At 45.0% G+C, this 56886-nt stretch carries 54 protein-coding genes (1 of these 54 only partly in view); 21 read left to right on the plus strand and 33 right to left on the minus strand.

Annotation, left to right across the window (positions count from 1 at the left end; all coding sequences use genetic code 11):
* Positions 1-520: 520 nt before the first annotated feature.
* The 4 genes from K5Q73_RS07370 to K5Q73_RS07385 form a co-directional block, all read right to left on the minus strand.
* On the minus strand, positions 521-682 hold the full coding sequence (locus K5Q73_RS07370) for a hypothetical protein (protein WP_220766137.1): 162 nt from the start codon (positions 680-682) through the stop codon (positions 521-523).
* Between the two features lie 210 nt (positions 683-892).
* Entirely contained in the window at positions 893-1771 is an 879-nt protein-coding gene (locus K5Q73_RS07375) for a YjjW family glycine radical enzyme activase (RefSeq protein WP_220760747.1), read from the minus strand.
* A gap of 35 nt (positions 1772-1806) precedes the next feature.
* On the minus strand, positions 1807-3360 hold the full coding sequence (locus K5Q73_RS07380; protein WP_220760749.1) for a YjjI family glycine radical enzyme: 1554 nt from the start codon (positions 3358-3360) through the stop codon (positions 1807-1809).
* 197 nt (positions 3361-3557) lie between these two features.
* Entirely contained in the window at positions 3558-5078 is a 1521-nt protein-coding gene (locus K5Q73_RS07385) for an aldehyde dehydrogenase family protein (RefSeq protein ID WP_220760750.1), read from the minus strand.
* Between the two features lie 252 nt (positions 5079-5330).
* Between K5Q73_RS07385 and K5Q73_RS07390 the strand changes: the two genes are divergently transcribed.
* Positions 5331-6311 carry an MDR family oxidoreductase gene (locus K5Q73_RS07390; protein WP_220760752.1) on the plus strand — a complete coding sequence of 327 codons (981 nt, stop codon included), beginning with the start codon at positions 5331-5333 and terminating at the stop codon, positions 6309-6311.
* A gap of 292 nt (positions 6312-6603) precedes the next feature.
* On the opposite strand, the gene K5Q73_RS07395 is transcribed toward K5Q73_RS07390, so the two are convergent.
* Positions 6604-7539, minus strand: coding sequence for a LysR family transcriptional regulator (locus K5Q73_RS07395; RefSeq protein ID WP_220760754.1), 936 nt, complete (start codon positions 7537-7539; stop codon positions 6604-6606).
* 459 nt (positions 7540-7998) lie between these two features.
* Here K5Q73_RS07395 and K5Q73_RS07400 point away from each other — a divergent pair, with 459 nt between their 5' ends.
* From K5Q73_RS07400 to K5Q73_RS07410, 3 genes are all read left to right on the plus strand, one after another.
* Positions 7999-9519 (plus strand): flavocytochrome c, encoded by a 1521-nt coding sequence (locus K5Q73_RS07400; RefSeq protein ID WP_220760756.1) that lies wholly within the window; start codon positions 7999-8001, stop codon positions 9517-9519.
* A gap of 29 nt (positions 9520-9548) precedes the next feature.
* The gene (locus K5Q73_RS07405) at positions 9549-9902 is read left to right on the plus strand and encodes a cytochrome c3 family protein (RefSeq protein ID WP_220760758.1); all 354 of its coding nucleotides are present in this window, start codon (positions 9549-9551) and stop codon (positions 9900-9902) included.
* A gap of 246 nt (positions 9903-10148) precedes the next feature.
* Positions 10149-11393, plus strand: coding sequence for a hypothetical protein (locus K5Q73_RS07410; protein WP_220760760.1), 1245 nt, complete (start codon positions 10149-10151; stop codon positions 11391-11393).
* Between the two features lie 75 nt (positions 11394-11468).
* Here the strand turns inward: K5Q73_RS07410 and K5Q73_RS07415 are convergent, their stop codons facing one another.
* Positions 11469-12356, minus strand: coding sequence for a LysR family transcriptional regulator (locus K5Q73_RS07415; RefSeq protein WP_220760762.1), 888 nt, complete (start codon positions 12354-12356; stop codon positions 11469-11471).
* Positions 12357-12477: 121 nt separating this feature from the next.
* On the opposite strand from K5Q73_RS07415, the gene K5Q73_RS07420 reads away from it, so the two are divergent.
* The gene (locus K5Q73_RS07420; RefSeq protein ID WP_220760764.1) at positions 12478-13125 is read left to right on the plus strand and encodes a TetR/AcrR family transcriptional regulator; all 648 of its coding nucleotides are present in this window, start codon (positions 12478-12480) and stop codon (positions 13123-13125) included.
* An 18-nt stretch (positions 13126-13143) separates the two neighbouring features.
* On the opposite strand, the gene K5Q73_RS07425 is transcribed toward K5Q73_RS07420, so the two are convergent.
* Complete coding sequence (locus K5Q73_RS07425) at positions 13144-14514, minus strand: ATP-binding protein (RefSeq protein ID WP_220760766.1); 1371 nt, start codon at positions 14512-14514, stop codon at positions 13144-13146.
* Positions 14515-15198: a response regulator gene (locus K5Q73_RS07430; RefSeq protein ID WP_220760767.1), complete on the minus strand. Its 684-nt coding sequence runs from the start codon at positions 15196-15198 to the stop codon at positions 14515-14517. It lies immediately after the preceding gene.
* Positions 15199-15432: 234 nt separating this feature from the next.
* On the opposite strand from K5Q73_RS07430, the gene K5Q73_RS07435 reads away from it, so the two are divergent.
* Both K5Q73_RS07435 and K5Q73_RS07440 read left to right on the plus strand, forming a co-directional pair.
* Positions 15433-15912 carry a Spy/CpxP family protein refolding chaperone gene (locus K5Q73_RS07435; RefSeq protein WP_259650739.1) on the plus strand — a complete coding sequence of 160 codons (480 nt, stop codon included), beginning with the start codon at positions 15433-15435 and terminating at the stop codon, positions 15910-15912.
* A gap of 149 nt (positions 15913-16061) precedes the next feature.
* Positions 16062-16931, plus strand: a complete 870-nt coding sequence (locus tag K5Q73_RS07440; protein WP_220760771.1) for a cation diffusion facilitator family transporter — start codon at positions 16062-16064, stop codon at positions 16929-16931.
* A gap of 71 nt (positions 16932-17002) precedes the next feature.
* Here the strand turns inward: K5Q73_RS07440 and glnG are convergent, their stop codons facing one another.
* The 3 genes from glnG to K5Q73_RS07455 all read right to left on the minus strand — a co-directional run bounded on the left by glnG (position 17003) and on the right by K5Q73_RS07455 (position 20168).
* Positions 17003-18412 carry a nitrogen regulation protein NR(I) gene (gene glnG / locus K5Q73_RS07445; RefSeq protein ID WP_220760773.1) on the minus strand — a complete coding sequence of 470 codons (1410 nt, stop codon included), beginning with the start codon at positions 18410-18412 and terminating at the stop codon, positions 17003-17005.
* Positions 18413-18429: 17 nt separating this feature from the next.
* A complete protein-coding gene (gene glnL, locus K5Q73_RS07450; RefSeq protein ID WP_220760775.1) occupies positions 18430-19470 on the minus strand; it encodes a nitrogen regulation protein NR(II) in 1041 nt (346 codons plus the stop codon).
* A gap of 152 nt (positions 19471-19622) precedes the next feature.
* Positions 19623-20168 (minus strand): DUF4124 domain-containing protein, encoded by a 546-nt coding sequence (locus K5Q73_RS07455; RefSeq protein WP_220760777.1) that lies wholly within the window; start codon positions 20166-20168, stop codon positions 19623-19625.
* A 191-nt stretch (positions 20169-20359) separates the two neighbouring features.
* On the opposite strand from K5Q73_RS07455, the gene K5Q73_RS21755 reads away from it, so the two are divergent.
* Together K5Q73_RS21755 and K5Q73_RS07465 are read left to right on the plus strand one after the other, a co-directional pair.
* Complete coding sequence (locus K5Q73_RS21755; protein WP_220760779.1) at positions 20360-20941, plus strand: type IV pilin protein; 582 nt, start codon at positions 20360-20362, stop codon at positions 20939-20941.
* An 81-nt stretch (positions 20942-21022) separates the two neighbouring features.
* Positions 21023-21682: an MliC family protein gene (locus tag K5Q73_RS07465; RefSeq protein ID WP_220760781.1), complete on the plus strand. Its 660-nt coding sequence runs from the start codon at positions 21023-21025 to the stop codon at positions 21680-21682.
* 92 nt (positions 21683-21774) lie between these two features.
* Here K5Q73_RS07465 and K5Q73_RS07470 read toward each other — a convergent pair whose 3' ends face one another.
* The 5 genes from K5Q73_RS07470 to K5Q73_RS07490 form a co-directional block, all read right to left on the minus strand.
* Complete coding sequence (locus K5Q73_RS07470) at positions 21775-22398, minus strand: glutathione S-transferase family protein (RefSeq protein ID WP_220760784.1); 624 nt, start codon at positions 22396-22398, stop codon at positions 21775-21777.
* 79 nt (positions 22399-22477) lie between these two features.
* Positions 22478-23155, minus strand: coding sequence for a type 1 glutamine amidotransferase domain-containing protein (locus K5Q73_RS07475; RefSeq protein WP_220760786.1), 678 nt, complete (start codon positions 23153-23155; stop codon positions 22478-22480).
* A 95-nt stretch (positions 23156-23250) separates the two neighbouring features.
* Positions 23251-24408, minus strand: a complete 1158-nt coding sequence (locus tag K5Q73_RS07480) for an iron-containing alcohol dehydrogenase (protein ID WP_220760788.1) — start codon at positions 24406-24408, stop codon at positions 23251-23253.
* Positions 24409-24552: 144 nt separating this feature from the next.
* Positions 24553-25179 carry a TetR/AcrR family transcriptional regulator gene (locus tag K5Q73_RS07485; protein ID WP_220760790.1) on the minus strand — a complete coding sequence of 209 codons (627 nt, stop codon included), beginning with the start codon at positions 25177-25179 and terminating at the stop codon, positions 24553-24555.
* A 125-nt stretch (positions 25180-25304) separates the two neighbouring features.
* Positions 25305-25757, minus strand: coding sequence for an Lrp/AsnC family transcriptional regulator (locus K5Q73_RS07490; RefSeq protein WP_220760791.1), 453 nt, complete (start codon positions 25755-25757; stop codon positions 25305-25307).
* A 167-nt stretch (positions 25758-25924) separates the two neighbouring features.
* On the opposite strand from K5Q73_RS07490, the gene K5Q73_RS07495 reads away from it, so the two are divergent.
* Both K5Q73_RS07495 and K5Q73_RS07500 read left to right on the plus strand, forming a co-directional pair.
* Positions 25925-27100, plus strand: a complete 1176-nt coding sequence (locus K5Q73_RS07495) for a monodechloroaminopyrrolnitrin synthase PrnB family protein (RefSeq protein WP_220760793.1) — start codon at positions 25925-25927, stop codon at positions 27098-27100.
* Position 27101: 1 nt separating this feature from the next.
* A complete protein-coding gene (locus K5Q73_RS07500; RefSeq protein WP_220760795.1) occupies positions 27102-28229 on the plus strand; it encodes an aminotransferase class V-fold PLP-dependent enzyme in 1128 nt (375 codons plus the stop codon).
* A 44-nt stretch (positions 28230-28273) separates the two neighbouring features.
* Here K5Q73_RS07500 and K5Q73_RS07505 read toward each other — a convergent pair whose 3' ends face one another.
* A complete protein-coding gene (locus K5Q73_RS07505) occupies positions 28274-28579 on the minus strand; it encodes a hypothetical protein (RefSeq protein ID WP_220760797.1) in 306 nt (101 codons plus the stop codon).
* Between the two features lie 247 nt (positions 28580-28826).
* On the opposite strand from K5Q73_RS07505, the gene K5Q73_RS07510 reads away from it, so the two are divergent.
* A complete protein-coding gene (locus K5Q73_RS07510) occupies positions 28827-29837 on the plus strand; it encodes an oxidoreductase (RefSeq protein ID WP_220760799.1) in 1011 nt (336 codons plus the stop codon).
* 41 nt (positions 29838-29878) lie between these two features.
* On the opposite strand, the gene K5Q73_RS07515 is transcribed toward K5Q73_RS07510, so the two are convergent.
* The 3 genes from K5Q73_RS07515 to glnA all read right to left on the minus strand — a co-directional run bounded on the left by K5Q73_RS07515 (position 29879) and on the right by glnA (position 32385).
* Entirely contained in the window at positions 29879-30193 is a 315-nt protein-coding gene (locus K5Q73_RS07515; RefSeq protein WP_202722792.1) for a helix-turn-helix domain-containing protein, read from the minus strand.
* A 45-nt stretch (positions 30194-30238) separates the two neighbouring features.
* Positions 30239-30670 carry a hypothetical protein gene (locus K5Q73_RS07520; RefSeq protein ID WP_259650740.1) on the minus strand — a complete coding sequence of 144 codons (432 nt, stop codon included), beginning with the start codon at positions 30668-30670 and terminating at the stop codon, positions 30239-30241.
* A 305-nt stretch (positions 30671-30975) separates the two neighbouring features.
* Positions 30976-32385 (minus strand): glutamate--ammonia ligase, encoded by a 1410-nt coding sequence (gene glnA, locus K5Q73_RS07525; protein WP_220760801.1) that lies wholly within the window; start codon positions 32383-32385, stop codon positions 30976-30978.
* 674 nt (positions 32386-33059) lie between these two features.
* Between glnA and typA the strand changes: the two genes are divergently transcribed.
* From typA to pdxY, 3 genes are all read left to right on the plus strand, one after another.
* The gene (gene typA, locus K5Q73_RS07530; protein ID WP_259650743.1) at positions 33060-34889 is read left to right on the plus strand and encodes a translational GTPase TypA; all 1830 of its coding nucleotides are present in this window, start codon (positions 33060-33062) and stop codon (positions 34887-34889) included.
* A gap of 652 nt (positions 34890-35541) precedes the next feature.
* A complete protein-coding gene (locus K5Q73_RS07535) occupies positions 35542-36996 on the plus strand; it encodes a disulfide bond formation protein B (RefSeq protein ID WP_220760805.1) in 1455 nt (484 codons plus the stop codon).
* A 289-nt stretch (positions 36997-37285) separates the two neighbouring features.
* Positions 37286-38149 carry a pyridoxal kinase PdxY gene (pdxY, locus tag K5Q73_RS07540; protein WP_220760807.1) on the plus strand — a complete coding sequence of 288 codons (864 nt, stop codon included), beginning with the start codon at positions 37286-37288 and terminating at the stop codon, positions 38147-38149.
* A 99-nt stretch (positions 38150-38248) separates the two neighbouring features.
* Here pdxY and K5Q73_RS07545 read toward each other — a convergent pair whose 3' ends face one another.
* The 5 genes from K5Q73_RS07545 to K5Q73_RS07565 all read right to left on the minus strand — a co-directional run bounded on the left by K5Q73_RS07545 (position 38249) and on the right by K5Q73_RS07565 (position 42396).
* Entirely contained in the window at positions 38249-38536 is a 288-nt protein-coding gene (locus tag K5Q73_RS07545) for a hypothetical protein (RefSeq protein ID WP_220760809.1), read from the minus strand.
* 34 nt (positions 38537-38570) lie between these two features.
* Entirely contained in the window at positions 38571-39764 is a 1194-nt protein-coding gene (locus tag K5Q73_RS07550) for a DUF418 domain-containing protein (RefSeq protein WP_220760811.1), read from the minus strand.
* 336 nt (positions 39765-40100) lie between these two features.
* Positions 40101-41315 (minus strand): 4Fe-4S binding protein, encoded by a 1215-nt coding sequence (locus tag K5Q73_RS07555; protein WP_220760812.1) that lies wholly within the window; start codon positions 41313-41315, stop codon positions 40101-40103.
* A 183-nt stretch (positions 41316-41498) separates the two neighbouring features.
* Positions 41499-42146, minus strand: coding sequence for a DUF2959 domain-containing protein (locus K5Q73_RS07560; protein WP_220760814.1), 648 nt, complete (start codon positions 42144-42146; stop codon positions 41499-41501).
* 28 nt (positions 42147-42174) lie between these two features.
* The gene (locus K5Q73_RS07565) at positions 42175-42396 is read right to left on the minus strand and encodes a hypothetical protein (RefSeq protein WP_220760816.1); all 222 of its coding nucleotides are present in this window, start codon (positions 42394-42396) and stop codon (positions 42175-42177) included.
* A 121-nt stretch (positions 42397-42517) separates the two neighbouring features.
* On the opposite strand from K5Q73_RS07565, the gene K5Q73_RS07570 reads away from it, so the two are divergent.
* The 5 genes from K5Q73_RS07570 to K5Q73_RS07590 all read left to right on the plus strand — a co-directional run bounded on the left by K5Q73_RS07570 (position 42518) and on the right by K5Q73_RS07590 (position 46314).
* On the plus strand, positions 42518-43552 hold the full coding sequence (locus K5Q73_RS07570; RefSeq protein ID WP_220760818.1) for a virulence factor BrkB family protein: 1035 nt from the start codon (positions 42518-42520) through the stop codon (positions 43550-43552).
* Entirely contained in the window at positions 43552-44484 is a 933-nt protein-coding gene (locus K5Q73_RS07575; protein ID WP_220760820.1) for an alpha/beta fold hydrolase, read from the plus strand. The genes K5Q73_RS07570 and K5Q73_RS07575 overlap by 1 nt, the downstream gene beginning before the upstream one ends.
* 19 nt (positions 44485-44503) lie before the next feature.
* Positions 44504-45085 carry a hypothetical protein gene (locus K5Q73_RS07580; RefSeq protein WP_220760821.1) on the plus strand — a complete coding sequence of 194 codons (582 nt, stop codon included), beginning with the start codon at positions 44504-44506 and terminating at the stop codon, positions 45083-45085.
* A gap of 284 nt (positions 45086-45369) precedes the next feature.
* On the plus strand, positions 45370-45807 hold the full coding sequence (dtd, locus tag K5Q73_RS07585) for a D-aminoacyl-tRNA deacylase (protein WP_220760823.1): 438 nt from the start codon (positions 45370-45372) through the stop codon (positions 45805-45807).
* Positions 45808-45858: 51 nt separating this feature from the next.
* Complete coding sequence (locus K5Q73_RS07590) at positions 45859-46314, plus strand: thioesterase domain-containing protein (protein ID WP_220760825.1); 456 nt, start codon at positions 45859-45861, stop codon at positions 46312-46314.
* A gap of 64 nt (positions 46315-46378) precedes the next feature.
* Here the strand turns inward: K5Q73_RS07590 and K5Q73_RS07595 are convergent, their stop codons facing one another.
* From K5Q73_RS07595 to K5Q73_RS07610, 4 genes are read right to left on the minus strand one after another with little or no spacing between them, the layout of a single operon-like run.
* Positions 46379-47011 (minus strand): DMSO/selenate family reductase complex B subunit, encoded by a 633-nt coding sequence (locus K5Q73_RS07595; protein ID WP_220760827.1) that lies wholly within the window; start codon positions 47009-47011, stop codon positions 46379-46381.
* A gap of 12 nt (positions 47012-47023) precedes the next feature.
* Positions 47024-49465: a DMSO/selenate family reductase complex A subunit gene (locus K5Q73_RS07600; RefSeq protein WP_220760828.1), complete on the minus strand. Its 2442-nt coding sequence runs from the start codon at positions 49463-49465 to the stop codon at positions 47024-47026.
* Between the two features lie 29 nt (positions 49466-49494).
* The gene (locus K5Q73_RS07605; RefSeq protein WP_220760831.1) at positions 49495-51489 is read right to left on the minus strand and encodes an MtrB/PioB family decaheme-associated outer membrane protein; all 1995 of its coding nucleotides are present in this window, start codon (positions 51487-51489) and stop codon (positions 49495-49497) included.
* Positions 51490-51503: 14 nt separating this feature from the next.
* A complete protein-coding gene (locus K5Q73_RS07610; RefSeq protein WP_259650744.1) occupies positions 51504-52406 on the minus strand; it encodes a DmsE family decaheme c-type cytochrome in 903 nt (300 codons plus the stop codon).
* Between the two features lie 174 nt (positions 52407-52580).
* On the opposite strand from K5Q73_RS07610, the gene K5Q73_RS07615 reads away from it, so the two are divergent.
* Positions 52581-53465 carry a hypothetical protein gene (locus K5Q73_RS07615; RefSeq protein ID WP_220760835.1) on the plus strand — a complete coding sequence of 295 codons (885 nt, stop codon included), beginning with the start codon at positions 52581-52583 and terminating at the stop codon, positions 53463-53465.
* 59 nt (positions 53466-53524) lie between these two features.
* Here K5Q73_RS07615 and K5Q73_RS07620 read toward each other — a convergent pair whose 3' ends face one another.
* The 4 genes from K5Q73_RS07620 to K5Q73_RS07635 form a co-directional block, all read right to left on the minus strand.
* A complete protein-coding gene (locus K5Q73_RS07620; RefSeq protein ID WP_220760837.1) occupies positions 53525-53851 on the minus strand; it encodes a rhodanese-like domain-containing protein in 327 nt (108 codons plus the stop codon).
* Positions 53852-54587: 736 nt separating this feature from the next.
* Positions 54588-55835 (minus strand): beta-ketoacyl-ACP synthase, encoded by a 1248-nt coding sequence (locus tag K5Q73_RS07625; protein WP_220760839.1) that lies wholly within the window; start codon positions 55833-55835, stop codon positions 54588-54590.
* Positions 55832-56557: a 3-ketoacyl-ACP reductase FabG2 gene (locus K5Q73_RS07630; protein WP_220760841.1), complete on the minus strand. Its 726-nt coding sequence runs from the start codon at positions 56555-56557 to the stop codon at positions 55832-55834. Before K5Q73_RS07630 ends, K5Q73_RS07625 begins: the two co-directional genes overlap by 4 nt.
* A gap of 78 nt (positions 56558-56635) precedes the next feature.
* Positions 56636-56886 carry the 3' portion of a thioester dehydrase gene (locus K5Q73_RS07635; protein ID WP_220760842.1) on the minus strand. The gene runs 226 nt beyond the window's last position, so only the last 251 of its 477 coding nucleotides appear in the window; its start codon lies beyond the right edge, outside the window — the gene reads right to left on this strand; it ends in the stop codon at positions 56636-56638.

The following is a 56886-nucleotide window of genomic DNA, read 5'->3' on the forward strand; positions in this document are numbered from 1 at the left end:
GCGATATCAAGACCAATTGTAGTAATGTTCATAGTGGACCCGTCCTCTTTCTGATGAGTTTAAGCAACTACATCGTGGCCCATTGCGAGGCCGATTAAAAGTGGATGGGTCCATTCCATTATCCATGGCTCTACTAAGGCTACCTCGTCATCCATGACTCGCTCACGCGACTAATGTTTACAAGAGTTCTTCAATGCCTTCGGCAACTCCGATGGGGAATGGGTGTTTTCTGTAAGTCTTCAATTAATTGTGAGATTAGTACTTTACTATGGGGAACACTTTTGGTCGATTTTGTGCTTTTCTAACCCCGTGTAGATACGGCTGAAGCCTTCGGTTTCAGGGATGAAACCGCAGAGCGGCCAGGGATGGCGTAAAGCGTGCTTCAGCAGTGTCTGCACATGCGCCGGCCGCAGGCAATTGGAACCACAAATGCTGGAAGTTACATCAAATGCTGCCTAAGCATTAGCAAATCAAAGGTTCACCGCTTTAGATTTTTCCTAATCAAAATATACGGCATATACTAAAAGTTTCGCTTTTCTAATTTAGTGTCGATGCGGCCGTGACCGTCCATGACATGGATGTCATGGCCGAGCTTCCATGGATGGACTTGCGGCGTGTCACGGCAGCGTCTGCACATACGCCGGCTGCAAGCCATTGGAACCACTGATGTCGGAAGCGACATCAAATGCTACCTAAGCATTAACAACCTAAAGGTTCACCGCTGTAGGTTCTTCCTAGCGTTAACGCGTTGGCTAGAACCGCGTATCAAAACACTGGCTGCAAGCCATTGGAACCACCAATGCTAGAAGTTAGTTTGAAGATTCAAGTGATGATAAACCCAAAGGTTCATCGCTTTAGCTCTAAAGCTACATAAGTAGGCTTAGCTCAAAGCCTACAAATAAACACTTGGTAAAACTAAGTTGCCAACCCCACGTTCGGTTAGCCGTGCTGCTAACTCAAGCATCTGCTCTTCACTGCAGGTTGGCCAATTAAGGGCTTCGCCTGTTACTCCGTGGTGTTGAAAGGCGTTAAGCTTCACTCTTACATTGTCAGGTAACTGGCTTAGATAACCTGCTATGGCGTTAACCTCACTGTCTATATCACTGACTTTGGGAATATACAGTAGGCGTATTTCGTATAACTTACCCTCAGCAAGGAGTAACTTTAAACTGCTAAATACCCGATGATTATCACGGCCGGTAATATAATAGTGGGTGTGCTCTTGCCAAGATTTTAGGTCGATCATAGCGCCATCTAAGTAAGGCATTACTTGCTGCCAGCCACCCTCAGATAAATAACCGTTGCTGTCGATCATACAGCTTAAATGAGCTAAATCTGCGCTGGCTTTTATCGCTTGAAACAGCTCGACGATAAACGGCAGTTGCAAAGTGGCTTCGCCGCCGCTGACGGTGATGCCATTGATAAAGTGCACTTGGTTGCGGATGAGCGTAAGCATTTGCTCTACGCTGTATTGACGAGTCTTAGGGCTAGATTGCTTAGGGCAGGTGGTTAAACAAATATCGCATTGGGTGCACTTGTCACTGTCCCAAACGATCTTAGATTTACCTTGAACTGTTGTTGTCAGAGCTAACGCATCTGCTGGGCAGGTGGCCACGCAATCGCCGCAACTGTCGCACATGTCTATGGTGTACGGGTTGTGGCAATTCTTGCAGTTAAAATTACATCCCTGCATGAAGATAACCAGACGACTGCCTGGGCCATCGACACAAGAAAATGGAATGATTTGGTTAACTGTCGCGACTCTACTCATCTTTTTACTCTAGATCCATAATCTAATAGGTGACTTTACTTGGTATATGCTGGTGTGTGTTCATGGGCGACCACACGTGGCTGGCGCTCTAAAATCTTAGTGTTTTGCGCGGCTTCTGCACCTAGCCAGGTGGTGTTAGTGCGTGAGCCCATTTCTTTAAAGCGGGCAATGTCCGACAATTTGACCATATAACCTGTCACACGCACTAAATCGTTTGAGGCTACGTTAGCGGTGAACTCGCGGAAACCTAAGCTCAGTGCGCCTTTGCACAGCTGCATCATCGCCTGTGGATTAGCTTTAATGGTTTCATCTATGGTGAGAATGTCGCTAATGCCCGAGGTGTAATACTGGTGATGTTCCGCTAGGGCTTGAATATGAGCGATTGGGTTTGGCTCTGTGCCGTACGGAATACGCACGCCCGGTGTGACGTCTTTATCTATGCTAATGCCGCCTTGTGAATGCAGCAGGGCTAGGCCGTTATAACCATATTTCACCTGGGTCGACTTTACTATGCCATCGAGGGCTTTTGAGATCTTGTGGCCGAGTTCGTTAGCGGCGGCATTATGGCCGTAATGGTTGCTCGGCTTATCTATGTTGTCTTCATCAAAATCTGGCGTACCTTGCAAAATATTGACCGCTTCTGCCATGCCGTAAATGCCAAGCATAGGCGCAAAACGTGATTCCTCAATCAGCCCCTCTTTGACTAAGAAGCTGTTGAAGAAGTTAGAGTCTTCATGCAAAAACTTGGCGCGTGCATCGATTAACTCGTAGGTTAACTGGCAATAGTGCGGTAGTACTCGGCTAAAGAAGTCACCCTCACTATTGGCTTGTAATGCGACTTGTTTTAGGTTCAGCCTGACTAAAGTGTTCGCGCCGCCAGCGAGTGGCAGTGAGTTATAGCAACTGACGATACCAAAACCTTTATCATCGAAGCTGTTGGCATGTAGCGGGTAATTGGCAATATGCGGCTTGCTGCACTCACAGATATTGCTGGCGGCGACTTGTAGAAGCTCATCAGGAGTGATTTCTGGGTCGTACATAAAAGTCAGGTTAGGTGCTATCTGCTTAAGCTCGGCATCGACACGTAAAATGGTGCGGCAAACAATATTGTCTGTCGGGCCGATGTTTACGTGCATAAAGGCATCTGGCAAGGTGCGGTCTAGCATGATCCAAAATAGCTTTAATTTACGATAAATAGTCTCGTCATCAAGACCTTGGCAAAATGGTAATAGCACGTCATCGAGTTGACCTAGATAAACGGGAATATTGGTGACTGATGGTACATGGTGATAGATGATAGTTAATGCATTTAAGGCTTCATCTAAGTCTTGCGCCGGGCTTAGCTCTAAATACTCAGAACCATTTTGTAAAAACTTGGCGTAATCGGGCAGAACATATCTTGGCTTGAACGGCGCGTTGCCTTCAAACATATCACAGATAACACCTTGCTCTTTGGCCTCGGCTACGGCATCTGACACCTCAACATAAGGCAGACTCGCTTCTGCTTCTAAGGCTAAGAAGTTAGACTTTTGCTTTGGCGAAAGGTTAGGGTCACGAGCTATTTGAGCGATTCTGTTTGCGACGGTCATGGTGCAGTATCCACTAATATTTTATGGATATATTTTAAGATGCTAACGCTAAATTCTTATAGTGAAAAACGGCTAAAGAGTGATTGCCAATTTGGAAATCCGAAGCCAAGGTTCTCAACTTATTTGAAAGTGAGTCGGTGAGCGGGGCAGGCTGGCAACTGCCAGCCTGCATAAGGTGAGAACAAAGCTAAAGCGAGCTAGAAGAAACCTAACGGATTAGCATCGTAACTGATCAACAGGTTCTTAGTGTTCTGGTAGTGATCTAACATCATCTTGTGGGTTTCACGGCCAATACCTGATTTTTTATAACCGCCAAAGGCGGCGTGAGCAGGGTAGGCGTGGTAACAGTTAATCCATACGCGTCCCGCTTGAATGCCGCGTCCCATACGCTGGGCGGTATTCATATCGCGAGTCCATACACCTGCACCTAGACCGTATTCGGTATCGTTGGCAATCGCTAAGGCTTCAGCCTCATCTTTAAAGGTCGTTACCGAAATGACTGGGCCAAAAATCTCCTCTTGGAAGATGCGCATATCATTGGTGCCCTTTAAGATTGTCGGCGTAATATAAAAGCCATGACCGTGTTCACCTTCAAGTTTGCATATGTCACCACCAATCAATACCTCAGCACCTTCGTCTTTACCTATGTCCAGGTAGCTTAAGATCTTATCGAACTGCTCCTGTGAGGCTTGCGCCCCCACTTGGGTGTCGGTATCGAGTGGGTTACTTTGCTTAATAGTTTTACAGCGCTCAATCACCTTAGCAATAAACTTGTCGTAAATAGACTCGTGAATTAATGCGCGTGATGGGCAGGTACAGACTTCACCTTGATTGAAAAACGCCAACAACATGCCCTCTATGGCTTTATCGAGGTATTCATCTTCATGATCCATTACATCGGCAAAAATAACGTTAGGAGACTTACCGCCCAGCTCGACGGTTGATGGAATTAACGATTCCGCGGCGCACTTTAATATATGGTGACCCACCTCAGTTGAACCGGTAAAGGCCAGCTTAGCGATACGCTTGCTGGTGGCCAGAGCTTGGCCCGCCTCGGCGCCGAAACCGTTGACCACGTTGAGTATGCCTTTAGGCAGTAAGTCCTCGATAAGTTCCAGCAGCACTAGAATCGACACTGGCGTCTGTTCGGCTGGTTTAAGCACCACGCAGTTACCTGCAGCAAGTGCTGGAGCAATTTTCCAGGCAGCCATTAGTAAGGGAAAGTTCCAGGGAATAATCTGCCCAACTACACCTAACGGCTCAGGGAAATGATAACTGACCGTATTACTGTCAATGTCGGCTGCACTGCCTTCTTGGGCACGAATACAACCGGCAAAATAACGGAAATGGTCGACCACTAATGGTAGGTCGGCGGCTAAGGTTTCGCGCACCGCTTTGCCGTTATCCCAAGTCTCGGCGACTGCCAGTGACTCTATATTCTGCTCTATGCGATCGGCAATGCGCAGTAAGGTGTTAGCACGTTCAGTGACAGAGGTTTTGCCCCAGCTCTCTTTGGCTTCGTGAGCAGCATCAAGCGCCAGTTCTATATCGACAGAACCTGAGCGCGGCACCTGGCAGAATACTTGGCCATCTACGGGGGAGGTGTTGTCAAAGTAAAGGTTATTAACGGGCTTTACCCATTCACCGCCTATGAAATTTTGGTACTGAGGTTTGAAATTAATAATCGCGTCGGCGGTTCCTGGTTTGTTATAAATCATGCTAACTCTTCCTTGTATATTTTTTTGACAACTCAGTTTAGTAGATAATTTATGACTGAGTAGATAGGAGGAAAGTCGAGTAGCTTGCAGGCGTTTTTATCCCTAATATTGGAGAGGCTTCGCATCGGAGTTTTATTATGCCTAATCATTATGTTTATGACTTTGGCGCATTGCTTCTATGCAAAATATGCACTTCATTCATATTGATTTATCGCCTATCCTTACCAACATCAGATTTAATAGGAACTTGTCATGTTTAACGCACTGATTTTGACCCAAGAAGAAAAGAAGACGTTGGCGAATGTTGGCCAAATTACCGAAGCAGACCTGCCTGAAGGTGAGGTATTGGTGGATGTTTCATGTTCATCACTCAACTACAAAGATGGCCTAGCGGTTACTGGTGTAGGCAAAATTATCCGTAACTTCCCTATGGTTCCAGGTATCGACTTTGCGGGTACAGTGCTTGAGTCAAGCGATGAGCGTTATCAAGCGGGCGACAAGGTCATTCTTACCGGCTGGGGTGTGGGTGAAAACCACTGGGGCGGCCTAGCTGAAAAAGCCCGGGTTAAAGCCGACTGGCTGGTACCTATGCCAAGCAATTGCGACGCTGCTAAAGCGATGCAAATTGGTACAGCGGGTCTTACCGCCATGTTATGTGTACAAGCATTGCAAAATGCAGGTATTAAGCCACAAGACGGTGATATTTTAGTGACTGGTGCTAGTGGTGGTGTTGGCAGTGTAGCGGTGACCTTGCTAGCGCAGTTAGGGTATCGTGTAGTGGCAAGCTCTGGTCGCATAGAACAAAATGGCGCTCTGCTAACTAAGTTAGGCGCCAGCGAAGTGATTGATCGCAGCGAGCTTGAAGCCGACTCTCGTCCGCTTGAAAAGCAACGTTGGGCGGGTGTAGTTGATACTGTCGGTAACAAGGTATTAGCAACGGCACTCGCACAGATGAACTACGGCGGCGCGGCAGCAATTTGTGGTTTAGCGGGCGGTTTTGCACTACCTACAACGGTAATGCCATTTATTTTACGTGGCGTGAATCTTCTCGGTGTTGACTCAGTTTCTTGTCCATTTGAAAAGCGTCAAGCTGCATGGGAAGCAGTGCTTAACTTACTACCTGCTAGCTACTTTGAAGATGCTTGCGAGACGATTTCACTTGAGCAAGTGCCTGAGTTTGCCCAGCGCATTATTAAAGGCCAAGTGACTGGACGCGTGTTGGTTCAGTTATAAGTAGGTTCTAGGAAAAGATAGGTCCTAGGAAAGGCTAAGAAAGGTCCTAGGGAAAGCCAAGATGGAAAGCCGGAAAAGCCGGAAAAGCTAAGAAAGAGCTAATAAGCGGCAAAGGTACTGTTTTTTATCTTTGCTTTTCCTAGCAGGGCGCAGCCCGTCCTCGTAGCGGAGCGTCCTAGGGCCTAGTACCTTGTTTATTTAGCCCGTCCTCGTAGCGGAGCGTCCTAGGGCCTAGTACCTTGTTTATTTAGCCCGTCCTCGCAGCGTAGCGTCCTAGGATCTAGGTCCTTCTTTATTGCATATTCTGCGGCGTTTGCGAGAGTAAGCTTTGCGTGGCATTGGCTATCTCTTGGCGTAACCACTTCTGTGCTTTATCTTGCTCACAGCGAGAATGCCAAAACAGATTGTAATCTAAGCTTTGTAGCTTAAAAGGCAGTGGTTTTACTTTTAGTTGGTGACGTTCGGCAGCTATTGCGGCCATGCCTTCTGGCACGGTAATAATCAGTGGGTTGACCGATTGCAGTGCCAGCGCGGTATCTAAATGTGGCGTCCTTAATACTTCAGTCCGCGGTGGATATTGGCTAATGGCTTCATCAAGCAGAGTTTTCACACCATCGCTAATTGCAATAGTGGCGTGAGGATAATGCAGGTAATCCTCAAGGCTAATATCGCTATTGGCTAATGGGTGATTTGGCGACACTAAACAGCTTACCCCCACCTTGCCGAGAAACGTGTGTTGCAGATTGCCCGTTTGACCAATGGCGCGACAAATTGCCATATCGGCACCTTTTACGCTGAGCTGCGCCTGTAATTCTTTTTGCTGCACAGGCACAATTTCAAGGCGGATCTGCGGCGCTTTTTGATAAATCTGCGGCAAGATAAACGGGATCAGCGCTTGCATCGCATAATCAGTCGCGGCTATCGAAAATTGCTGCTGGCACTCCTCTGGCACAAAAGCTTTAGGGGTTAGCAGGTCAATCAATTGCCCAGTAGGTTGGCGTAGTTGGTGGTAGCATTCTAAGGCAAAAGAGGTCGGCACTAGCTGCTGACCAACTCGCGAAAATAGCGGGTCATCTAGCATGTCGCGTAGCCGAGATAGTATGCGGCTGGTTGCAGACTGGCTTAAGTGCAATCGCTTAGCAGCCTGAGTGACACTGCGCTCTTCCACTAAAATTTGCAGTGCAATTAACAAGCTTAGATCTTGGCGATAGATCTCTTCTAATTCCATAATGCGTTACTTTTCTCACGTCATGACGAACGTTAATACGACTGATTTATCAGGGTTAGCTTAATGATGACACACCAAGTCAATTTCTTAAAAATTTTATCCGCCTGAACAAGTCGTTCGTTGAAATTTATTTGACGAAAGCGCACTTCGATTTAACAAGTTGTTAGCGTTAGAAGTTTCAGATGCTTATGCCCACTATCCAAGGTGTTTTTTTGTTTGTGTTAGTGGGCGAAACTTCACGCTAATTCATGCCTGTAAAGGTTTTTTGGTTATAGGTCTAGGTTTGGAATAAATTCCAAAATACCTCTAAAGTAATAAAAAAAGCAAACTTTAGACCTAGGTTAAATTTCAGATATGTTGTTTTATTGTTTCTGGTAAATACCTATTGGACTCCCGTTTTGGAACTCATTCCAGCCTTATCATTCTTGCGTCTAATAAAAACTAATAGGGTGATGACAGATGAGCAATAAAGATCTGCTAGGACGCCGTAATTTCATTAAAGGATTCGGAGCTGCAGCAGGCGTAGCAATCGCTGCACCAGCATTGGCCGTATCTGAGAAAGCGGATGGCGTAAAATGGGACAAAGAAGTTGAAGTCCTAATCATTGGTTCAGGTTTTGCGGGTTTAGCGGCTGCGATTGAAGCAACGCGTAAAGGCGCAAAAGATGTACATATCTTTGAAAAGATGTCTTATTTTGGCGGTAACTCTGCCATTAATGGTGGCTTGTTCGCAGCCCCTGGCACACCAATGCAAAAGCAAGAAGGTGTGAAAGATTCTGTAGAGACAATGGTTGCTGACCAGCTAGCATCAGGCCGCGGTATTGCCGATGAAGCGCTACTTCGCCACGTTGCTGAGCACGCTGTAGAAGCCTTGCAGATGACTCTAGATGCGGGTTCTGAATATCACCCATACCTACAGCAGTTAGGCGGCCATTCTGTGGCACGTACTTACCAAACTACAGTGAGCTGTGGCGCTGGTATTACTCAGCCACTATTACATGAGTGCCGTAAGATTGGTGTCCATACTCATAACCGCGCTAAGTTCGAAGGTTTCTTAGTGGGTGACAAAGGTGAAGTACTTGGCGTGAAAATGCGCGACAACTATCACTTTGGTGAAGACCAGCCTGGTAAAGTCACTAATATTCGTGCCACTCGCGGCGTGATTATGGCTACAGGTGGTTTTGCACAAAACGTTGATTTACGTATGGCGCAAGACCCAACATTAACTGCTGAAGTAGGTTGTACTAACGCACCTGGCGCTACTGGTGAAGGTATGTACGAAATGTTCCGCCTAGGCGCAGTACCTGTTCACTTAGCGCATATCCAGTCTGGCCCATGGGCATCACCTGATGAAGGTGGATTTGGTTATGTTTCTAACTACTCTATCTACAACTTCCCACATTCAGTTGCGATTGACCGTCTAACCGGTAAGCGCTTTATGAACGAAATTGCTGACCGTAAGACCCGTGCCGATGCCGAGTTGAACTGTCGTGATGCTAAAGGTAATGCACTGCCGCCGATTCTAATCACTAGCTATGAAGATTCGAAGAAGCATCCAAATACTAAGAAAGTACTTAAGTACAACGTAGGTTGGAAGTTTGATTCAATTGAAGAGCTAGCTAAGCACTTTGAAGTGCCATTAGCGCCGCTTAAACAGCAAATTACTGAGTACAACGACTACGTTAAGACTCAAAATGATCCACAGTTTGGCAAGAATATGACAGAAGCTAAGGGCAAATATATTAAAGCGCCTTTCACTGTCGTTCGCTTATGGCCAAAAGTGCACTACTGCCAAGGCGGTGTGCAGATCAACACTAACGCTGAAGTAAAAGACAGCTTTACTGGTCAAGCTATTCCTGGTCTATACGCAGCTGGTGAAGTGTGTGGTGGTATTCATGGTGTGAGCCGTTTGGGTAGTTGCTCTATTCCTGAATGCATGGTGATGGGTATGACTGCTGCACGCAGCATGATGAAAGCCTAAATCTGCCAGATAATTAAGAGGAATAAGTGATGAGTAAATTAAAAGCGGTATTAGCGCTAACATTTGGTTGCCTACTAACACTGTCTGCACAGGCTGTTGAAATACGTGACCACCATAAAGAAGTGATCGGTAAAGATTGTAAAGCATGTCATGACAATGGCATTAAGCAGTTCCCTTCAGATCAGGCGTGTTTGCAGTGTCATGATGTTGATGACTTAGCTGAGCAAACGGCGCGCAGTGAAGAAGATAAGTGGCAAAACCCACACAATAACTTGCACTATGGTAAAGAGCTTCCTTGCCAAGAGTGTCATAGTGAGCATGGTACTAAGCAGCCACTATGTAGCAACTGTCATACCTTTAAGTACGACAAGCATAAAGAGTAAATTAATCGTTTATTAAAAGGTAATTAGTAACTTCATCTCTTACCTATTACTTTGAAAATTCCTGCAATTTAAAAAGACCACATTAGTGGTCTTTTTTATTTATTTCTTCATGATTATTTCTTTTTCCAATTGTGACTTAAGTAGTCTTATAAGCTTAGAAGTCTCGAATAGGTATGTTTTTGGAACTGATTCCATCTATATGATTTTAATTAATAAGTTTTATAAATTATATAAAGGGTGATGATAATGAAGTACAAAATTCTACTGAGTAGTTTGCTTTTATCTAACGGGTTAGTTGCTGGAGAAGTGCCAGATTTTTTAGATGCCAATGATGTTAATCATGCGCAATTTCAATGTTTAGGTGAGTCGCCAACTTATAGCGCTAAAGATCAAAAGTATATTGATATTCTATGGGATGAAACACTGACTTATTTACGTGCTTACGCTGAAGCACTCACTAATGACCAAAACAGTGGTTGCCTAAACTCTGACACCGCAATGGTAGATTCCACGGAAGGTGGGCAGCACATGTGCGTGATGGACAGGCGCGACATGAAGTTGATGGTTAAAAACATCTATCAAGTTTTAAATAATGCTGACCAAGCTAAAAAGTGTTTTGGTGCACGCGAAGAGGTTAATTGGATCTATAGCCCAGGTGGAGAGCTTGCTAAAAACTCACCGGTAGCCCAGCATTTTAAGCGCACGACTTTTGAAGAATTCTTCGATAATAAAGTCACTGATAAACAAGTTAAAGCTCATGGTAAAAGTTTTACTAAAAACTTTTACAAGATGGTGACGGGTGATGAGGTGAAGATGCCTGCGGTATTCCCGTACGACATTAGTGCTAACTCACTGCCCAACCTTTGGGCCGCTGCTGGCTGGTTCCCTATGTACGCTGAAGAGAGTAAGCGCAACGATAAGAACTTTGACAATATTCGCGGTGGTTACGCCTACGCTGAAATCTTTGGTCACTGGGGCTTATTGCGTATTGATGAAATCAATGGTGAAAAGGTTGGGGCTGAAGTGGGCATGACAGTGCAATCTGTCGATACGCTATATCCGTTCCATAATCATGCCGTGTCAGAAATGTACTACAACATGCGTGTGCCGGCTTGTACCAATCAGTTCAAAACTATTGCAGTGCGTGAAGATTCACCGTTAGTTAAAACGGTAAAAGAAGACGACACCATGCGCCGTGTGCAGTTTGATGAAGGTCAGCATAATTCGCAAACCATGTGGTTATCTGGCAGCGCTGAACAAGACTCGTTGATCTATTTCCACCAAAACACTATCCATGCATTTGACGTAGATGGAAGCTGTGAAGCTAAACCAGAAGAGCGTGCAATTGTGTCAGTTTGGGCGCGTAGCAATGCTAACGACAAACGCAATGATTACGGCACCACTTTGCTATGTGAATCAGCTGCAAATCCAGGCACACCCGCTAAGCGTGGCGAGGTTATTCAGTGTGATTTAACTAAGGTTAAATGGTAAAGCGCAGTCATTAAAAACCGAAAAGCCAACGCGATGCGTTGGCTTTTATGCTGTGCTCTGAATGTGGTTTGAGCTTTAGCTCAGCATGCCATCTAGAGGTACTTCGCCTAGCTCATGAACATTGGCTTTGATCAAATTGATCAGCTGATAAGTTGCCTCTGTTTGTGTGTTTGGGTTGAGATATAAGGACTCATTGAATGTTGGCAACGGCGGAATGTTGTGCTCGATAGGATCGATTATCTGCATCTTATCGCTAATACGAAATTCTGCAATTGGCGCAATCACTAAGTCATTTTCAACTGCCATGCACATAGCTGTTGGTGACGGAGTTGACAGTAGTACACTCATTGGGCGCATCGAGATTTGATGGTTGGCAAATACCTGAGCGCGAATAGGGCAGTTTTCAGGGTACAGCGCCATAGGCACGGTTTCACGTTTATGGGCGCTACCGCCTTTAGCGGCTACCCAGTGAAAACGGCGTTCAAATAACAGCTCGCCATGTCCAGCTGCGGGCGGTTGCCAATGAGTGGCCACAATCACATCGAACTCACCGTTATGTAGCCGTTTATACAGGTTACCACTCACGTCGGTGTCTATGACTAATTCGATACAGGTAAATTCACGAATAAATTCTAATAAGAAGCTGCCTAGATAACGATTGATATAATCAGTGGGTACCCCAAGTCGTATGACTTCACGGTTTTGACAATCTTTCAGCTCGTCAATTGCCTGTGAACTGAGCTGTAACATCTTATAGGCGTAGTTCAGCAGCGTCTTACCAGATTCTGTTAAGGTCACACCTTTGTTATCTCTTAATAGCAAAGGCTGGCCGACACTTTCTTCTAGCTTCTTGATTTGTAAGCTTATAGTTGACTGCGTACGGCAAAGCTTGTCTGCTGCTTTGGAAAGGTTTCCACATTCAACTACCGCGATAAAGCTTTCTAATAGTTCAATTTTTAGCATGGGCTATTGAGTTTATTCATGATGCTATCAGTATTACTCAATACCTCAACAACCTCTATGCTGCTATTTTATCAATGTGAACTGAATTTAAATTGATTGTTAGATTTGTGAAGAGGTCGACATGAGTAATTGGCAGAGTAGAGAAAGTTACTTAACTGAGGTTGCTGAGCGCTGTTTGCGTGGCCATAAAAGCTTTGATTTACGCCGTTCTCATTTAGTCGATGCGAGCCAGATCTCTAAAGGCACCATCTATAACCATTTTCCTACGGAAGCAGATTTAGTGGTGGCGGTGGCTACGGCACATTACAGGAAACGTCTCGAAAGAGCATCGATTGATGACACTCTATATGATGATTATTTAACGCGATTCCTGATGCACCATTGCTGGGGTCTGCGTGACGATCTGCTATATGATCGTTTTATTATTTCCCGCGTAATGCCAAACCCTGAACTGTTAGAGCTAGTAACGGATGATAACCGCGCGGCATTCGAGCAGGTTTATGGTGATTACATTCGGTGGAATAACCAGCTGATTCAATCAGTCGGCGTGGTAGAAGGCTTTAACCGCGCAGAGCTTGTTGCTAACTACCTACGCGGCGCACTGATTAATTGTGATGATGCCGGTAAGCAATATGATGATGCGAGTCTGTACTATCAATTCAGCTATGCGTTATCGCAGTTAATGGGCCACTCTGATAAGCGTATCCCTAATCAGTTAGCCTACGTAAGCTGGCTTGCCAGCCAAGAAGAAACGGCAAACGCAGCTTAAATAGTGCTGAAATTATGGTTACTGCAGCGGTAAATTAATGCTAACTTTTAATCCGTTAGGCTGCTGATTGACTGCGGTTATCTTACCTTGATGCGCCTGTATTGCGGCCTTGGCAATGGCTAAGCCTAATCCCCAGCCGCCAGACTCTCTTTCTCGTGCCGATTGTGGTCGGTAAAATGGTTTGAATATCGCTTCTAAGTCGGATTCGTCGCTAATGCCAGGGCCATCATCGATAATCTCAATTTGCACGCCAGTTTTACTGACCATGGCCTGAATCGAGACTTGAGTGTTGGCATAGCGAATCGCATTTCTAAGCAGGTTCTCTACCGCTCTAGTTAAAGGCCTAGGGTAAAGCGGTAACACGATAGATTCATCTATGTCTATATGCAGCAGTTTTTGTTGCTGCTGAGCTTCGAAATCGGCATCATCCAACACTTGGCTTAAGGTTTCGGCCAGTTCAAGGCTACGTTTATTCTCGTTGGCATTAAGCTTTACACGAGACAGCTCTAACAGTTCGGCAATCATCTGTTCTAGCTGATCGGCCTCATACTCAATTCGTTCCATCTCTGGTGTTTCTTGCCCCTTTTTGCGGCTCAGTGCCAAAGAGAGCTTGAGTCTTGTAAGCGGGGTGCGCAGCTCATGAGAGATATCGCTGATCAGTCTCTGTTGACTGTTAACCATATCTTCAACCGAGTCCGCCATGCCATTAAAGGCTTGAGCCAGCTGGCCGATTTCGTCGTTACGCTGAGCTGTCGCGATATCGACCCGGCTACTTAGATCACCATCGGCGAGAGCGTCGGCGCTGCGTTTTAGTGAGCGCAATGGCTTGCCAAGATGCCAGGCAAATAATCCACATAGCAGACCAGATAAGATAATGGCAATGCTTAATGTGAGGATCTTATTGTCGATAAAGAAGAAGAACCACGGCCTTGGATGATGTTCAGGTAAGCGGCCATATAGACTGAAAGGTTTACCTGCTATCTCAAAATTATAGGGGCCAAAAATCAGCTCATCTCTAAACTGATGCTTAATCGGATGGCCGGCTTCATCGGCCATCAGCATAAAGCGCCTTAAAGCTCGAGATTGTTTATGGGTATTGAGTACCTTGCCGTACTCATCGACCAAATAGATGCGGGCCGGCCGGCCTTTAAATTCTTTAAAGCGGCTTAAATGTTTGAGCTTTTCAGTGCCCAGAACCTGCGGATTTGCACTAATACGCTCGGCACTTTTTTCAAGCATGCGCTCGAGAGGTGCTGGCAATTCAGATTGATCATGGTTTTGCTGCAATAAAGGCAGCAGCCCAATGAGCGCGATGATCAAGGAGCTACACAGCCAAAAACCCAGCAGTAGCTTAACAAAAATATTATTAGGGTTTTTTGTTAGCTGCATTTAGGGTAACCAGATATAACCTTTGCCACGAATGGTTTTCACTCTAGGGCGGCCGTCGTCTCGTTCAGGCATCTTCTTACGCAGGTTAGAAAGGTGCATATCTAAGCTGCGGTCGAATGGCATCAACTTCTTACCTAGTACCTTTTCACTTAAGGTCTCTTTACTCGCGAGCTCGCCAGCATTTTTGACGAGTTCAAACAGCAGGCTGAATTCTGTGCCTGTAAGTATGATGAGCTGATCTTGGCAATGCACTTCTTGACGAGTGGGATCTAAATTGATGTCACCATACTGATGTGTCGCCTGAGGGGCTTCACTTGGCTGTATATGAGTGCGACGGATAATAGCTCGAATACGTGCCACTAATTCTCGGTCGTTAAATGGCTTAGGTAAATAGTCGTCTGCGCCAATCTCTAAGCCGACGACACGATCGATTTCATCACCTCTGGCGGTGAGCATCAATACTGGCGTCTGCTTTTTACTACGAAGTGCGCGTAATACCTCGAAGCCATTGAGTTTTGGTAGCATAACGTCGAGTAAGATAAGGTCGAATTGTTGCTCAATAGCGAGATCTAGACCCGACTGGCCATCATGGGCAAGTGTTAGCTCAAAACCTTCCAGTTCTAGCAGTTGTGCAAGCAACTCAGATAGACCTAAGTCATCATCTACCAACAATATACGGCTCATATTTACCCTTTTACTCTACCTTTACTGTGGTGAGTATACCTTGTTTGATGTCAATTGCGGTTTAGGAGTGTAATTCAACGTAAAGATCTCACTAGTTAGGCATAAACCGGATTTATTTAAATTGCTTTACAGAGCTTTACGCTAAATAAACCCAACATTACATTGGACGGACTAAACTGATAAGCGTCAAATCAAGCTTAGCAGTGCTGAGCAAATTTAAATGAGGCTACTTTGATGAAAAAGAATACGTTAAAAGCAGGTTTGCTTGCCATAGTGGCCAGCAGTGCATTGTTAACCGCTGGCGTAAGTGCCGGTGAAAATAACCACGGTTCACATGATGGTAAACAAGGTTATCACCAGATGAAAGGTGAACGTGCTGGCCATAATGACTTGCGCAAGATGTTCCGCGGTTTAGACCTAACTGATGAGCAGAAGACTGAGATGAAAGCGCTATTTAGTGCTCATCGTGACGAGATGAAACAGGATCGTCCTTCTAAAGAAGCGCGCGCAGCACAAAAGCAGCAGATGCTAGACTTTATTACCACGACTAACTTCAGCGAAGCTGAGGTTAAGCAGGCATTAGCCGCTAAGCAAGATGCTCGTCAGCAGAAGGCTGTCAGTATTATTAAGCTACAAAACCAGGCATATCAGTTGCTGACTCCTGAGCAGCAAGAGAAATTCAAGCAACGTTTTACTAAGCATCACAAAAGATAATTAGTGTGGCTTGCTCAATATCCGTCGCCGCAACCGTTTTTGTCTATTGCGGTGATTGATATTAACTTGAGGGAAATCACCCGATTTTCCCTCAAGTTGTTATAAACTTAAGGTCTGTGTTTCCCTTACTTTATCAGTAAACAGATTTTATGAATGACACTTCCCAATACGATTTCTGGGTTAAGCTGGCCAGCCGTGCAGCGGTTGCGACAGCCTTAACCCTTATTATCATCAAACTTGCGGCATGGATGTATTCTGGCTCTGCCAGTATGTTGGCCTCTTTGACCGACTCTTTTGCCGATGCATTAGCTTCAATCGTCAACTTTATTGCTATTCGTTATGCCATAGTGCCTGCCGATCAGGAGCATAGATATGGTCACGGTAAAGCCGAGCCTTTAGCCTCCTTGGCGCAATCGGCATTTATTCTCGGCTCGGCATTTTTGCTATTTTTCCACGGTGGTGAGCGCCTGATAAATCCGGTCGAGGTGAAACACGCCACTTTGGGTGTGGTTGTCTCGATTATCGCGATAGTGCTGACCTTTGCGCTAGTGATGCTACAAAAAAGAGCCTTAGCGGCGACATCGAGTACTGTGGTTGAGGCCGACTCGCTGCATTACAAGTCAGATCTATTTTTGAATGCCGCGGTATTACTGGCGCTAATTTTGTCTCAATATGGCTGGTGGTGGGCCGATGGTCTATTTGCTGTGCTTATCGCGCTATTTATTGGTCAGCAAGCCATTGGTCTAGCCTACCGCTCGGTGCAGTCGCTACTCGATAGAGAGCTTGATGATGAGACCCGAGAGAAAATAGCTGAAATTGCTAAGCGAGATCCTCAGGTGAGAGGGATCCACGATTTGCGTACTCGTGAGTCGGGTAAGACCATGTTTATTCAGTTTCATCTAGAACTAGACGGCAACTTGAGCTTACATCAAGCTCATAAGATTGCCGTTGAGACCTCTGAGAGGGTACGGGGGGAGTTTGTCGACTCCGAGGTGATTATTCACCAAGATCCTGTGTAGTGGTGAGCTGAAAAATTAAAAAGGATATCCACTGGATATCCTTTTTGTTTTAGCCGTTATTGCTGAAACTGCTAATCTATTTCGAGTTCTTTTAGTTTGCGGGTCAAGGTATTGCGCCCCCAACCTAGTCGTTTAGCCGCTTCTTGCTTATGGCCATTAGTGTGTTTAAGAGCGGTTTCTAGCAAGATACGCTCGAAGGCGGGTTGCACTTCGGTCAGCAGGTCGCTATCACCATCACTGAGGCGTTGATCGATAAACTGCTTTAATGCGCCTTGCCAGTCATCGCAGTCACTGCTTTTAGCATGACTCAGTTTAGGCTCTTGCAGTAGCTCCGGTGGCAGGTCGAGTGGCAAAATCTCTTGGCCTGAGGCCATTACCGTTAACCAGCGACAGGTGTTTTCAAGCTGACGAACGTTACCTGGCCAAGGTAGCTGCGACAGTTTAGTGGCGGTTTCCTTGGTCAATACTTTAGGCTCAACGCCAATTTCTTTGGCGGCTATCACCAAGAAGTGACGTGCCAGTTGTGGAATGTCTTCTCGACGCTGAGATAGCGGCGGCAGATGCACACGAATGACGTTTAAGCGATGGAATAAGTCTTCACGAAAATCTCCTTGCTGGACTAGCAGTTCAAGATCTTGGTGGGTTGCGGCTATGATGCGCACATCAACCTGAACAGGAGAGTGACCGCCTACGCGATAGAACTGGCCATCGGCCAATACTCGTAATAATCGGGTCTGAACATCTAAAGGCATATCACCAATTTCATCTAGAAAGAGTGTGCCGCCATTGGACTGCTCGAAGCGGCCTTGGCGCACGCTACCGGCTCCAGTAAAAGCCCCCTTTTCATGACCGAAGAGTTCAGATTCAATCAAGTCCTTAGGGATCGCAGCCATATTGATGGCGATAAAGGGTTTGCCTTTGCGTGGGCTGTGTTTGTGCAGCGCGCTGGCAACTAACTCTTTACCCGTACCAGATTGGCCGTTAATTAACACGCTAATAGAAGAGCGAGAAAGACGTCCAATGGCCCTAAAGACTTCCTGCATAGCGGGAGCCTCGCCGATGATTTCTGGCGTGGCGACTATCGGCTCTTCAATGGTGATAGTCGATGACTGCTCTTTAGCGTGAGTCAGTGCTCGGTCGACCAAAGAGATCGCTTCATCGATATCGAAAGGCTTAGGCAAATATTCAAAGGCGCCCGCTTGATAGGCACTGACAGCGCTATCGAGATCGGAGTGGGCGGTCATGATGATTACCGGAATATGCGGGTAATGATTTTGCAAGCGCTCTAGCAGCGTCAACCCATCGGTGCCAGGCATACGAATATCAGACACTATCACCTGAGGTTGTGCCATCTCTAAGGCTTGCCATAGCGACTCGGCTGCGGCAAAACTGGCGCAGCTAAATTTGGCGCTCTGCAGTGCTTTTTCTAGTACCCAACGTATCGAGCTATCGTCGTCGAGGATCCAAACTTGTTCTGTCATCGAGTGTATGCCTCTTGTTAGCTATTGATGGGTAAAATAATGGTAAATTCAGTGTGACCAAGGGTCGAGTCACAATCGATGCGACCACCGTGTAAACGGGCAAAGTTATGGGCGATGGATAAGCCTAATCCAGAACCTTGTTCTCGACCTGTGACCATAGGGTAAAACAGGGTGTCCATAAGCTCAGGTTGAATACCTGGGCCATCGTCAATAACCGAGAGCATCAGTACCAATTTATGGCGCTTGGTTCCTATGGTGACCTGATGCTGAGTGCGGGTTTTAAGGCGAATATGGCCACCGCTTGGCTCTAAGGCTTGTACTGCATTTTGTACGATATTAAGAATGGTCTGCTGTAGCTGATCCGGATCCATCTCAATATCTGGGATCGACGGGTCGTAATCTTGGGTCAACTCAATATTGCTCGGCAGGGTCACATTCATTAACTTGACCACCTTTTGGATCACTTCGTGAATATTATACAAGCTATGCTGGGTCGGCTTCTGGGGGCCGAGTAAGCGGTCGACTAGGTTACGCAGTCTATCGGCTTGCTCAATAATAAGATCGGTAAACTCGTTGAGCTCAGGCTCTTTTAACTCACGTGCGAGCAACTGGGCAGCTCCGCGTAATCCACCTAATGGGTTTTTAATCTCGTGGGCCAGATTGCGCACTAAGTATTGTGCTGCTTGCTGTTGAGCATCTTGAGTTAACTGCTGGTGAATACGTCGCTGTTGATCGACTTGGCGCAGTTCAATCAGGGCGAGATTATTTTCTTGCTCAAGAGGTGTCAGGGTGACATCGACGGTATGTTGCTGACCATCTATGGTCACTAGCGGCACGGTATTGATACTCAAGCCTTGGCCGTCGCAAATTGCGAGTTTTAAGACTTGAGGGTCGACGCCGAGTAACTGGTAGTGCTCGGGTAAGGCCAGCTCTTTGAGTCGGTTGCTGCCGACGCCGAGCAGTTGCTCGGTAGCTGTATTGACGTAGAGTAACTCAAGCTCTTCATTGATAACGAGCACAGCCGTTACTAAATGATTGAGCAATAAACTTGTATCCATCAGCTACTCCGAATTATGCACATGCACCAGTTTGGGCATTTCAGTTGATTGCACCGCTATGGTGCACCAAAGTGGTGCAGCCTGCAACCAGACTTCATCGGAATGTAGACTAAATCAATATAAGCCTAAGTTTTTCTATTCAAAGGTTTTTACTAGTTAGTTCTAGGTTGTGGCCTTTTATACTTAGGTTGATTCAAATGTGTCCGATGAAGAAATACCTTTCTTGGAGGAGTTGTTGCAAGTTGTTTGCCGTTTTTGCTTAATACCTTAACGACAAAGCTATGCTCGCCGCGATCGATGTCGCTGAGCTTAAATAGGCCGCTTTTCTGGGCACTTCCTAACTGCTGGCCGTCCATAAATAGCACGAATTCGTGGGCCGGTGATAGCTGTGGATGACTCTTGGCGATAAGGGTTATCTCGCCTTCGTTATTGCGAATAGTTTCTTCTTCACTGGGTGAGGCGATATTGAGTTTGTAACTCGCTTTATCGGTATCATCTGCAGTGTTTAAATCAGGTAGGACGACAGGATCGGGTAATTTGATATTGTTCTGGGTGTTTTCATTTAACTCGACTACCTCGGCATTTTTTACCGGCTTGTCAGAGAAATGTACTTTGCCATTTTCATCGACCCATTTATAAACAGTTGCATGGGCCAGAGTTGTGGCCAATAACAGTAGTAAAACTAAGCCTGCACGCATCGTGACGTCCTTTGTTACGGGGTTGTAATCTATTGAAGAGTAGCTGTTTTTTTCTAGAAAAGCATCGACTTTATTATTGATGAAATAAGACTAAAGTACGCGAGGTCAAAATTTGCTATCTTTAGTCTTAGGTTTAATTTAACCAAATTTTTCGAAATATTAGAGTTTAAAAAGTCATTAAAAGGGGAAGCATGAGATCATTTAAGGGGAGAGAGGGCTTTACTCTAATCGAACTCGTGGTAGTGATTATTGTGCTGGGGATTTTGGCGGTGATTGCGTTGCCTAAATTTATTGATTTTAGAACCGATGCCGACATCTCAGTATTAAAAGGTATGCAGGGCAGTTTAAAGTCGGCCCGGGATCTTGTGGCGGCGCAAATTGCACTCAGACCAGAAAATCTCAATAATGCTCAGAGCCGCTTTACCTTGGAAGATGGCCAGAATATTCGGGTGAGAGCTCACTATCCCGATGGTCGTTGGAACAATACTTTTAATCACTTAGTCGATTTTGACTCTGTGACTTATGTGACATCAAATCAATGTACTGAGTCTAACTCTGACACTGCTTGGTGTGCACGTAACCGTGGTCTAGGCTGGTTTGTTCAACGGGGTTATACCGCTGCGATCGTTGGTCGTGGCTTTGTTATTTTCCCACGCGGCAATAATCTTAACACTGACCGCTGCTATCTATACTACTTTACCCCAAATGATAGCAATGTGACCGAGATGGGAGTGCTTCCTAGCGTCGAGTTAGACCTCACAGGCTGCGGTTAAGTCGTTAACCATAGAAGCTATAAATAGTGATAAAAGCTAGTAAAAACTGATTAAATAAAGAGTTAAAAGAGAGGGAAGTTAATGCTGAAATACCTTTTTGCAAGCAGCCTAGCTGTACTAACAGCTTGTAGCACGGGGGCGGTTCAAAAATCTGAACCTGCTAAAGTTGCGGCAACTAAAGCTGAGACCGCTAAATCTGAGACTCATACTGCTATAACGCCGAGTTTTGATTGCGCAAAGGCGCAAGGGCAGGTTGAAACACTGATTTGTCATGACGCCGAGTTAGCCCAGCTAGATAGAGAGATGGCTCAGGTTTATCAACAAGCCATAGTCAATATACCGGCTTCAGAGCAGCCTAAGGCGACCCAAAGAGGTTGGATTAAGGGGCGTAATGATTGTTGGAAGTCGCAGGATGTACGTCAATGTACCCTAGCTAATTACCAAAGTCGTCTTATTGAGTTGAAAATTAAAGGAGGCTTATTAGAAGTACCTCCTGCAGTGGTCTTTGACTGCGGCAAGCATCCTCAAATAACCGCTGTTTTTTATACTCAAGTTAATCCTGTTACCGCGGTATTTACCTTTTCGAGTGAGAAAGCGGGCGTGCAGCAATTGCTGGCAACTAATGTTCGCAGTGGCAGCGGTGCTAAATATCAGGGGCGTAACTTTGAGTTTTGGGAGCATCAAGGCGAGGCGAGTGTGCAGTTCTTTGATGACAGCTATCGGTGCCAGTTGAGCAAGTGATGCCAATATTGATAGGTAAAAAAGCAGCCAACAGGCTGCTTTTTTTATATTAATAGCAATCTAATTCTGCAAAAAGCGCGATATTCGATTGACTAACCTTTGTCGTGCTCTTGCTCTATTTCGCCAGCTTTAAAGCTGTTTGGGTGCAGGCTCAATTGCTTAGCGTAATTCGCAATATGCGGGTACTTATCTACTTCTCCGCTGGCAACGAGTAGCTCAACAATAAATGACATCATAATATCGGCGCCAGTAAGTTTGTCAGCGACTAGATAGCGCTTCCCCTCAAGAGACTGATTGACATAACTAAGGACTTTTTCAGTTTCTGCTGCGGCGTAATCTTCTAAGAAGTTGGTTAGGCAGCCATCTTTAGCGACAAACATTCTTAGTAGTAAAGGTAATATCGCCGAACTTTCGGCAAAGTGGATCCATTGCAGATATTCTACATACTCTGGAGTGACTTTGGTTGGGGCTAAAATGCCCGCGGCGTGGGTATCGATGAGGTATTCAGTAATGGCACCCGATTCTGCAATGATTTGTTGTTCATATTCAATCACTGGTGACTTACCTAGCGGGTGGATAGCTTTAAGTTCTGCTGGCGCTAAAAAGGTTTGGCTATCACGCTGATAGGCTTTAATTTGATAGTCTAATTCTAACTCTTCAAGTAGCCAGATAATGCGTTTTGAGCGTGATTTATTGAGGTGATGCAGAGTGATCATTGGCGGTCCTTTAACATTTAGCTGAATAAAACTGACGAGCTCATGTTGAGCGCGTCAGAAACTATGTCTGATAGCCTAGCTACTTGAGCTGTTTGATGATTTCGTCTGCCACGACTTCTGACGATGCAGGATTTTGGCCTGTGATAAGGTTGCCATCAACGGCAAGGAAACTGCCCCAATCATCACCTTTACGGTATAGCCCGCCATTTTGTTGCAGCATATCTTCAACTAAAAATGGCACGATATCGGTTAGCTGTACCGCTGCTTCTTCACTATTGGTAAAGCCGGTAACTTGCTTGCCAGCGACTAAAGGCTTGCCGTCTGCCGCTTTGACATGCTTAAGTACCCCCGGTGCATGACACACAAGACCAACAGGCTTGTTAGCTTGGTAAAAGCTTTCTATTAATGCGATAGAGTGATCATCGTTAGTGAGATCCCATAATGGCCCATGGCCACCGGGATAGAAAACCGCGTCGTAATCAGCTTGGTTTATCTCAGCTAACACTTTAGTGGTTGCCAGTTGCTGCTTGGCCTGTTCATCTTGATTGAATCTATCGGTCGCTGCCGTTTGAAAGTCCGGCTGCTCGCTACTAGGGTCTATTGGTGGTTGTCCGCCAGCAGGTGAAGCTAAGGTGACAGTACAGCCACTGTCTTTAAAGCGATAAAAAGGACTGGCAAATTCTTCGAGCCAGAAGCCTGTTTTTAAGCCTGTGTCGCCAAGTTTGTCATGTGAGGTCAGTACCATCAATATCTTCATTTTGTCGTCCTTTTTATCTGTTGGTTTGCCAATAGCGGCATCCTTATTACGTGATGCCTGCCAGTTAGCTGAGGTCTCTGTTTAATGATTAAGAGTTATAAGTTGCGTTCTAAAATCTTGCGGCTCATAGCCAGATCAACATCTTGTTTTTCACCTAAAGCCGTCATCCCGTGGGCTTCAAGCTTGCTAATGATCTCATCGATACTGCTACTGTCTAAATCGTAGTCTGAAAGGCGAGTATTAATGCCCATAGCTTCAAAAAACTCTCGAGTCTTGCTGATCGCTGCATCAATGATTTCATCATTGCTGCCTTGATTTATTCCCCAAACGCGATCGGCATATTGCAGTAACTTCTCTTGCTTAGCTTCTCGGCGAACATCGAGCATACCCGGTAAAATCATCGCGATAGTACGGGCATGGTCAACACCGTAAAGCGCGGTAATTTCATGGCCAATCATGTGTGTGGCCCAGTCGTGTGGTACCCCTTTACCTATTACGCCGCTCAGAGCCATGGTTGCCACCCACATAAGGTTAGCGCGCACGTCGAAATCTTTTGGCTCGCTTAATGCTTTTGGTCCTAATTCGATTAGGGTTTGAAGCAAGCCTTCGGCGAATCTGTCTTGAACTGGTGCATTAACAGGGTAGTTAAGGTATTGCTCAGTGATGTGAATAAAAGCATCGACAACGCCGTTAGCGACTTGGCGTTCTGGTAATGTGAAGGTTTTGCTTGGGTCTAATACTGAAAATTTTGGGAAGACGTGATTGCTCATAAATGAGAGTTTAGCCTGCAACGCTTTACGGGTAACAACGCTGGCGCTATTCATCTCAGAACCCGTGGCAGGCAAGGTCAGTACTGTACCGAATGGCATCGCTTGAGTGACCTTAGCGCCCCAGCTTAAGAGAATGTCCCATGGCTCGCCTTCAAATAGTGCCGCGGCAGCTACAAACTTAGTGCCATCGATAACTGAGCCACCACCAACGGCCAATAAGAAGTCGATATTTTGCTGTTTTACCACTTCGACCGCTTGCATCAATGTTTCGTAGGTTGGATTCGCCTCGATGCCACCAAATTCAACAACGTCACGCTGTTTAAGTGCGGCTTTAACTTCGTCGAGTGTGCCAGTGCTTCTAGCGCTTTGGCCGCCAAATAGCACTAAGACTTTTGCATCTTGTGGGACTAAGTTATCTAGCTCGGCAATTTTGCCCTCACCAAAGCTAATGTGAGTAGGGTTGTAGTAATCGAAGCTGTACATAATCTTTCCTTTGTCGACCAATTGGGTCGAGTAATGCTAAGGCATAAGTTTAATAGACCAGTCGTCTAGTAAACTGTTAAAAAATACCCACCATAAGCATACATAAGCATACATAAGCATAGGTGGGGGAGATAAACTTGCAGGCTATTTAAGTCGCGTCTGTTTCAGTATCGGTACAGGCTGGCTCAGCAGGGCTTCAGTCATCAGCAATACGCGTTCGATGACTTTTGGATCACGGGTTAATTTATTTCTTAAGCTGGCACCGAGCCACATCTGGTATAAGGTTTCTGCGGTATAGTTGGCATTGATTGCCGGAATAGAACCATCGTCAATTCCCACTTCAATACATGCCGCAAGGCGAGCAATAACTGCCGACGATCCCTTGTCTAGAGCGAGTCGCATTGATTCTGATAGGTCGGCGACTTCTGCGCTGAGTTTAACCACTAAGCATTTCTGGTCAATGCAGGCATCACTCTGGGTACTTTGCCAGCGTAACCAATAGCTCATTAGTCTATCTAAACCGCAACTATTGTCTGCGGAAAATAGACTGTCGATACTGCTGAGGTAGGTTTTAAAGTAACTGTTGATGATCTCTTCACCGAACTGCTCTTTAGATTTGAAATAGTGGTAAAAAGACCCTTTTGGTACATCGGCAAATTTGAGGATCTGCGACAAGCCAACGTTAGAAAAGCCTTTACTGGAGATCAGGCTATAACCAGAGTCGATAATATGCTGTCGTGTTTGTTGAGGAGCTTTAATGCTTGTTTTCATAGTACACAGACTAACACAAATAGACCGGTCGTCTAGTCGTTATTTGAATAAAAATAGCTCGGCTTAAGATGGCTAGGGGCTGAGCCTGCAATTATTACTTCACCTTAGGGAGTAAAATCTAGATGCTAAAGAGGCAAGATATTACGTGAAAAGTTCTGCTTTAACACCACAGTAGACTCTATTCCTGCGATACAGTTTAAGCTGCCAAGTGACTTTTTAACGAAGCTTTCATAGCTAAGTAGGTCGCTGGCGACAATTTTCAATAAGTAATCATGGGCACCCGTCACCACTGAGCACTCCATGACCTGATCTAAGTTTTCCATGCTTTCTTCAAAGAGTATGGCGTATTGATCTGAGTTCTCTTTCAAACGCACAAAGGCGTAAACCACCACGTTTAACCCGACTTCTTTAGGATCTATTTGCGCTCCATAGCCGCTTATCACACCAGTCTGCTCAAGCTTTCTCACTCGGCGCAGGCAGGGAGTGTCAGACATATTGAGCCTAGCTGCGAGCTCACTAATTGCGATTCGGCCATGGCGCTGCAATATGGCGAGTATATTGCGATCTTTATTATCCATAGAAACAACCTTTTCTTCTTATGGTGGAAATTATCATCAACTAGGCTTTTTATAGTGGTTTTCGATCCAAATTGAAAGTTATCGGAGTGACTTTAATGATTTACACCGAACGTATGCTGCTAGGCTAATGATTAAATAATCTGCATACTAACAATAAGGACCTACAGATGACGGGGAATACACAGGCATTCGATCATTGGATCCGTACTCGCTTTGTTGAGCTAAATAGCAAATTAGAATCCCTTTACGCCCAGCAAGTTGACCGCGCTAATGTCGAAGGTGTTGGCGAGCAGTTAAAAGTACAGCTGGAGTCTGAAGGGCGTGATCTTATTGCCTGTTTGCTTGCAGAGGGAAACACAGATGAAGGTTTTGATCATGCCTTTGATTTGCTTGGTAATGTAGGCCTGTATATGGCGGCTTGCCGTAGACATGAGATCACCGAGCCGTCTCGGGAGAGAGTCTCGCCGCTTACCGAAGCCTCGGCACTTGCTATGCATATCGGGGCGTCTATTGGCGTGACCCCAAGATTTTCTACTGCTCATCTCACCACCCATAACCGTGCGCATCAAGGCTTGTATAAACGCTTTACCGATTTAGATGCCGAACAGTTATTTGTCGACTACAACACCAAAGGCATCTTGGCCTATAAACGCGCTGCTGATGCATTATTAAAGATCCAGCCCTTAGGTATCGACCATCCTATTGCTTATGATTTGCTGCTGGTTGCTAAGCAGGCATTGAGCGATGTGTTTGAGTCGAATCGCGTACTGTTTCAGCGGCTCGATGCCGATGATTTTTTCTATTGCGTGCGCCCTTATTACAAGCCTCATCGGGTAGGAAGTCAGATCTATCGCGGTGCCAATGCTGGTGATTTCGCTGGTATTAACGTCATCGATATGTTGCTGGGCTTATGCGCGGCAAATGAGCCCGGTTACTCGCAAATGCTGGTAGATAAGTTCCTTTATATGATGCCTGAAGATCAGGCCATATTACGTGACTGCATGCGCCGCACTAGCTTTATGGATGAGTTACTTAACTTGAGCCACTTCAGTGCTGAGCCTTGGTACCAGCAAAATGTGAAGCTATTTTTAGAGGTGTGTGCCCTACATGGGGAGACCGCTATTCAGCATCATAATGAGCTGGTGGCTAAGTATATTGCTCAGCCCGCTAAGGCGATGGAGCAACAGCATATGTCCAAGGTGACAGCAAGTGGCCCGCCATTGGATGTATTGCTTAATTCGTTAGAGAAGTTGCGTGATAGACGATCCGCAGCTAACCGCAGTGATATTCGTACTCGCTATGAAGATATTCAATCTTTGACCGCGAGTCTGGAGGCGCAATAGTATGCAAGATTTCAAGGCAGACTTTAGCCTAGCAAGTGGTAGTTATCTGCTTAGTCACTCAGTTGGCAGACCACTCAAGAGTGCTGAACAGGTTTTTTCTAAGCAATTTTTTGCTCCATGGCAAGACTCGAATGTGGAGCCGTGGCAGCAGTGGCTAAAAGTTATCGATCTCTTCTGTTTCAATCTGGCTAAATTATTTAATGGCCGAATCGAAGAGTTCTGTCCTCAGGTTAACCTCTCCAGCGCACTAACAAAGCTGGTTATGTCTCTCGATGAGCTTAACGATAAGTTTGGCGCTAAAAATCCAGTGGTACTCATGAGTGAGCTCGATTTTCCCAGCATGGGTTTTGCGCTGAAAAAAGCGTTGCCACAAGGCTGCGAATTGCGCTTTATTCCTAAAACACTCGATATTACCGACGCAGCTGTTTGGCAGTCCTATATCAGGTCTGATGTCGATTTGGTGTTTATTAGTCATGTGTATTCCAATACAGGTCAGCTGGCACCACTTAATGAGATTGTTGAGGCTGCAAAGTCTAAAGCTGCGCTAACCCTTATCGATGTGGCGCAATCGGCTGGCATAGTGCCGCTGGACTTAGGTCATCTACAGCCAGACTTTATGATAGGGTCGAGCGTTAAATGGCTTTGCGGTGGTCCAGGGGCCGCCTACTTGTGGGTGAACACTAAGCATATTGAGCGCTGTCAGCCAAAAGATGTGGGCTGGTTTAGTCACGAAAATCCCTTCGAGTTTGATATTCATGATTTTCGTTATCATCCTACGGCGCTTAAATTTTGGGGCGGTACACCGTCGATTGCACCCTATGCCATCGCGGCACAGAGCATAGGTTACTTTGCCGATATCGGCTCCGATAAACTGCGTGGGCATAACCAGGCTCTAATCGACATTGCAACTGAGCAGTTAGCTGAGGTGTTTGTTTCGCCTATGCAAGAGTCAAGGCGCAGCGGTACTATGATTTTGGATTTCGGTACTAAACAGCAAAAGGTATTGGAGGCTTTGCAGCAGGCAAACGTGAATGTGGATTTGCGTAGTGAAGGTATTCGGGTATCACCGCATATCTATAATGATATGGCTGATATTGAAAACTTAATTGCTGGGATTAAAAGAATATAAAAATTAGCGCTACAGGCTGGTAGCCTGTAGCGAAATCTAATCTCTTAAGGCTGAACGGCTCTTAAGTTAACTTTTCGGTAATCATACTTCTGGTTGATTCGATTAAGCTCACCAATTGAAAGCTTACTAAGTAGGGTTGCACCCTGCTTATCGGTAACAAATTTCTGCGCTGTAAGATTCACAAAATCTACTACATATACGCTGCTATCTTGAAGGTTTTTTGCAGTTTGCTCAGTTTCTTGCTTTGAACAGTCATTACAAGCTGCAATTGGACTCATTGCCGCAACACTAGCGGTTGAGAATAATAATCCAGCACCTAACAGTACTGCATGAGTAATTGTTTTTCTCATAGTAGGTTCCTTTTTTATGAAATAGTGATCTTGGTCACAGTTCTAATTTAGGCTATATATTAGGCAGTGTCCAGAACTATTTGTTATTAAGTTGTTGTTTAATATTACTTTGTTTAGGTTGTACTAATTTAGCTTGAAGCCGTTATGTGTGCTTTGTATTGTAAAAGTCGTAGGAGGTTTCGACTTGCCTATCGATAGTGATTGGTCAATAGTGGTTATTAGAAGTGTGCTTAATAAAGGGAAATAGATGAAGTTATTCATGCTGTTAATTAGCTTGTGCAGTTTTGCTACTTCGGCGATGGAATGGAATATTCAAAACCTGGCCCCCGGTGTTTCTTTTCGAGGTAGCGCAGTTTTGCAGGGCGTCGCTTGGGTAACTGGAACTGATAATCGAGTCTATATCTCCAAGGACTCAGGTAAAAGTTGGCAAGATAGATCAGTAAAGGAGCAAGCGTTAACAGACTTTCGCGATATAGAGGTATTTGATGCTAATACTGCGATAGTGATGGGGGCTGGAGAAGGCGGCTTATCAAAACTGTATATCACCCAGAACCAGGGCTTAAGTTGGCAACTGCTCTTTGATAATCCAGATGAACTCGGTTTTTTTAACTCTATCGCTTTTTGGGATCGCAACAACGGCTTATTGCTAGGCGATCCGGTAGATGGTTGCTACGTCATATTACGCACCGCTGATGGCGGTAAAACTTGGCAACGCATCGCGCAAGGTGAGATGCCCGAAATGCTCGATAAAGAGGTCGCTTTTGCGGCTAGTGGTAATACCTTAATTGTAGGTAAGCGTGGTAGGGCGTGGTTTACCTCTGGCGGCTATAGCAGCTCAGCCTACAGCAGCGCAGATTCAGGTGACCATTGGCGTCGGCGTCCAATTGCGCTTTATGATGATACTCAGACTGCAGGTGGTTATGGTTTAGCGTTTAATGCGTTAGGCGATCTATTTGTGCTGGGCGGAGACTATCAGCAGCGCGATAAGCATGATGCCAATATGGTCTATAGAAAAGGTTATGTGTGGCATAAAGCGCCGGGCACAACACCCGGTTTGCGAACCGCGATGGCCTGTTACCAAGAAACCTGTATTGCGACCGGCAAGCTATCGACGGATATTTCCCATGATCATGGCTATAGCTGGCAACCCTTGCTGGTCAATGGTGAGTCTCAGGGATTTTTTACCTTAGCGATAGAGGGCAACACTATAGTGGCAGCAGGGTATGATGGTCGCGTTGCAGTGCATACTTTTGAATAGCCGCAAGGTGTTTGGATAAGACGCGCATTGACTAACGAAAATTAGCCCAACACAAGATACATAATAGAAGCGCCAATACAGCCACCAATTAAGGTTGCTAAAGCCAGTAATAACCATTGGCCGTAAAAAGAGACTTTTTGCATCTGATCGTGGGTGGGTTTTGGGATCACTAAAAGTTTCTTTTGCTCTATTTCAAACACAGCGCATAACCCCAAGAGGGTATCGTTAGAGGCGCTGCCTTCCTTTTCCACTCGTTGCACGGTACGTAAGCTAATGGCACAAGCATCGGCTAAGTGCTGTTGGGTCCAGCCTTTTTCTTGCCGTAATGTTTTGACCGTGATGGGGTTAATTTCCATATTTGACTCCGCTAGCTCCTTTAGAAAGTGGTGACATGTATGTGCTTATCCTGAAAAATATTCCATAAATAAAACAAACAAACCACCAAAAACTAGACCCGCTAGAAAACACATAAATATCTGCTTTTTTACGGATTGATTATCCTTGCTGAGAAAGGCTTTGGTTTCGGTCGCCAGATGTTGATTGTTGCGATACAGGCTACATTCAACCGTGGCCTTCATTAGGCTGGTGACTTTAAATCTCACTTCATAGTCATTGCCCAAATGGCAAAATTTATGACAGCTGTTCATCTTTACCAAATTACGTTTATCACTGACTACTTCATCATTGACGTAAATGGTTTCCTTGCCTGAATAACCTGAGCCATGAGCGGTGATGCGTACATCTTGATCATTGAAGTAATACCAATAGCCATTAGTGATTGTCACGCTATCCATTTGACTGTCCATTTCGTGTCGAGTGCTTGAGTTTTCCATACTTGCTCCTAGCTATGTTGACAGTTGAAGTTAACGAGAGCAAGTTCAGCATAAATAGATGGTTTTCTCTGCGTCATGGATATGACAGGCATAAAAAAGGCATATGACACTTAATATGTCATATCTTAATTTGTTGTAATTACTGGTTTTATTTTTAGCGTGGGGTGTTAGTGTATTCAAATTCGAGCTTTGGAAAAGTATTGATTGGATAATATACCTATCAGTATTGGCCAATCAAAAAAGCCCTAAACATTGCTGTTTAGGGCTTTAGCTAACCTAAGCGATTAGCGGTGCAACTCAGAGTATTACAAGCTGTAGTAAAGCTCGAATTCTACTGGGTGAGTTGTTTGGTTGATGCGCTCAACGTCTGCAGACTTAAGGGCGATGTAAGAATCGATAAAGTCGTTAGTGAATACGTCGCCACGAGTTAGGAACTCACGGTCAGCATCTAGGCACTCAAGTGCGTTTTCTAGTGAAGTAGCAACTGTTGGGATTTCTGCAGCTTCTTCAGCTGGAAGATCGTATAGATCTTTATCCATTGCTTCACCTGGGTGGATCTTGTTTTGGATACCGTCAAGGCCAGCCATTAGCATTGCAGAGAACGCTAAGTATGGGTTAGCCACTGGGTCACCAAAACGAATTTCGATACGACGACCTTTTGCACTTGGTACCACTGGGATACGGATAGAAGCAGAGCGGTTAGCAGCTGAGTAAGCAAGCATAACTGGCGCTTCAAAGTGTGGTACAAGACGCTTGTAAGAGTTAGTTGATGGGTTAGCAAATGCGTTGATTGCACGAGCATGCTTAATTACACCACCGATGTAGAATAGAGCTGTTTCGCTCAATCCGCCGTACTTGTCACCAGCAAATAGGTTAACGCCATCTTTAGCTAGAGACTGATGCACGTGCATACCGCTACCGTTGTCACCAACGATTGGCTTAGGCATGAATGTCGCAGTCTTGTTGTAAGCGTGAGCAACGTTATGAACAACATACTTAAGTACCTGAACTTCGTCAGCCTTAAGCGTTAGTGTGTTGAAACGTGTTGCGATTTCGTTTTGACCTGCAGTCGCCACTTCGTGGTGATGCGCTTCAACAACTTGGCCCATCTCTTCTAGTACTAAACACATTGCACTACGGATGTCTTGTGAAGAGTCAACTGGTGCTACTGGGAAGTAACCCCCTTTAACGCCTGGACGGTGACCTTTGTTGCCATCTTCGTAGCTAGTGCCTGAGTTCCAAGCCGCTTCTTCAGCGTCAACCTTGTAGAAACAACCTGACATGTCAGCGCTGAACTTAACATCGTCAAATAGGAAAAATTCTGGCTCTGGACCAACTAGCACAGTGTCAGCAATCCCAGTTGAGCGTAGGTAATCTTCAGCTTTCTTTGCGATAGAACGTGGGTCACGGTTGTAACCAGTCATTGTGCCTGGGTTTAGAATGTCACAACGGATGTTAGCAGTGGTTTCTGCAGTGAAAGGGTCAAGTACGAAACTTGCTGGATCAGGCATCAATACCATGTCTGATTCGTTAATACCTTTCCAACCTTGGATTGAAGAACCGTCGAACATTTTACCGTCTTCGAAGAAGTCAGCGTCAACTTGGTGAGTAGGAATTGAAACGTGTTGCTCTTTACCTATGGTGTCGGTAAAACGCAAATCAACAAATTTAACTTCTAGTTCTTTTAGTTGTTGTAAAACTGATTCTGCAGACATTCTCAAATCTCCGAGTAGGGTAAAGGGTTGTCCCTTTGTTTTATCTTTAAATATTTAGCGCTTAATGCGATTCTGGTATCTGTAAAGCGAGAGTCGTGCCAATAATGTAACTATCTGAATAATATGGGTTAGCTGTTTTTATTCTTTGCTGAAGATATTATTGTTGCACCATCTTGGTGCGCTCTATGGATCCATATGGTGCACGCGTCATATCGGTGCAATAGCAATCCGTCATATCCAGTGTGCTTTCAGTTAGTCACTTTTTATTGGCACACAGAATAACCAAGGAATGGCCAATTTTATAGGGTGCAAGTCAAGGAAATAACATCGGATTTTCGATAAGTGTTATTGAGATTAAAGACAGTGTTGAATTGGGCTGGGTTACGACCAATATTTACCATGAAATCTGGCTATTAATGGTTAAAGCTAGCGAAAAATTGAATTTACCGAAGGAGTCGATACTAATAGTGTCATATAGCTAAAGTATAAAAAAATGAATAAAAAGCGAGCGTTAAGGCGAAAAAAAAGAATACGAAAGAGTTATTTTTAACGATTGGTTAAAAATAATCCTGTGAGATACTGCCGAGCTAGAGTAGAATGTCACGCTTTTTATTGCAACTACTATACTAGATTGGTTTTAGTCGTTGTCAGTAACCCCCCTATATTTTATACCGATGGTAAGAGGTTTAGCCGTGTTAGAGAATTTACGTAACATCGCCATTATTGCACACGTTGACCATGGTAAGACTACCTTGGTTGATAAGATGCTGGCGCAGTCAGGAACCCTTGAGTCTCGAGGAGAAGCCACTGAGCGGGTGATGGATTCAAATGATCTTGAAAAGGAACGTGGTATCACGATTCTGGCCAAGAACACTGCCATCAAGTGGAACGATTACCGCATCAACATCGTAGACACCCCAGGTCACGCCGATTTCGGTGGTGAAGTTGAGCGTGTTCTATCTATGGTTGACTCAGTATTGCTACTAGTTGACGCAGTTGATGGTCCAATGCCACAAACTCGTTTCGTAACTAAGAAAGCTTTCGCTCAAGGCCTAAAGCCAATCGTTGTTATTAACAAGATTGACCGTCCTGGCGCGCGTCCAGATTGGGTTATTGACCAAGTATTTGACTTGTTCGACAACCTAGGCGCTACCGATGAGCAGCTAGATTTCCCAATCGTTTATGCTTCTGCACTAAACGGTTTTGCAACATTAGATCCAGACGAAACTAGCGCTGACATGACACCGCTATTCGAAACTATTGTTGAAAAAGTTTCTTCACCAGATGCTGATGCTGAAGGTGATTTCCAGATGCAAATTTCTCAAATCGACTACAACTCATACGTGGGTGTTATCGGTATTGGCCGCATCAAGCGTGGTAGTGTTAAAACTAACCAACAAGTTACAGTTCTTGGCGCAGATGGCAAGAAGCGTAACGGTAAGATTGGCCAAGTATTAGGTTACATGGGTCTAGAGCGTCACGAAGTATCTGATGCTAACGCTGGTGACATCGTTGCAATCACTGGTCTTGGCCAGCTGCAGATTTCTGACACTATTTGTGCCCCTACTACTGTAGAAGCACTACCAGCTCTATCTGTTGACGAACCAACTCTAACCATGACTTTCCAGGTGAACACTTCTCCGTTCGCTGGTAAAGAAGGTAAGTTTGTTACTTCACGTAATATCCTTGAGCGTCTACAACAAGAGCTAGTACATAACGTAGCACTTCGCGTTGAAGAAACTGACAGCCCAGATCGTTTCCGCGTATCAGGCCGTGGTGAACTTCACCTTTCAATCTTGATTGAAAACATGCGTCGTGAAGGTTACGAGCTAGCTGTATCTCGTCCAGAAGTTATCATCAAAGAGATTGATGGCGAGATGTGTGAGCCGTTCGAAACACTAACTGTTGACGTTCAAGAAGAACATCAAGGTGCAGTAATCGAAAAGCTTGGTACTCGTAAGGGTGACATGAAGGACATGCAGTTAGACGGTAAGGGTCGTGTACGTATCGACTTCGTTATCCCTAGCCGTGGTCTAATCGGTTTCCAAACTGAATTCATGACAGCGACTTCTGGTACTGGTCTAATTTACCATTCATTCGACCACTACGGTCCATTGAAAGGTGGTGACATTGGTCAACGTGCACGTGGTGTATTGATCTCTAACGCTACTGGTAAAGCACTAACATTCGCACTATTCGGTCTTCAAGAGCGTGGTCGTCTGTTTATTACTCACGCAGCTGAAGTATACGAAGGTCAAGTAGTTGGTCTTCACGCACGTGCTAACGACCTTACAGTTAACTGTTTGAAAGGTAAGCAGCTAACTAACATGCGTGCATCTGGTACTGACGAAGCTCAGGTACTAACTCCGCATATCGAAATGACACTTGAGCAAGCTCTTGAGTTCATCGATGATGACGAATTAGTAGAAGTAACGCCACTGAACATCCGTGTTCGTAAGCGTTTCTTGACTGAAAACGAGCGTAAGCGTCATAACCGTAAGTAATGACCGGGTTTAGCTTCAACCTTTAATTAGGTTAAGTATTGAAAGCCCCCAACATGCAAATGTTGGGGGTTTTTTTGTTATCTGCAGTTGCGTGTTTTTAGTGGCATTGCTCACCCTATTACTCAGTTCTTTGTTTTAAATCCCATTAATTCATGCTTTTAGCCTAGGCTCACAACTCGCATTAGAGTGTGAATCACCGCTCCCTCGTCAATTGTGTGTAAGCGCTAGCGCTCACTAATTTAGTGATAAATGAACCTGCTTAGCAAAAATCAGAATACGCTAATACTCATTTAGAGGTATGGCGGTTGGGGCACATTTTTTTCCGTAAATTTACCGTAATTTAGTCTCAGCTTGAGTAACTTGCACTACAAATTACCAAGTATTACAGCGATTGCTGTCGACATTTTTAGCCGATATTTGGCTTATTGCTAAGCGCATTTTTGAATTGAGTTCTAGTGAACTCTATTGGAGAAAGTTGTGGAATTTCTACTTTTTTGCCTAATTTTTATTGCTTGTTTCTTGGTTGCCTTTAAACCTCACAAACAAAAAATGGCGCATATTTTTTTGGCTCTGAGCATTTTAATGAGCATGGGAATTTGGTTGATCGCCACTTGGGGCATGTTAGTGCCTGCTGGTAACTTGTGAGAACACTATGATGAATGAATTAACAGTAAACAGAATTATATCGTTGGCGGCATTAGCGCTAATCGCTTTACCAGTCGGTATCGCTTGTATCATCTTGGGCTTTGCCATGGGTGACACCCCTTGTATTCTTTGTTGGCAAGAGCGCACCGCTATGGTGCTGGTCTCGCTAATCGCGATTTTTATCATGCGTTACGGTTTAAAGCCAAAGTATATTGGCGCACTGATTATCACTGCGGTATACGGCTTATGGGCAGGCTATCGTCATAGTTCAGCGCACATTTTGCGTGATATTGGCCAAGGTTTTGGCCCCGCGATTTTTGGCGTTCACACCTATGTATGGGTGATTGTGGTCTTTGCGATTATCTTATTGTTTGCCGGCGTATTAATGCTGCTACAAGGCGACAAGCTAGTAGAAAAAAGTGATAGCAGTGAATGGAGCTTACTGAACAAGGTAACGGTCAACGTGTTCCTAGTCATTATTGGCTTCAACATAGTGCAAGCCTTTACGCAAACAGGTCCATTCCCATATATCGGTCAAAGCGATCCTGTGCGTATGACCTTTGATTCAGAGAAAACCATTTGGTCTACGGCTAACTGGCCAACGCTTTCTAAGCTGTCAGCCCGTGGTGCTTACTCAATCGAGAAGCCTGATTTTGCAAGCATGACTCAAAATGATGCGACTAAAGTTGCGACAAGCGACGAGCTTCAATTGCTTAAAAGCGTTGAGCTACCAAGTGACATCTTCGGCTTAGCAACGGGTATGAGCTACAACCCTCAAAGCAAGTTATACGCAGTAGTGACTAGCAATAATTGGGTTTATTTCTTAGATGACACGCTGACAACTATTTTAGCAAAAGTGCAGATTGATGCTGCTTTCTCTGCTGAGATCTCTAACCTTGCGGGTGTGACTTTTGACGGCGAAACATCGGTATTAGTTACAGCGGATCACAAGAGCTTTGTACGCGTTGAGTACGATCCAAGCGTGAAGTTTGACGATACTTATGGTCGCTTTATCGAAGGTACGGATGGTGTGCGTGAGCTAAAGCGTAGCCGTTTTGCGACTGTGCGAGCTAAGTACAACTACGTTGCTAACGTGGGCTGGGACGCGAACACTCAAGAGTATTTAATGGTTACTCTGCCTGATACTAAGCGTAATAACTTTGTGGTTTCGCGTTTAAGTGGCAAAGATTACGAGCTTAACAGTGAAGCGATTATTAGCATTGACGCTGAGCAATACCCGAATGTAACCGGTATTAGCGTGGCAGACGATAAAGCTTACTTACTTAGCCATTCTGGTCAGCAAATGCTAACCATGGATTTGGCTTCAAATACCCTTGTTGCAGCTAGCGATATTGCGGGTCTGAATAACCCACAAGCAATGACAGTTGTGAATGGTGAGTTTGCAGTATTAGATGCGACCGAAGCTAACAACCGTGTTAACTTCTACCAAGTTCAGCACTAATTATTTAACGCAATGTAATAAATTGCTTTGATAATACTAAGCCCTTAATTAATCATTAAGGGCTTTTTTAATGCTTTAAGCTAGCTCATATGGGGTGTAAGGAGGCCCTATCAGCTGGTGATTGGCCATTGAGAATACAAATCCTATGCAATAGCTCACAAGCTGATTAAGTTTGAGAATACTAATTTAGCCTAATTGGTATAATTGCTAAAAATCTCTGCTAGTTGTCAATAAACGGCAATAGAGCACCCTCAATTAACATCGCTAATAACATTAAAGGTAGTGACCAATGAAGCGGATTTTATCCATTCAATCCCATGTGGTATTTGGCTGCGCTGGAAACAGCAGTGCTGTATTCCCAATGCGTCGTCTAGGTATGGAGGTTTGGCCAATTAATACGGTGCAGTTCTCTAACCATACGCAGTACGCACAAGGATGGGCTGGAATGATTATGCCTGCGGGTCAGATCACTGAATTGGTGCAGGGGTTGGATAATATTGGTGAGCTGAAGAACTGCGATGCGCTATTAAGTGGCTATCTAGGCAGTGCTGAGCAAGGCGCTGAAATTACCGCAGCAGTGCAGAAGATGAAAGCGCTTAACCCTAATGCCATCTACTTTTGTGACCCTGTTATGGGCCACCCTGAAAAGGGCTGTATTGTGTCGCCAGGTGTGCAGGAGTTCTTAAAAACTCAAGCCTTAGCCGCAGCCGATATTATCGCGCCAAATTTATTAGAGCTGGAAACGCTTACCGATACAGAGCTACATAACCTTGATGAAGTGATAGATGCTTGTCAGAGCCTGCTAAGCAAAGGCTTAAAGATGGTTGTGGTGAAGCATCTTGCCAAAGCTGCAACCTCTAAAGAGCAGTTCGAGATGTTGTTAGTGACTAAAGAGGGAAGCTATTTAGTGTCTCGTCCATTATATGAATTTGAAAAACAGCCTGTAGGTGTGGGCGACTTAATCAGTGGTTTGATGCTAGCGAATTTACAAGCTGGATATAGTCCGATAGATGCCTTTGAGCGCACCAATGCCTCTGTGGATGCAGTTCTATTAGAAACCTTTAAGCAATGCGCTTATGAGCTGCAATTAATCCGTGCTCAAGATGCCATTGCAACGCCAGTGATTAAACAACAAGCGCAAAAAGTTAGCTAGTGTTAACTTGTCGCTAAATGTGCTCAACGATGAACACGAAAAAGCCCTGAATCTGACACAGCTTCAGGGCTTTTGCTTACTGGGTGTTTATAATAGCGTTTAGCTCACTGCAGAAGTGAAAACCACGCCTAAGCTCGACATTATAACCACCGCCAGTCCCACATTACGTATCAACTTTTTAAACTCTTGCTCAGGAAGCTGATACCTAGTCAGTCTCTGTCTAGCGATGAAGATATGAATCACCGCTAAGCCGAGCAAACAGGGTACTAGTATTAGTCCACCATTGAGTGCGAAATGAAGCGCTAACGCCACCATAGCCAGTGCTGCAATAATCCAAATACTGGCAAGGGCTATACTCTGCTTGGGATGTCCTGTGGCTGTTTCCATTACCTATCCTCGGTTAGCTTTAGTGAGTTAATACCTAGTTACTGGCAATCGGGCTGCTCTTCGGTTCAGTTGGTTTGCTGCTACTCAGTGCCCGCCATAACCACTCCAGTGGACCTTGATTAAAATACTTTAAATACAGTCTAGCAATCACAATCTGCATGAGTGAAAAACCAATGGCAATAGCCACATAATCCGGTCTATCTAGGGTTAATAGTAGTGTTGGCGCAAAGTATCTAAATAGCAGAGACATCACGATTGATTGCAGAATGTATAAGCTCAAGGCTAAGCGACCAACATTTTGTAATGGTGTGAGGAAGTTTGCTCGGTTTTGGCATATTTTAACCAAAATGTGAATATAGATTAATGCAGTGGGCAGAGCGCTGAGCACGACTATCGCCGGGCTGACACTTTGCAATAGCGCAGAGCTAGACAAGCTGCAAAGACTATCTATGGCAGAAAACACTAGTGCTGCAATGATTAAGCGGAGCAGCTGCTTGCGGCTAAAGCCTTGCTCGAACACCCCCTCTCGATACAGGTATACACCTAACAACATTAGTCCCGAGGCAAACCACATTGTTGTAAAAGGTGTTGTGACGGCAATGGCTAAGAATAAAATAACTTGTTCAACTAATTGACTTAAATAAGGGCCTGTCCACAGTTGATATTGAAGCGTAGCTTCGGCGCTCTCTCGAAGCGGAAAAGGCTCAGAGAGTAATATTGTCATCAGGATTAAACTGATTAAGCCAATGGCCCAAAATAGACCGGCTCTGCGGAGTATTTTTTGCTGTGTCAGTGAAATATAGCAAAGGGTTAATAAGCCACTGACGCCATAGGCAAACAAAATGTCGCCAAACCAAATGAAAGTGGCATGTAAAGCACCGAATAACATCAGCCACTTAAGTCGTGACTGCATCTGGTCAGCTTGATTTGAGTTAAGTATTTTCTCCGACTGAATAGCTAGCCCTGCGCCAAAGAGTATCGCGAATAAACTCAAAAACCGTGCTTCAATAAAAAAGCTATTGAAGATATCTATTGCCGTGTCATACCAAGGGGTTACCGGGTGGTTTGCGTAACCGAAAAAACCGTTACCAAAAGTGTAGATATTGATAAACAAAATGCCCAGTACCGCCAAGCCACGAATGGCATCAAGATTAGCGTTACGCTTTGTTGGATTTGTTGAAGATGATGTGGATGCAGCTTGAGATTGTGTTTGTGTCGACAGTTCCATGTTGACCCTTTAAATGTCCTATTTGGGTGCAGTTTATCAACCTGAGTACATAATTTGAACACAGTTAAAATGAAGAATATTCATTAGCTTATTTAGATTTAATACAAGGGATTAGGTTTTAGGGCGCAGCGCTTTAAAGCAAGGACCTAGGTTCTAGGACGCTGCGCTTCTAGGTGCTAGGAACAGCAAAAGCCAAAAGCATCACCTATGCTCTTTGTGAGCTTCCGGTCTTTGCTTTAACCTATCTTTTCGTAAGCGCAGCGTTCCGTCTCGGCCTTTCCTAGCACCTAGGACCTTTCTTAGTTTTTCCTAGGCCCTAAGTCCTAGGCCCTTCTATCAATGCCCTATCCGGTCTAAATGCTGAATTAAATACATTCTTGCTTCAACTGGTGTTTCGCTATGCCAGAAGCCACCTAAATACGCGACCAGCGGCAAAAAGAACATAATCGTTAGCAGCATAATGGTGAGTCCACGTGCAGACAGTTTCCAGCCATTGCGAGTACTAAAATGTAGCGCTTCTTTCTTAGGGCAAGCCGATACACAGCGCATACATGCTTGGCATTCATCTGTGCGGATATTTATCTGCTTATGTACCTTGATATTAGCGGGGCAGGCTCGGGTGCATTTGTCGCAGTTCATGCCTTTTGCATCAATTAAGCAGTGCTGAGTATTGCGACGAATTTTAAACGGGCTTAAAAAACTGAGTATTCCAAGTAGTGCACCATAAGGACAAATGTAACGGCAAAACCCTTGGCGTCGCCAAGCTGCAAGGCCAAGAATAAAGCCGAAGCAGATAAGGGTGACTAACCCCGGGGTGATGAAAAATAGCGCCATTTTCAGGTCGGCTATTTTGTGATAATTACTGTTTAAGTATCCCGGAATACTCTGACTTGGCATGCCAATAATGATGTATAGCAAGGCCAATAATAACAGGTACTTAATCATGCGCAGCGGCCAGTCTATCCAAGCGGGTGGCAATAGTTCTTGCTTGATAAAGCGTTTGCGAAGTTTATAGAGATAATCACCCGCTAAGCCCAGGGGGCAAGCCCAACCACAAAAGGCACGCTTGCACAGTAAACCCGTAAGTAGCACGACTGTGAGCATAACCGCAGCGGCAGGATGGTTCTGGTCCCAAATCCCTAGAGTGAGAATAGCCTTTATTTCAATACCGCCAGCAATGGGCAGGAAGGCATCACCAACATCGGGTCGCATTAACCACGGGGTTATTCCAGATTTGAGTAATGCGCTATTAACTACAAATTGCACGCCAACCAATAGCATTGATAGTGCTAGAAGATGTTGCACGCCATCTCGAAGGTTATTGGCTCTTAGATCGCCTTGAGCGACTTCAGGCTGTAACTTGCACACTAAGCCTGTGATAACGACTGCAATGGCCAGCGCAGCGATTAATGGCCAATAAAGGCTGGAGATAATGGCTCCTGTGACTAACATGCCTGATGCTAGTGCGCCCCATTTTTTGCCGCTCCAATAAAGTAGGCTGACGCTGTAGGTCAATGCTAAAGCAAGGGTTAAGGATTCAATAAAGCTCATGACAAATATCAGTTCAAAGATGATTGATACTACTGTGAAACTTTTAAAGAAAAGAAGTTCTGGGTAAGTTCGTGGCTTGTGGAGGAGATCGAAGTTTTGCGATAGCAGAGTGTGAAATGTGGTTGAAGCTCACAAAGTTGGTTCCTAAGCGATAATGCTCAGGAACCAAACTTAAGATTTTACTTATTTGTTTTCTAACGAGGCGATAAACTTGTTCGACTCATCAATGGACTTGTTCATCTCTTTGATCAAACCAGAGATATCAGTCTGTAGGCTAGCAAACTCACCTTTGATCGCGCCAATAGCTTGGGCATTAAGGTTATGCTTTAGGTACAGCATATTATCTTTCATCGCTGTCAGTACCGGCTCCATCTTGCTTTCTGCGCGGCGCATACTTTTAACTAGCTGAGAATAAGAGCGTTGAGTTTCTCTGAGTTTTGACTCACTGTTACGGCGTAAGCTCGCTTTGCTTATTTCGCCAATTTCAGTTTGCCACTCGTCGAATAGAGCCTCGGCAACATCTTCAACTTTGTCGATACGATTAGTCACGTCATCGGCAGCACCTTGCGCTGATTCGTACTCATCTTTTGCCTTGTTGTAAGCACTTTCTAGATCACCACCATCATGATTTAGCAGCGCCTGCATCTCTTCGAGGGCAGAGCTGAATTGCTCCTGGGCTTCTTCTTGAGACTCTTTGGCATCTTCGACACGATCGACCATGATGTCACGTTTGTGATAACCCACTTTTTCCATAGCACCGTAATAAGCGCTCTGGCAGCCTGTTAGCAATAAACTGGTAGCGACAATCGCACTGGTGATTATTTTTTTCATTTTCTAATATCCCTGAAAATTCGGTGAGTTACTCTGAGCGATATTTAGCTGCGTCGATAATACTCCACAGGTGAGCGATACCGCCGATGATAGCGGGAACAATTAGCCACCATAGGGCATAACCAACAACGGCAATAATACAAAAAATCAGTGCAGCTAAAATACGACCTTGAACGAGTTGTCCAAGACCTGGGAAGAAAAAGCTCGCGATAGCGGCAATAACGTTGCCCGCAGATCCTTGTTGAGACATCAATTCAATCCTTATGCTTGTAAAGAGAAGGTTATAAGCTTTATTGTACCAAGATAATGATCCGCAGATCATTTATCGACTAATGAATTAAGACTAACTTTAACAGAATCAAGAGTAACAAGTGAAAAATAAGATAGCGATAAATCAGGTTCGTTCTTTTTTACTGAGCATTTGGGCATTTTTCTTACATCTACTCAGTCGCTTCAAAGAGGACCAAGTTAACATCAAGGCAGGGCACTTAGCCTATGTCACCTTGCTGTCATTGGTGCCGATTGTCGCGGTGATGTTTTCCATGTTGTCGGCATTTCCCGTTTTTTCAGGTATTCGTGAAAAGTTAGAGGGTTTTGTTTACGACAACTTTTTGCCAGCCGCGGGTGATACGGTACAGATATACATTAACGAGTTTGTTGCCAACGCATCTAAGGGCACTAGCGTCGGTATAGTCGCTTTAATGGTGGTGGCATTGATGCTGATCTCGGCTATCGATAAGGCGCTCAATAGTATTTGGCGTGCCAAAGAGAAGCGTCAGGCGGCGGTGTCATTTTCTATGTATTGGATGGTGCTGACTTTAGGGCCTGTACTAGTGGGTGCTAGCTTAGTGGCGACCTCCTATATAGTGTCGTTAAAGTTATTTAGTGAAACAGAGCTTTCAGGTGTTGTTCCCATCCTGATAGAGCGTTTACCTATGCTATTTTCGGTTGCAGCCTTCTTACTTCTATATATGGTCGTGCCAATTAAAAAGGTTAAGTTTCTGCATGCATTGCTAGGTGCGTTAGTTGCCGCGATGCTGTTTGAGTTGGGTAAAAAGGGCTTTGCCTATTACGTGACTCAGTTCCCCAGTTATGAGGCTATTTATGGGGCGTTAGCGACCATACCTATACTGTTTGTTTGGGTTTATGTTTCCTGGGTAATCGTACTCGTCGGCGCTGAGATCACCGCGGGACTACCTGAGTACCTGCATGAGTGCCAGCTTATGCGTGAAGCCGCATTAGCCGAAGGCAAAGTTGAAAGTAAAATCGAAGAGCAGGTGGCTGAATCAAAGCCTGATAATCAAGACAGCGTCAGAAACAGCGAGAAAGCTAATGATCCCGTCCAAGCTAAGCAGACTGAGTTAGTCGATAAAGATAAGCCTGCTAAGCAGGACAAGCCGGATTAATGTCTGTAGTGCAGCCGCCACTCCTTCGCCGAACCTGGTTAGATGTTGGAGATGATCATCAGCTATATGTGGCGCAGTACGGCAATCCGAATGGCATCCCACTATTGTATCTGCATGGTGGTCCGGGAGCAGGTTGCAGTACAGAAGATTTAAAACTATTCGACCTGTCTGTCTATCAAGTTATTTTGCTCGATCAACGCGGCGCTGGGCGTTCTCGCCCCCGTGGAGAGCTTAAACATAATAATTTGCACGCTTTACTGGATGATATTGAACGGGTTCGTTGTTGGCTTAACGTTCCGCAATGGATGCTAGCAGGGGGCTCATTTGGTGCCACTTTGGCGCTATTGTATTCGGCGTGTTATCCAAATCGAGTGGTTTCGCAAGTGCTCTGGGGATTGTTTATTCCCAACCCAGCGGGAATCGAATGGCTCTACGGTAATAGCGGCGCAGCGCGTTTGTTTAACCGTGAATATAGCCGATTTACGCAGGGTGTAGAGCCCCAAAAACTCAAGACTTTACTCACTCATTATCGAACCAAACTTGAAAGTGAGTGCCGAGAGATCCGGCACGATTATACTCGTCGCTGGCTCAGCTGGGAGATGGCTTTAGCCTATCCCGGCAGTACGCTTGACGAAGCCAATGCACCTTTCAGTCAGTCTCTAGCAAGCATTGAGCTTTATTATGTAGCTAATGATTACTTTGGCGCATTTGAAAAACTCATCGTTAAACTGCCTTTGATTCAGTGTCAAACATACGTACTACAAGGTGAAATGGACTGGGTCTGCCCCTTTAAGGTGTTACAGGACTTCTTTAAAGATAGGGCTAGCCAGTTAGTACAAGTGACTGAGATTAAAGGCGGGTATCACGCTCTGGCCGATGTTAAGATGGCTAAAGCGGTAACGGATGCCATACGGGAAATGGCCAAACAATAAACAAGGAAATATACACGCTATGAAAAAACTGATTCTTACGGGCTTAACTTTAAGCTTAACTATGGGATTAACGGCATGTGCTTCAACAGAGAAAAATGAAGATGTTGAAGTGACGACGTTAGCCCCAGAAAGCGTTGATTTAGGCGGTTTATCTAATGAAGACGCAACCACCAAGCTACTAGAAGCGCTGTTAAGTAAAAGTTATATGGCGTCTCGTGCTGGTCCTAATGGCGTGGCTGTGAATTTTGATAACAACCAATTTATTTTGCAGCCTAGCATCAACCCAGATGGTATTGATCGCATCATGATGAATCGCTTTTATGCCATTCATCCTAAGTATGTAGGCAGCAAAGAGATGTTGTTTATGATTGGCACCCTTAATCAGAAGCTTAACTTCGCTAAATTTGTTGTCCGTGATCAAGGTGCAGTTATTCAGGTGCAAGGCGCGGCAACATTTGTAGATACCATCAGCATGGAAGAGATCCGCCGTTTCATTCTATGGACCGATGAAGGTTTGCGTCAGGTCGGCCAATCTTTACCAGAAGGTGCTGAAGACGTGATCAAGCCAATTCCGGTAATGCAGAATATTCAGGCGATTTAAAGAAAGAAGGTGCTAGGAAAGGAAAAGCAGGTCCTAGGAAAGGCTGAGACGGTACAAGACGATCGGCCTACGGCCGTACGGAACGCTGCGCTTACGGAAAAGATGGGAAAAGCCGGAAAAGCTAATAAATGGCAAAGATGATGCTTTTTGCTTTTGCTCTTCCTATTAGGACGCAGTCCGTCCTCGAAGCGCAGCGCCCTAGGATCTAGGTCCTTCTTTTAAATCGAAGCGTTCGTCTTCGCTTTTTCATTTAAGTTATTAATTTTTTATCGGAGAGTGTGTACGTGATTGCCCTTATTCAACGTGTGAGTGAAGCAAAAGTTGTCGTTGATGGCGCGACTATCGGTGAGATAGATAAAGGCCTGTTGGTGTTACTCGGTGTTGAGCGTGAGGATAACATTGAGAAGATGCAAAAGCTGGCCACTAAGGTGATGAGCTACCGTGTGTTCGCCGATGAGAATGGCAAGATGAACCTCAATCTTGAGCAAGCGGGTGGCAGTCTGCTAGTCGTGTCGCAATTCACACTCGCTGCTGATACCGGCCGTGGCTTGCGCCCGAGTTTTTCAGGGGCTGGTACGCCGGATCAAGCCCGAGAACTCTATGAGGCTTTTGTCGATTTTTGCAAGTCCAAAGGGGTGAATACCCAAACAGGCCAATTTGCCGCTGATATGAAAGTATCATTAGTTAACGACGGCCCGGTGACCTTTAATTTGCAGGTGTAGATCTCCAGCGTTGGCGATAGGGATTGTATAGGCCAGTATTAGGATAAATAGATGCCAGACTCGAACCATCAAACATTACTAGAACAGTTGCAACAAACTTGGCATCAAACCATACCTGTGAGTAAGTTTATGCAGATAGTGCCTAAGGCGTTTAATGGTCGCTGTTTTGAGGTTTCTGCTCCGCTAGAGCCTAATATCAATCAGCACAACACCATGTTTGCTGGCAGTATTTATACCCTCTTGACACTCACAGGCTGGGGCATGTTATGGCTGCAACAGAAGTTGGCAGGGCTGGATGGTGATATCGTCTTGGCTGACGCCAATGTGCGTTATATTGCCCCCATCGACAGACAGCCAATTGCTAAGGTTAAATGGCCTGAGAGTGACCTATCAAAGCTCGCATTAGGCCGCAGAGTAAAGGTGCGTATAGAGGTCGAGCTTTATTGCAAAGATAAGCTGTGCGCCAGTTTCTCAGGGCTATATGTTAGCAAGGCCAAGTTTTTATAAATAGGATTAACGCTTAGATAGTAATTTACTACCTAAGCGTTGTTTGAGGAGAGGGGAAGCCTATTTAGACCTCAAATTCATTGACCAGTTGCCCTTCAGAAGAACCAGACGATTTTGAGTTTTTATTTTCTATTATTAGCAAATTTGGCTGGGTGATATCACTGGATGGCAGCGGTGCCACATTAGCAATTTTTGCCATTGGGTACTTCTGTTTGAGCTCTGTGACTTCACCGAACTGCAATGCTCGCATCGTACATGATTCCACGCAAATAGGCTGTTTACCTTCAGCGACTCGGTCAATACAACCATCACATTTGATCATGTAGCCACGCTGCTGATCAAATTGAGGTGCGTCATAAGGGCATGCCCTTGCACAGCTTTTACAACCAATACATAAGCTAGATTCAATTTTTACAATGCCAGTAGCCCTTTCTTTGTGGCAAGCTCCCGTTGGACAGGCTTTTACACACACAGGATGCGAGCAGTGATTACATCCAATTGAGGTGTAGTAAGAAAACACATCGTTACTATGCACAACTTTGCCGTCTAAATCGAAGTTACCACCGGCATATTCATAGACGCGACGTGGTTTGATTGTGTCGATTACATTGAACTTGTCTTGGCAGGCGATATGGCATGCTTTACAGCCACTGCATTTAGAGGCATCAAATAGGAATCCATATTGTTTATTAGTCATTTTTTACTCTCTCTATGCTGCAGTGAGCTTTACGCGTAAAGTTGCTGATGTGCAGCCTTTGGCAATTAAACTTGGGCGAGTGGAAGTCAGTACATTTATACTTCCGCCATAATCCACCTCATTGACTTGAGTGGCGGTTCGCCATGCTCCTTGAGATAGGGCAATGACTTTAGGTCTAACACGTGAAGTGATTCTGACTGGTAATACAATTTCACCGCGTGGACTCGCAATCTTTGCCAGTTGTTTATTGCTTAACTGTAGCGCTCTTGCATCGATTGGGTTTAACCAAACACAGTCTTGTACTGCATGACGCAGCATTGAATGGCTATGGAAACTAGAGTGCACTCGTCCTTTGGTGTGGTATGAGGCCACTTGGAATGGGTAATCCGTATTATCTTCAGTTGCTCCTTCCCAGTGGTTTGCAAACTTAGGAATAGCACTTATCTCTTCCCCTTCAGGCAAGATCCAGTTTTTGGTTTTATTTACAAGTGATTCTGAGTAGATCTCTATCTTACCCGATGGAGTATTCAACTTATTTGCAATTGGGTCTTGCCTAAATGCCTGTAATCCTGGAGGTGTCGAGCCGTTGTAATGCTTGAAAATACCTTGAGTCTTAGCTGTGTCATAATCAGGAAGGCCAAGCGCATTCATCGGAGTTGTCCATAAATACTTTAACCATTCCTCTTTGGTTCGCCCTTCAGTAAATTGCTCACCTTTGCCGAAACGCTCAGCAATCATGGTGCAAATATCGTAGGTTGTTTTGGCTTCATACATAGGCTCAATGGCTTTCTGTGTGATTAAGATGTTTGCAAGATCGCCTGAGTGCCAGCCGTCACAAACGATATCATTGGTTTCAAATTGAGTGACTTCTGGCAGGATTATGTCAGCCATCTTTGCTGATGGTGTCATGTAGATTTCTGACACTAAGACAAACTTAACGCTGCTATTTGGATCGGCTAAAAGTTGTTGGGTACGGTTAATATCCGCATGTTGGGATCCTGGCATATTACTGCCAGCAACAATAATCGCCCGCAAGTTTTTATCCAGCTTAACTTGTTCAGGATCGGCCGCGCTTGAATCAATCACATCATGTGTTAATGCTGTCATCGGCTCTTTGCTGAGATCATTGGCAATCGCATCAGTCCAAGTAAATGCAGGGATTGATTTAGTGACAGGATTTTTTAAGCTTGGTATCCCTGGGGTCACAAAAGCATGGGTGTGGTTTTTAGCGCCAACTCCACTAGAGGTTCCCGGCAGGCCAAACTTGCCTAATACCGCGATTAAGGTATAAATGGCTCGGGCGTTGTTTTCGCCGTTTGCTTGTCTTTGTAAGCCCCAGCCCATTTGAATAAATGGGGCGCTGGCACTGGCAAGTTTAGAGGCTAGATCTTTGATCTGTTGCTGTGAGATCCCTGTAATTGCTTCAGCATATTGGGCATCTTTTACCGTGCTATCGCTACTGTTACCTAATATGTAGTCTTTATAGCTTAGCTGCTGTCCTTTTGCTGAGTCAGGTAAGGTATCTTCCGTCCAACCAACAACGTAGTCTTTTAAGAATGCATCATCTACGGCATTGAGCTGAATGAGCTCATAGATTAGCGCCTCAACGAGGGCTGCATCGGTTCCCGGTAGGATAGGTAGCCAAGTATTTTCTTTACCACCGGCAGATTCTGTATAGCGAGGATCAATCATGATCACTTCAGCTTGAGTTTGGCTTAATGCTTCACTCCATTCATAAGCCACACCACCGCCACTCATAAAGGTTTCTTGTGGGTTATAACCAAAACATACTACTAAGTCTGAATTGCGTATCTCTTGTGTAGAGCTTTCTAAGCCGTTTAGAATTACGCTGCCAACACCATAGGTATACAGGGTTGCAGTATCAATTTGGTGTGTACTATATGAACCATGAATATTTAAGTAGCCACCTAGAAGGTGGAATAGGCGTTTCCAAATGTGAGTGCCACTGGTTTTCATTCCTGATGTGCCACTTGATACCGGAAATAGAATCGACTCAGGACCCGCTTCAGGATCTGCATAGATCTCAGAAAGGTTTTCATAGATCTCAGCAATAGCTTGTTGCCAAGATATTTGAACGTACTCACCACTACCGCGTGGTCCGACGCGTTTCATAGGGTATTTAATACGGTTATCAGCATAAATTCGCTGACGTAGTGAACGACCACGAGGACAGGCGCGAATTTGGCGATTTTCGTAACTGTCTATATCGACGTTATCGGTTTCTAATTGGGTGACTACGCCATCAACAACGGTAAATTTAACCGGACAATTTGAGCCGCAGTTTACAAAGCAAGCTTGCCAGCCGGTAGTGAGCTCTGATACTGGTGGCTCTGGCGGGCTAACATTGGCATTATCTGAGTCGGTTTTACAACCGGTTACAGTCGCTGCACAGCTCAGTGCCGCACTGGCTTTCAAAAAACTTCTACGTTCCATTCCTCTATCCTCGTAATTCACAGCTTCGATTAACGTAATTTGTAGCTAAACGACAACATCACTTGGTGTGCGTTGTAGTCATGGTTGATATCTCCCAAGGTCACTAGACCTGGAACTGTGTTGATGCTAACTACTGCAGCATCCGTGTCGTAATAGCGCTCGTAGCGATAGCTGAGTTTTAGTGCCATTTGGGCACTTAATTCATAATCGGCATATAGACTGGCACTGTGGTTGTAACTAAAGTAGTCACCATAAGGGGTCGTCATATCGGCGCTCACATCTGTGTCGCTAATCGAGTTACTGAATAGGTAATCTAAACCGAGGGTTAGCTTGTCTTGCATCAGGCCGCCGTATGCTAAACCCGCCCCCAAGTTGATAAACTCATCATTGATGTCACTTGACCAATCTGGTGCAATAAATGACTGACTACCCACTTGCTCGGAGTTGATCCACTGCTGCGCTGCAAAACCGTAAGCTGAGATGTGCTCACCAAAGTGCAGATTTAAATTAATCTCGTAACCAAAATCTTCCGACTCAGTCAGACCGATTTGCGTTTCGTCATAATCATCTTTGGCATAACGAGTCGCTACATCGATACTCATCCAATCAAGCGGGGCATGCGTTAGCTTCAGCTCAACAGCGTTACGTGTGCGATCCGCAAGGTAGTACTTGCGCATTAACGCGTTTTGCTCTGAGGAGGTCAGCTCATCGGCTTCATATTGAGAGCCGCCACGATTAGCATGCTCAGCATTGAGGTTAATATTGACGTTTTCGAGTGCGCGAACATTGAGCTTCATCCAAAAACGGTCGTCGTTGGTTTGCTCACGTTCACTGTGGGTGCGATCCACCTCTTTGCGGTCATAACCGACTTGAGCGCGATAACCACTGGCGATGCGATAGCTGGCGTTCACTTTATAGGTGTTACGGGTAATATCTTGCGGAGTATTTTGCTTAAACGCGCCAGTTAGACCATTGAATTCATATTGCATAAACTCAGCAGTCGTACTCTTATTGTCTCTATCGCTGTAATCAATACTGCCACCCAAACGCAGGCGATTACTCAACATTGAGCTCACAGTAAAACGACCATCTAGCGTATCGATTTGGCCATCCCAATTTTGCAGTGGATTGCCGGACATTTGGATCAAATTCTCATCCTGGATCATGCGCCCTGTCGATACACGTCCGCTCATCACGGTACTGTTAACAAGGTACTGCCCAGATAGGGTGACTTGATGCGCCTGGTTGTCTGGCGCTGCAGCATAGACATCATACAAGTACGGCAGGCTTAAGTTACCGATATCGTTGTTGTAAAAGCTGCCGCTATAACTCAGGTCCGTTAACCAGTTATCGCCATTGAGTCCAATACTGGCATCCCATTGCTTAGTCGTTGAATCGACTGGTAGACCAAAGTTAACCGGTCTTGGTGTCACGATACTTGATGCTTGATGTCCGGTCTTGGCTTCTTGGCTATAACGGATTGAACCTTGGTAAAAATCTCTGCTGTAATCCGCACCAAAGGCAAACTTTTCGCGCTCAAGTGCTAAATCAAAACGATTCACACTGGTACTAGGCGTTAATACACCATCGTTGTGCCAAAGCTGACTTTCAACGTCTCCAGCTTGGTAGGTTTTGATGCTGTTATAGTCAAACTCCATTGCATAATGGCCTGACTTACCCGCTTTTAATGTTGCAAAGCTATTATCCATTCCGAGTTGATGTGCTTGAAAACGTGCTTGATAGCCAGAGTTTGCTTGATAGCGTACATCACCACTCACACTGCCTATTGCGCCATCTTCTGCAGTGCCAAACGCATTACCTGCGTGGATATCATCAACGTCGTTATAGCCTGCAGCGACAGACACTTGGCCACTGTAGCCATTGTTATCACCGCAACCTTTGCAGCTAAAATTTTCCGACTTAACTAGACTGGTATTGGCTTTGTGCACACTAAAGTCTGCTGCCATCAGGTTGCCAGAAAGCGCTAATAACGACAGCGTGATCATATTAATTTTAAATGACATCTTCATATACTCCATTAGCGTTGCAGCAAGCTGCCAGCAGGATGGTTAGAACCATGAATTTGACTATGACAATTAAGACAACTTGCCCCTGCACCAAAAGCATCCATTCCCGGTTGGGTTACCACTTTGCTCGCATGACCATCGTTGGCATGGCATTGCTGACACAGCTGTGGAGCACGACTGTTTAAGAGGTTCTCGTTAACACTTCCGTGAGGGTTATGGCAGGTAATACAGTTTTCAGTAACGGGTGCGTGTTCCCATAAGAAGGGACCACGTTTTTCAGCGTGACAACTAAAACAAGTGTCATTGATTGAAGGCTGGTTTAAGGCGCTCTCACCCATTGAACCATGAGGGCTATGGCAATCAATACAGGTCATCTGGTCCCACTTTAGTGGGTGAGATGAGCGCTTACTCATGTCGGCTTTTTCTTGAGAGTGGCAGCTAGTACATGTGTTATTAACCGTGAGCGGGTTTAGCGCTGGGTCTTTCGCGCTATGCACAACATGGCAATCAGTACAGGCTATTTCTTCAAGGTTATGTGTGCTGTTATGCCATGCCATTTGGCTTGCATCGTTATGGCAGCCTTGGCATACGGTATTTTGTGCGGTAACCGATAATTTACTGTCAGGGTTGAAGCTAATCATCGGCTCTTTGCCACCTTTATTGTGGCGGCCTTGTGGACCATGACAGGCTTCACACTGTAATCCCGCCATTGGCGAGTCTGTAGAAGTAGCTTGGCCGTGCACCCCATCGAATATAGCCATTACGGTGGCATTTTTCTTGTGGCACATTAAGCAGGAATCAGCGCCTTTAGTGGAATACTGACCAGCAGCAAACTTATCCACTAAAGTGGCTTCAAGTTCATCACTTGTCAGCTTATTCCAAGGCGTAGCTTGCGCAATACTGGTAAGTATCATGCCTAGCAAGGCGATAGAAAGAGGGATTGAGTAGCAATATTTTTTCATTTATTTTATTTTCATCACTTCCGCTTTTTAATTTCGAGTTATGATATTTAAATGAAATTTTTTATTTTTTATTTTTAGTATCAGAAAAAGACAAGTGTGATATTTATCACTGTAAGGGTTCAAGTAATGGGAAAGATAAGAGTAACTAAAGTAGCTAACTTAAATTTTGCTTTAGATATCTCTAATTCAGATGATGTTAAGAAGAAGCTGTTAAGTATAGGGTTAATCAGAACAGATTGGATTTTAACAAGCTATGTTAGAAGCTTTCTGAAACAGCAAAGTTTGAATTTTTGCCATAAGCTAGTGGATGTAATAAGGTCTAATATATCTAGCCATTATTATGCATCTTTTAATAATGAATTAAGTGTTTTAGATAACCTATCTAAACTAGTCGAGTTTAATAATTTGTCTTCTACGTCACGCTGGGCGTTAGAGGTTAAAGGTGGGCGTTGCTATATATTCGTTGCTGATACGCTTAATGTTAATGGATATTCTGTCATTGACGAAATTATCTTTGCGACATTTATCTCTGACTATTTACCTTATTATTTGGGGCTGGAGTGTGATGACTTTGTAGTACATCTTTGTGGTAAAAGTGATTACTACTCTGATTCATGTAAGCACTTTAGAAATATCGAATTTTCCAACTGTTTCACCGGCGTTTCATTTTTAATTGATAATGCTGAAGGGTTACCTAAAGTGGAAAATGAAGAACCATTGTCACTGCCATTTTCTGAGTTAGTTGTTGCAGCTATCAATACTTGTTTGGTTATGGAGTTGAAAGCGAGTGTTGATAATGTCGCATTTTTATTAGGAATGTCTTCTAAATCTGTTCAAAGGGAGCTAAGTCGAGATAAATTGAAATTCATGAAAATTGTTAAAGACGTTAGGTTCGCTTTGGTTGAAAGAAAACTCGATAATGTTGTTTTAAAAAATATTTCATTAGAGGTTAGTCCAAACAGTATTAATAATTTTTATAGGGATTATAAAAAGTATAGGCAGGAAGGATGATTTTAAATAATCCACTTCCTGCATAATTAAATAAAATAGCTACGAAAGTAATGGGAGCTTTATCGTTTAGGCTGACTGCCAAGCAGATCTTTTAATGCACCGCCATTAATCACGTTCTTTAAGCCATTAGCCGTTAAGATATCGCAGCCCTTTTGGGCGCGAATACCTGCGCCGCAATAAAGCACAAACACTTGCTGACGGTTTTCAATCTTGTGCAGCCAAGTATCTAAGGTGTCTAAAGGTGCATTGATCGCTTGCGGTAGGTGACCACTGGCAAACTCTTGCGGCGAGCGCACATCAATCACGGTCGCACCGTCTTCTATCAGTTGCCAGCATTGGCTACCCGCAGGCTTGGTCGATAACTTTGAAATTTGAGTGTTTAACATAACCACCTCTATTTATTATTCTCTGGGATTTTGTTTGAAGCTAGCTGAACAAAACTTGTACTGATATTTAAACCTTTAATTAGATTAATTTCAATAAGTTTTTTCTAATGATTGGGCTGTGTTGGTTAACGGTATGGCTAGATAGAGAAAATTAACTTTGAAAATCAGCAATAAACAAGGTACTAGGTTCTAGGGCGCTGAGCTTTAAAACAAGGTACGAGATCCTAGGACGCTTCGCTGCGAGGACGGGCTAAAGCCCTGCTAGGAAAGTCAAAAGCTAAAAGCACCACCTTTACCATTTCTTAGTTTTAAAACAAGATACGAGCATCCTAGGATGCTTCGCTGCGAGGATGGGCTACGCCCTGCTAGGAACAGCAAAGTCCAAAAGCATCACTGGTGTACTTTGTGAGCTTTCCGGCTTTCTGTAGGTCGGCATTTATGCCGACAAATTCTTTATAAAAACCAAGCTTGATGGGCTAAAGCCCAACCTACTTAAAAATATGCTTTCCATCTTAGCTTTAAACAAGGACTTAGGTTCTAGTGCGCTGCGCTTGGAGGACGGGCTAAAGCCCTGCTAGGAAAAGCAAAAGCCAAAAGAACCATCTTTGCCAGTTCTTAGCTTTTCCGATCTTTTCCGTAAGCATAGCGTTCCGTAAGGCCGTAGGCCGTTCGTCTTTGCTTTCCCTAGGACCTTTCTTAGCCTTTCCTAGGCCCTAGTACCTTCTATTCCTAGAACCTATCTTTTAAACCGCTTAAAGATAAGCGAAGTATTGATACCGCCGAAGGCGAAGTTATTACTCATCACATAGTCGGTTTCAAGCAAGCGGATCTCGTCTTTGATGTAGTCCAGCTTACCGCATTCAGGATCGATTTCAGTTAGGTTCAGCGTAGGTGCAAACCAACCCTCGTTCATCATCTCTATGCTGACCCAGGCCTCTAGCGCGCCGCAAGCGCCCAATGTGTGGCCGGTGTAGCTCTTAAGTGATGAGATAGGCTGTGATGAGCCAAATACAGCATGGGTCGCTTGAGTTTCGGCGATATCACCACGATCGGTTGCCGTGCCGTGGGCATTCACATAACCAATTTTATCAGGGGTAATAGCAGCATCTTTCAGCGCTAAGCGAATTGCTGTTTCCATGGTTGCACTATTAGGCTGAGTCACATGTAGACCGTCGGCATTAGTGCCAAAACCAATGATTTCAGCATAGATTTTTGCGCCGCGAGCCTGAGCATGCTCCAGTTCCTCTAGCACTAAGGTACAAGCACCTTCACCTATCACCAGACCGTCGCGGTTTTTATCAAACGGGCGTGGGTTTTCAGTTGGTGCATCATTTTTAGTGCTGGTGGCAAACAGGGTGTCGAATACTACTGCTTCGGTGGGGCAAAGTTCTTCGCCGCCGCCTGCTAGCATCAGATCTTGCTGGCCATATTTAATGGCTTCATAGGCGTAACCTATGCCTTGACTGCCAGAGGTACAGGCGCTGCTGGTAGTATGCACACGGCCTTTGAGGCCGAAGAATACGCCGACGTTCACCGCCGTTGTATGCGCCATCATACGGATATAGCTGGTGGCGGTAACGCCAGACATATCGCCATCCTTTAGCATGTCACCAAACGCAATAATTGGATCGGTACTGCCGGTGGATGATCCGTAGGCTATGCCCATAGCGCCAGAGGTGACCACAGGATCATCCAGCAAGTTAGCATCTATTAGCGCTAGTTCACTAGCACGGGTGGCCATAATCGATACTCGACCCATGGAGCGGATCTTTTTGCGTTTATAATGGCTCGGCACTTCAAAGTCAGTAATTGGCGCGGCCAAACGAGTATGCAGATCTTCAAACCTATCCCATTCATCCATACGAACCACGCAATTTTTTTGCGTCTTTAAGCTATCGGCAATCGTTGGCCAGTCATGACCCAGTGCCGAAATACCACCAATACCTGTGATCACTACGCGGCGAGGAAAAGCGGCTTGGCTCATATCATGCCTCCGTTAACCGAGATAACCTGACGTGTCACGTAGGCGGCATCTTCCGACATTAAATAGTTGGCGAGTCCAGCGATTTCAGAAGGCTTACCCATGCGGCGCATAGGAACTAAAGTATTAACCATCTCTTTAGGGATATCGCTGACCATATCGGTTTCGATTAATCCCGGCGCGATGCAGTTAACGGTAATTTTGCGTTTCGCGAGTTCTAGAGAAAGAGCCTTGGTTGCGCCGATAATGCCGGCCTTAGATGCACTGTAGTTGACCTGGCCGCGGTTACCCGCAATACCAGATACTGACGCTAGCGTAATAATGCGTCCACCTTGACGGCTTTGCACCATAGGCATCACGGTTGGGTGAATCACGTTATAGAAACCATCTAGGTTAGTGTGTACTACACTGTCCCACTCGTTTTCTGTCATTGCGGGAAAGGCGGTGTCGGCATTAATGCCAGCATTGAGCACTACGCCGTAATAAGCGCCGTGTTGTTCGATATCTTGCTCAATCGATTGCTTTACAGCGGCTCTATCGGCGATATCAAACTGCAAACAGCTGACCTTAATACCTAGCAGTTCTAACTCAGCCTTAGTGGCATCGGCGGCATTTTGGTTGCTATGAAAGTGCATGGCGATATCGAAGCCCGAGGCGGCAAGTTTCAGTGCGATGGCCTTACCTATGCCGCGGCTTGAGCCGGTGATTAATACTCTCTTGGTCATACTATTACTCCCTGCGTAGCTGCCTTGTTCTGTAAAACGCTGTTATGTTTGGCGCTACGCCTCTGTCTTGTCAATTTATCAGTCGGTCGAGTCGGCAATATACGCCTGAGTATCTTGGGGCTGAAACACATTCACATTGGCTTCGGCGACGACCACTTGGTTATGTAATATTTGGCAATCGAATACCGCCAACCCAGACTCTTCCTGGTAAAGGCGAATGACGCGAGTCAGGTAGCTTTGCCCTGCATCAAATTGTGATATGTGCATCTTAAGTTTACGACTGCCTAATAGGAATCCTACGCGAATAATGTCATCGCGTAGATGGGCTT

It is taken from the genome of Shewanella sp. MBTL60-112-B2 (assembly GCF_019655055.1).
In the GTDB taxonomy this organism is placed as follows: Bacteria; Pseudomonadota; Gammaproteobacteria; order Enterobacterales; family Shewanellaceae; genus Shewanella.

What these genes read in the sequence shown, in the direction of transcription:
- K5Q73_RS07505 (WP_220760797.1), bottom strand. Translation starts at nt 28,579, where the DNA reads ATGAGAAAAACAATTACTCATGCAGTACTGTTAGGTGCTGGATTATTA.
- K5Q73_RS07555 (WP_220760812.1), bottom strand. Translation starts at nt 41,315, where the DNA reads ATGAGCTTTATTGAATCCTTAACCCTTGCTTTAGCATTGACCTACAGC.
- K5Q73_RS07545 (WP_220760809.1), bottom strand. Translation starts at nt 38,536, where the DNA reads ATGGAAACAGCCACAGGACATCCCAAGCAGAGTATAGCCCTTGCCAGT.
- K5Q73_RS07575 (WP_220760820.1), top strand. Translation starts at nt 43,552, where the DNA reads ATGTCTGTAGTGCAGCCGCCACTCCTTCGCCGAACCTGGTTAGATGTT.
- K5Q73_RS07410 (WP_220760760.1), top strand. Translation starts at nt 10,149, where the DNA reads ATGAAGTACAAAATTCTACTGAGTAGTTTGCTTTTATCTAACGGGTTA.
- K5Q73_RS07480 (WP_220760788.1), bottom strand. Translation starts at nt 24,408, where the DNA reads ATGTACAGCTTCGATTACTACAACCCTACTCACATTAGCTTTGGTGAG.
- K5Q73_RS07620 (WP_220760837.1), bottom strand. Translation starts at nt 53,851, where the DNA reads ATGTTAAACACTCAAATTTCAAAGTTATCGACCAAGCCTGCGGGTAGC.
- glnG (WP_220760773.1), bottom strand. Translation starts at nt 18,412, where the DNA reads ATGACAGAACAAGTTTGGATCCTCGACGACGATAGCTCGATACGTTGG.
- K5Q73_RS07610 (WP_259650744.1), bottom strand. Translation starts at nt 52,406, where the DNA reads ATGATACTTACCAGTATTGCGCAAGCTACGCCTTGGAATAAGCTGACA.
- K5Q73_RS07495 (WP_220760793.1), top strand. Translation starts at nt 25,925, where the DNA reads ATGACGGGGAATACACAGGCATTCGATCATTGGATCCGTACTCGCTTT.
- K5Q73_RS07475 (WP_220760786.1), bottom strand. Translation starts at nt 23,155, where the DNA reads ATGAAGATATTGATGGTACTGACCTCACATGACAAACTTGGCGACACA.
- K5Q73_RS07590 (WP_220760825.1), top strand. Translation starts at nt 45,859, where the DNA reads ATGCCAGACTCGAACCATCAAACATTACTAGAACAGTTGCAACAAACT.
- K5Q73_RS07485 (WP_220760790.1), bottom strand. Translation starts at nt 25,179, where the DNA reads ATGAAAACAAGCATTAAAGCTCCTCAACAAACACGACAGCATATTATC.
- K5Q73_RS07625 (WP_220760839.1), bottom strand. Translation starts at nt 55,835, where the DNA reads ATGAGCCAAGCCGCTTTTCCTCGCCGCGTAGTGATCACAGGTATTGGT.
- K5Q73_RS07455 (WP_220760777.1), bottom strand. Translation starts at nt 20,168, where the DNA reads ATGCGTGCAGGCTTAGTTTTACTACTGTTATTGGCCACAACTCTGGCC.
- K5Q73_RS07400 (WP_220760756.1), top strand. Translation starts at nt 7,999, where the DNA reads ATGAGCAATAAAGATCTGCTAGGACGCCGTAATTTCATTAAAGGATTC.
- K5Q73_RS07430 (WP_220760767.1), bottom strand. Translation starts at nt 15,198, where the DNA reads ATGAGCCGTATATTGTTGGTAGATGATGACTTAGGTCTATCTGAGTTG.
- K5Q73_RS07605 (WP_220760831.1), bottom strand. Translation starts at nt 51,489, where the DNA reads ATGTCATTTAAAATTAATATGATCACGCTGTCGTTATTAGCGCTTTCT.
- K5Q73_RS07615 (WP_220760835.1), top strand. Translation starts at nt 52,581, where the DNA reads ATGGGAAAGATAAGAGTAACTAAAGTAGCTAACTTAAATTTTGCTTTA.
- K5Q73_RS07440 (WP_220760771.1), top strand. Translation starts at nt 16,062, where the DNA reads ATGAATGACACTTCCCAATACGATTTCTGGGTTAAGCTGGCCAGCCGT.
- K5Q73_RS07600 (WP_220760828.1), bottom strand. Translation starts at nt 49,465, where the DNA reads ATGGAACGTAGAAGTTTTTTGAAAGCCAGTGCGGCACTGAGCTGTGCA.
- K5Q73_RS07390 (WP_220760752.1), top strand. Translation starts at nt 5,331, where the DNA reads ATGTTTAACGCACTGATTTTGACCCAAGAAGAAAAGAAGACGTTGGCG.
- K5Q73_RS07385 (WP_220760750.1), bottom strand. Translation starts at nt 5,078, where the DNA reads ATGATTTATAACAAACCAGGAACCGCCGACGCGATTATTAATTTCAAA.
- K5Q73_RS07415 (WP_220760762.1), bottom strand. Translation starts at nt 12,356, where the DNA reads ATGCTAAAAATTGAACTATTAGAAAGCTTTATCGCGGTAGTTGAATGT.
- K5Q73_RS07375 (WP_220760747.1), bottom strand. Translation starts at nt 1,771, where the DNA reads ATGAGTAGAGTCGCGACAGTTAACCAAATCATTCCATTTTCTTGTGTC.
- K5Q73_RS07500 (WP_220760795.1), top strand. Translation starts at nt 27,102, where the DNA reads ATGCAAGATTTCAAGGCAGACTTTAGCCTAGCAAGTGGTAGTTATCTG.
- K5Q73_RS07630 (WP_220760841.1), bottom strand. Translation starts at nt 56,557, where the DNA reads ATGACCAAGAGAGTATTAATCACCGGCTCAAGCCGCGGCATAGGTAAG.
- K5Q73_RS07515 (WP_202722792.1), bottom strand. Translation starts at nt 30,193, where the DNA reads ATGGAAATTAACCCCATCACGGTCAAAACATTACGGCAAGAAAAAGGC.
- K5Q73_RS07370 (WP_220766137.1), bottom strand. Translation starts at nt 682, where the DNA reads ATGTCGCTTCCGACATCAGTGGTTCCAATGGCTTGCAGCCGGCGTATG.
- K5Q73_RS07425 (WP_220760766.1), bottom strand. Translation starts at nt 14,514, where the DNA reads ATGCAGCTAACAAAAAACCCTAATAATATTTTTGTTAAGCTACTGCTG.
- K5Q73_RS07520 (WP_259650740.1), bottom strand. Translation starts at nt 30,670, where the DNA reads ATGGAAAACTCAAGCACTCGACACGAAATGGACAGTCAAATGGATAGC.
- K5Q73_RS07470 (WP_220760784.1), bottom strand. Translation starts at nt 22,398, where the DNA reads ATGATCACTCTGCATCACCTCAATAAATCACGCTCAAAACGCATTATC.
- glnA (WP_220760801.1), bottom strand. Translation starts at nt 32,385, where the DNA reads ATGTCTGCAGAATCAGTTTTACAACAACTAAAAGAACTAGAAGTTAAA.
- K5Q73_RS07405 (WP_220760758.1), top strand. Translation starts at nt 9,549, where the DNA reads ATGAGTAAATTAAAAGCGGTATTAGCGCTAACATTTGGTTGCCTACTA.
- K5Q73_RS07435 (WP_259650739.1), top strand. Translation starts at nt 15,433, where the DNA reads ATGAAAAAGAATACGTTAAAAGCAGGTTTGCTTGCCATAGTGGCCAGC.
- K5Q73_RS07595 (WP_220760827.1), bottom strand. Translation starts at nt 47,011, where the DNA reads ATGACTAATAAACAATATGGATTCCTATTTGATGCCTCTAAATGCAGT.
- K5Q73_RS07510 (WP_220760799.1), top strand. Translation starts at nt 28,827, where the DNA reads ATGAAGTTATTCATGCTGTTAATTAGCTTGTGCAGTTTTGCTACTTCG.
- K5Q73_RS07535 (WP_220760805.1), top strand. Translation starts at nt 35,542, where the DNA reads ATGATGAATGAATTAACAGTAAACAGAATTATATCGTTGGCGGCATTA.
- pdxY (WP_220760807.1), top strand. Translation starts at nt 37,286, where the DNA reads ATGAAGCGGATTTTATCCATTCAATCCCATGTGGTATTTGGCTGCGCT.
- K5Q73_RS07560 (WP_220760814.1), bottom strand. Translation starts at nt 42,146, where the DNA reads ATGAAAAAAATAATCACCAGTGCGATTGTCGCTACCAGTTTATTGCTA.
- K5Q73_RS07395 (WP_220760754.1), bottom strand. Translation starts at nt 7,539, where the DNA reads ATGGAATTAGAAGAGATCTATCGCCAAGATCTAAGCTTGTTAATTGCA.
- K5Q73_RS07465 (WP_220760781.1), top strand. Translation starts at nt 21,023, where the DNA reads ATGCTGAAATACCTTTTTGCAAGCAGCCTAGCTGTACTAACAGCTTGT.
- K5Q73_RS07420 (WP_220760764.1), top strand. Translation starts at nt 12,478, where the DNA reads ATGAGTAATTGGCAGAGTAGAGAAAGTTACTTAACTGAGGTTGCTGAG.
- K5Q73_RS07580 (WP_220760821.1), top strand. Translation starts at nt 44,504, where the DNA reads ATGAAAAAACTGATTCTTACGGGCTTAACTTTAAGCTTAACTATGGGA.
- K5Q73_RS21755 (WP_220760779.1), top strand. Translation starts at nt 20,360, where the DNA reads ATGAGATCATTTAAGGGGAGAGAGGGCTTTACTCTAATCGAACTCGTG.
- K5Q73_RS07380 (WP_220760749.1), bottom strand. Translation starts at nt 3,360, where the DNA reads ATGACCGTCGCAAACAGAATCGCTCAAATAGCTCGTGACCCTAACCTT.
- glnL (WP_220760775.1), bottom strand. Translation starts at nt 19,470, where the DNA reads ATGGATACAAGTTTATTGCTCAATCATTTAGTAACGGCTGTGCTCGTT.
- typA (WP_259650743.1), top strand. Translation starts at nt 33,060, where the DNA reads ATGGTAAGAGGTTTAGCCGTGTTAGAGAATTTACGTAACATCGCCATT.
- K5Q73_RS07490 (WP_220760791.1), bottom strand. Translation starts at nt 25,757, where the DNA reads ATGGATAATAAAGATCGCAATATACTCGCCATATTGCAGCGCCATGGC.
- K5Q73_RS07550 (WP_220760811.1), bottom strand. Translation starts at nt 39,764, where the DNA reads ATGGAACTGTCGACACAAACACAATCTCAAGCTGCATCCACATCATCT.
- K5Q73_RS07565 (WP_220760816.1), bottom strand. Translation starts at nt 42,396, where the DNA reads ATGTCTCAACAAGGATCTGCGGGCAACGTTATTGCCGCTATCGCGAGC.